The sequence below is a fragment of the Bacillus sp. UNC438CL73TsuS30 genome (assembly GCF_000482325.1).
Lineage (GTDB): Bacteria > Bacillota > Bacilli > Bacillales > Cytobacillaceae > Neobacillus.
This window is the reverse complement of sequence record NZ_AXVA01000032.1, coordinates 1-46,618: the sequence shown is the minus strand read 5'-3', so window position 1 is coordinate 46,618 and position 46,618 is coordinate 1. Positions and strand designations below refer to the sequence as shown.

Annotated in this window: 58 protein-coding genes, 1 rRNA gene and 2 other annotated features; all 59 genes read right to left on the bottom strand. The window is 40.7% G+C overall.

Annotated elements, in window-relative coordinates; translation table 11 throughout:
- Positions 1-169 precede the first annotated feature (169 nt).
- The 59 genes from rpsK to rrf all read right to left on the bottom strand — a co-directional run bounded on the left by rpsK (position 170) and on the right by rrf (position 46,613).
- Complete coding sequence (gene rpsK, locus M028_RS0111865) at positions 170-559, bottom strand: 30S ribosomal protein S11 (RefSeq protein WP_026574109.1); 390 nt, start codon at positions 557-559, stop codon at positions 170-172.
- Between the two features lie 21 nt (positions 560-580).
- Positions 581-946, bottom strand: coding sequence for a 30S ribosomal protein S13 (gene rpsM / locus M028_RS0111860; protein WP_026574108.1), 366 nt, complete (start codon positions 944-946; stop codon positions 581-583).
- A 24-nt stretch (positions 947-970) separates the two neighbouring features.
- On the bottom strand, positions 971-1,084 hold the full coding sequence (rpmJ, locus tag M028_RS0111855; RefSeq protein ID WP_000868344.1) for a 50S ribosomal protein L36: 114 nt from the start codon (positions 1,082-1,084) through the stop codon (positions 971-973).
- A gap of 36 nt (positions 1,085-1,120) precedes the next feature.
- On the bottom strand, positions 1,121-1,339 hold the full coding sequence (gene infA, locus M028_RS0111850; protein WP_007085268.1) for a translation initiation factor IF-1: 219 nt from the start codon (positions 1,337-1,339) through the stop codon (positions 1,121-1,123).
- A gap of 303 nt (positions 1,340-1,642) precedes the next feature.
- Positions 1,643-2,293: an adenylate kinase gene (locus tag M028_RS0111845; RefSeq protein ID WP_026574107.1), complete on the bottom strand. Its 651-nt coding sequence runs from the start codon at positions 2,291-2,293 to the stop codon at positions 1,643-1,645.
- A gap of 56 nt (positions 2,294-2,349) precedes the next feature.
- Complete coding sequence (gene secY, locus M028_RS0111840) at positions 2,350-3,645, bottom strand: preprotein translocase subunit SecY (RefSeq protein WP_026574106.1); 1,296 nt, start codon at positions 3,643-3,645, stop codon at positions 2,350-2,352.
- Positions 3,645-4,085, bottom strand: coding sequence for a 50S ribosomal protein L15 (rplO, locus tag M028_RS0111835; RefSeq protein ID WP_026574105.1), 441 nt, complete (start codon positions 4,083-4,085; stop codon positions 3,645-3,647). Before rplO ends, secY begins: the two co-directional genes overlap by 1 nt.
- A 32-nt stretch (positions 4,086-4,117) precedes the next feature.
- Positions 4,118-4,297 carry a 50S ribosomal protein L30 gene (rpmD, locus tag M028_RS0111830; protein WP_026574104.1) on the bottom strand — a complete coding sequence of 60 codons (180 nt, stop codon included), beginning with the start codon at positions 4,295-4,297 and terminating at the stop codon, positions 4,118-4,120.
- Between the two features lie 14 nt (positions 4,298-4,311).
- Positions 4,312-4,812 (bottom strand): 30S ribosomal protein S5, encoded by a 501-nt coding sequence (gene rpsE, locus M028_RS0111825; RefSeq protein WP_026574103.1) that lies wholly within the window; start codon positions 4,810-4,812, stop codon positions 4,312-4,314.
- 24 nt (positions 4,813-4,836) lie between these two features.
- The gene (gene rplR / locus M028_RS0111820; RefSeq protein WP_026574102.1) at positions 4,837-5,199 is read right to left on the bottom strand and encodes a 50S ribosomal protein L18; all 363 of its coding nucleotides are present in this window, start codon (positions 5,197-5,199) and stop codon (positions 4,837-4,839) included.
- Positions 5,200-5,232: 33 nt separating this feature from the next.
- On the bottom strand, positions 5,233-5,769 hold the full coding sequence (gene rplF, locus M028_RS0111815; protein ID WP_026574101.1) for a 50S ribosomal protein L6: 537 nt from the start codon (positions 5,767-5,769) through the stop codon (positions 5,233-5,235).
- A gap of 31 nt (positions 5,770-5,800) precedes the next feature.
- Positions 5,801-6,199, bottom strand: coding sequence for a 30S ribosomal protein S8 (gene rpsH / locus M028_RS0111810; RefSeq protein WP_026574100.1), 399 nt, complete (start codon positions 6,197-6,199; stop codon positions 5,801-5,803).
- Positions 6,200-6,229: 30 nt separating this feature from the next.
- Positions 6,230-6,415 (bottom strand): 30S ribosomal protein S14, encoded by a 186-nt coding sequence (gene rpsN, locus M028_RS0111805; RefSeq protein WP_009499044.1) that lies wholly within the window; start codon positions 6,413-6,415, stop codon positions 6,230-6,232.
- Positions 6,416-6,439: 24 nt separating this feature from the next.
- Positions 6,440-6,979, bottom strand: a complete 540-nt coding sequence (gene rplE, locus M028_RS0111800) for a 50S ribosomal protein L5 (RefSeq protein ID WP_026574099.1) — start codon at positions 6,977-6,979, stop codon at positions 6,440-6,442.
- Positions 6,980-7,006: 27 nt separating this feature from the next.
- Positions 7,007-7,315: a 50S ribosomal protein L24 gene (gene rplX, locus M028_RS0111795; RefSeq protein WP_026574098.1), complete on the bottom strand. Its 309-nt coding sequence runs from the start codon at positions 7,313-7,315 to the stop codon at positions 7,007-7,009.
- Positions 7,316-7,351: 36 nt separating this feature from the next.
- Positions 7,352-7,720 (bottom strand): 50S ribosomal protein L14, encoded by a 369-nt coding sequence (gene rplN, locus M028_RS0111790; protein WP_026574097.1) that lies wholly within the window; start codon positions 7,718-7,720, stop codon positions 7,352-7,354.
- 39 nt (positions 7,721-7,759) lie between these two features.
- The gene (gene rpsQ, locus M028_RS0111785; protein ID WP_026574096.1) at positions 7,760-8,023 is read right to left on the bottom strand and encodes a 30S ribosomal protein S17; all 264 of its coding nucleotides are present in this window, start codon (positions 8,021-8,023) and stop codon (positions 7,760-7,762) included.
- Between the two features lie 21 nt (positions 8,024-8,044).
- Positions 8,045-8,245, bottom strand: coding sequence for a 50S ribosomal protein L29 (rpmC, locus tag M028_RS0111780; RefSeq protein WP_026574095.1), 201 nt, complete (start codon positions 8,243-8,245; stop codon positions 8,045-8,047).
- A complete protein-coding gene (rplP, locus tag M028_RS0111775) occupies positions 8,235-8,669 on the bottom strand; it encodes a 50S ribosomal protein L16 (RefSeq protein ID WP_026574094.1) in 435 nt (144 codons plus the stop codon). The genes rpmC and rplP overlap by 11 nt, the downstream gene beginning before the upstream one ends.
- A 1-nt stretch (position 8,670) precedes the next feature.
- Complete coding sequence (rpsC, locus tag M028_RS0111770) at positions 8,671-9,327, bottom strand: 30S ribosomal protein S3 (RefSeq protein WP_026574093.1); 657 nt, start codon at positions 9,325-9,327, stop codon at positions 8,671-8,673.
- 3 nt (positions 9,328-9,330) lie between these two features.
- Positions 9,331-9,672: a 50S ribosomal protein L22 gene (gene rplV, locus M028_RS0111765; RefSeq protein WP_026574092.1), complete on the bottom strand. Its 342-nt coding sequence runs from the start codon at positions 9,670-9,672 to the stop codon at positions 9,331-9,333.
- A 17-nt stretch (positions 9,673-9,689) separates the two neighbouring features.
- Positions 9,690-9,968, bottom strand: coding sequence for a 30S ribosomal protein S19 (rpsS, locus tag M028_RS0111760; protein ID WP_026574091.1), 279 nt, complete (start codon positions 9,966-9,968; stop codon positions 9,690-9,692).
- A 60-nt stretch (positions 9,969-10,028) separates the two neighbouring features.
- On the bottom strand, positions 10,029-10,859 hold the full coding sequence (rplB, locus tag M028_RS0111755) for a 50S ribosomal protein L2 (RefSeq protein ID WP_026574090.1): 831 nt from the start codon (positions 10,857-10,859) through the stop codon (positions 10,029-10,031).
- Between the two features lie 29 nt (positions 10,860-10,888).
- Complete coding sequence (gene rplW, locus M028_RS0111750; protein WP_197031410.1) at positions 10,889-11,176, bottom strand: 50S ribosomal protein L23; 288 nt, start codon at positions 11,174-11,176, stop codon at positions 10,889-10,891.
- Positions 11,173-11,796 (bottom strand): 50S ribosomal protein L4, encoded by a 624-nt coding sequence (gene rplD / locus M028_RS0111745; RefSeq protein ID WP_026574088.1) that lies wholly within the window; start codon positions 11,794-11,796, stop codon positions 11,173-11,175. Before rplD ends, rplW begins: the two co-directional genes overlap by 4 nt.
- 29 nt (positions 11,797-11,825) lie before the next feature.
- A complete protein-coding gene (gene rplC, locus M028_RS0111740) occupies positions 11,826-12,452 on the bottom strand; it encodes a 50S ribosomal protein L3 (protein WP_026574087.1) in 627 nt (208 codons plus the stop codon).
- Between the two features lie 39 nt (positions 12,453-12,491).
- A complete protein-coding gene (gene rpsJ, locus M028_RS0111735; protein WP_007085291.1) occupies positions 12,492-12,800 on the bottom strand; it encodes a 30S ribosomal protein S10 in 309 nt (102 codons plus the stop codon).
- 436 nt (positions 12,801-13,236) lie between these two features.
- Entirely contained in the window at positions 13,237-14,424 is a 1,188-nt protein-coding gene (gene tuf / locus M028_RS0111730; RefSeq protein ID WP_026574086.1) for an elongation factor Tu, read from the bottom strand.
- A gap of 128 nt (positions 14,425-14,552) precedes the next feature.
- Entirely contained in the window at positions 14,553-16,634 is a 2,082-nt protein-coding gene (gene fusA, locus M028_RS0111725) for an elongation factor G (RefSeq protein ID WP_026574085.1), read from the bottom strand.
- Positions 16,635-16,682: 48 nt separating this feature from the next.
- A complete protein-coding gene (gene rpsG / locus M028_RS0111720; RefSeq protein WP_026574084.1) occupies positions 16,683-17,153 on the bottom strand; it encodes a 30S ribosomal protein S7 in 471 nt (156 codons plus the stop codon).
- A 39-nt stretch (positions 17,154-17,192) separates the two neighbouring features.
- A complete protein-coding gene (gene rpsL / locus M028_RS0111715; RefSeq protein WP_026574083.1) occupies positions 17,193-17,615 on the bottom strand; it encodes a 30S ribosomal protein S12 in 423 nt (140 codons plus the stop codon).
- Positions 17,616-17,719: 104 nt separating this feature from the next.
- On the bottom strand, positions 17,720-17,968 hold the full coding sequence (locus M028_RS0111710; protein ID WP_026574082.1) for a 50S ribosomal protein L7ae-like protein: 249 nt from the start codon (positions 17,966-17,968) through the stop codon (positions 17,720-17,722).
- Positions 17,969-18,113: 145 nt separating this feature from the next.
- Positions 18,114-21,713 carry a DNA-directed RNA polymerase subunit beta' gene (gene rpoC / locus M028_RS0111705; protein ID WP_026574081.1) on the bottom strand — a complete coding sequence of 1,200 codons (3,600 nt, stop codon included), beginning with the start codon at positions 21,711-21,713 and terminating at the stop codon, positions 18,114-18,116.
- Between the two features lie 127 nt (positions 21,714-21,840).
- The gene (gene rpoB, locus M028_RS0111700; RefSeq protein ID WP_026574080.1) at positions 21,841-25,401 is read right to left on the bottom strand and encodes a DNA-directed RNA polymerase subunit beta; all 3,561 of its coding nucleotides are present in this window, start codon (positions 25,399-25,401) and stop codon (positions 21,841-21,843) included.
- Between the two features lie 254 nt (positions 25,402-25,655).
- Positions 25,656-26,255: a class I SAM-dependent methyltransferase gene (locus M028_RS0111695; protein WP_026574079.1), complete on the bottom strand. Its 600-nt coding sequence runs from the start codon at positions 26,253-26,255 to the stop codon at positions 25,656-25,658.
- Positions 26,256-26,355: 100 nt separating this feature from the next.
- Positions 26,356-26,718: a 50S ribosomal protein L7/L12 gene (gene rplL, locus M028_RS0111690; protein ID WP_026574078.1), complete on the bottom strand. Its 363-nt coding sequence runs from the start codon at positions 26,716-26,718 to the stop codon at positions 26,356-26,358.
- Positions 26,719-26,773: 55 nt separating this feature from the next.
- A complete protein-coding gene (gene rplJ, locus M028_RS0111685) occupies positions 26,774-27,274 on the bottom strand; it encodes a 50S ribosomal protein L10 (RefSeq protein WP_026574077.1) in 501 nt (166 codons plus the stop codon).
- A gap of 32 nt (positions 27,275-27,306) precedes the next feature.
- Positions 27,307-27,452, bottom strand: a sequence feature (ribosomal protein L10 leader region).
- A 49-nt stretch (positions 27,453-27,501) separates the two neighbouring features.
- Complete coding sequence (gene rplA / locus M028_RS0111680; protein ID WP_026574076.1) at positions 27,502-28,200, bottom strand: 50S ribosomal protein L1; 699 nt, start codon at positions 28,198-28,200, stop codon at positions 27,502-27,504.
- 113 nt (positions 28,201-28,313) lie between these two features.
- A complete protein-coding gene (gene rplK / locus M028_RS0111675) occupies positions 28,314-28,739 on the bottom strand; it encodes a 50S ribosomal protein L11 (RefSeq protein ID WP_026565509.1) in 426 nt (141 codons plus the stop codon).
- Between the two features lie 193 nt (positions 28,740-28,932).
- A complete protein-coding gene (nusG, locus tag M028_RS0111670) occupies positions 28,933-29,466 on the bottom strand; it encodes a transcription termination/antitermination protein NusG (protein WP_026574075.1) in 534 nt (177 codons plus the stop codon).
- A gap of 301 nt (positions 29,467-29,767) precedes the next feature.
- On the bottom strand, positions 29,768-29,950 hold the full coding sequence (secE, locus tag M028_RS0111665; RefSeq protein WP_026574074.1) for a preprotein translocase subunit SecE: 183 nt from the start codon (positions 29,948-29,950) through the stop codon (positions 29,768-29,770).
- Between the two features lie 44 nt (positions 29,951-29,994).
- Positions 29,995-30,141 (bottom strand): 50S ribosomal protein L33, encoded by a 147-nt coding sequence (rpmG, locus tag M028_RS32075; protein WP_081810729.1) that lies wholly within the window; start codon positions 30,139-30,141, stop codon positions 29,995-29,997.
- Positions 30,142-30,260: 119 nt separating this feature from the next.
- Positions 30,261-30,911, bottom strand: a complete 651-nt coding sequence (gene sigH, locus M028_RS0111660) for an RNA polymerase sporulation sigma factor SigH (RefSeq protein ID WP_026574073.1) — start codon at positions 30,909-30,911, stop codon at positions 30,261-30,263.
- 68 nt (positions 30,912-30,979) lie between these two features.
- Positions 30,980-31,489, bottom strand: coding sequence for an NYN domain-containing protein (locus tag M028_RS0111655; RefSeq protein ID WP_026574072.1), 510 nt, complete (start codon positions 31,487-31,489; stop codon positions 30,980-30,982).
- Between the two features lie 2 nt (positions 31,490-31,491).
- Positions 31,492-32,235 carry a 23S rRNA (guanosine(2251)-2'-O)-methyltransferase RlmB gene (rlmB, locus tag M028_RS0111650; protein WP_026574071.1) on the bottom strand — a complete coding sequence of 248 codons (744 nt, stop codon included), beginning with the start codon at positions 32,233-32,235 and terminating at the stop codon, positions 31,492-31,494.
- A complete protein-coding gene (locus M028_RS0111645; protein ID WP_026574070.1) occupies positions 32,232-32,657 on the bottom strand; it encodes a Mini-ribonuclease 3 in 426 nt (141 codons plus the stop codon). Before M028_RS0111645 ends, rlmB begins: the two co-directional genes overlap by 4 nt.
- A gap of 3 nt (positions 32,658-32,660) precedes the next feature.
- Entirely contained in the window at positions 32,661-34,058 is a 1,398-nt protein-coding gene (cysS, locus tag M028_RS0111640) for a cysteine--tRNA ligase (protein WP_026574069.1), read from the bottom strand.
- Positions 34,039-34,710, bottom strand: coding sequence for a serine O-acetyltransferase (gene cysE, locus M028_RS0111635; protein WP_197031409.1), 672 nt, complete (start codon positions 34,708-34,710; stop codon positions 34,039-34,041). Before cysE ends, cysS begins: the two co-directional genes overlap by 20 nt.
- A 69-nt stretch (positions 34,711-34,779) precedes the next feature.
- Positions 34,780-35,007, bottom strand: a binding site (T-box leader).
- A gap of 49 nt (positions 35,008-35,056) precedes the next feature.
- Positions 35,057-36,514 carry a glutamate--tRNA ligase gene (gltX, locus tag M028_RS0111625; RefSeq protein ID WP_026574067.1) on the bottom strand — a complete coding sequence of 486 codons (1,458 nt, stop codon included), beginning with the start codon at positions 36,512-36,514 and terminating at the stop codon, positions 35,057-35,059.
- Between the two features lie 66 nt (positions 36,515-36,580).
- The gene (gene ispF, locus M028_RS0111620; RefSeq protein WP_026574066.1) at positions 36,581-37,063 is read right to left on the bottom strand and encodes a 2-C-methyl-D-erythritol 2,4-cyclodiphosphate synthase; all 483 of its coding nucleotides are present in this window, start codon (positions 37,061-37,063) and stop codon (positions 36,581-36,583) included.
- Between the two features lie 2 nt (positions 37,064-37,065).
- Positions 37,066-37,755 carry a 2-C-methyl-D-erythritol 4-phosphate cytidylyltransferase gene (gene ispD / locus M028_RS0111615; RefSeq protein ID WP_026574065.1) on the bottom strand — a complete coding sequence of 230 codons (690 nt, stop codon included), beginning with the start codon at positions 37,753-37,755 and terminating at the stop codon, positions 37,066-37,068.
- 33 nt (positions 37,756-37,788) lie between these two features.
- A complete protein-coding gene (locus M028_RS0111610; protein WP_026574064.1) occupies positions 37,789-38,877 on the bottom strand; it encodes a PIN/TRAM domain-containing protein in 1,089 nt (362 codons plus the stop codon).
- A 101-nt stretch (positions 38,878-38,978) separates the two neighbouring features.
- Positions 38,979-40,052 (bottom strand): DNA integrity scanning diadenylate cyclase DisA, encoded by a 1,074-nt coding sequence (gene disA, locus M028_RS0111605; protein ID WP_026574063.1) that lies wholly within the window; start codon positions 40,050-40,052, stop codon positions 38,979-38,981.
- Between the two features lie 3 nt (positions 40,053-40,055).
- Positions 40,056-41,438, bottom strand: a complete 1,383-nt coding sequence (gene radA / locus M028_RS0111600; protein WP_026574062.1) for a DNA repair protein RadA — start codon at positions 41,436-41,438, stop codon at positions 40,056-40,058.
- Positions 41,439-41,582: 144 nt separating this feature from the next.
- On the bottom strand, positions 41,583-44,024 hold the full coding sequence (gene clpC, locus M028_RS0111595; protein WP_026574061.1) for an ATP-dependent protease ATP-binding subunit ClpC: 2,442 nt from the start codon (positions 44,022-44,024) through the stop codon (positions 41,583-41,585).
- 13 nt (positions 44,025-44,037) lie between these two features.
- The gene (locus M028_RS0111590) at positions 44,038-45,111 is read right to left on the bottom strand and encodes a protein arginine kinase (RefSeq protein WP_026574060.1); all 1,074 of its coding nucleotides are present in this window, start codon (positions 45,109-45,111) and stop codon (positions 44,038-44,040) included.
- Between the two features lies 1 nt (position 45,112).
- Positions 45,113-45,661, bottom strand: a complete 549-nt coding sequence (locus tag M028_RS0111585) for a UvrB/UvrC motif-containing protein (protein WP_026574059.1) — start codon at positions 45,659-45,661, stop codon at positions 45,113-45,115.
- A 26-nt stretch (positions 45,662-45,687) separates the two neighbouring features.
- Entirely contained in the window at positions 45,688-46,149 is a 462-nt protein-coding gene (locus M028_RS0111580) for a CtsR family transcriptional regulator (protein ID WP_026574058.1), read from the bottom strand.
- 347 nt (positions 46,150-46,496) lie between these two features.
- Positions 46,497-46,613, bottom strand: a 5S ribosomal RNA gene (rrf, locus tag M028_RS0111575).
- Positions 46,614-46,618: the final 5 nt, after the last annotated feature.

Below are 46,618 nucleotides of genomic sequence, written 5' to 3'. Positions count from 1 at the left end.
CCTCCTTCAAAACGTCGAAAACCTCGATTAGGTAAATGATCTAACCGAAATTCCCCCATGTATACGTTCCCGTTTTGTGCACAACAACTGGAATAAATCTTCTGTATGAACGGAAAAATTAGTATCATATCCCATTATAGACAGGGATACGAAAGTCTATACAGAAAAATTAAACACGACGACGTTTTGGTGGACGGCATCCATTATGAGGAACAGGAGTAACATCTTTAATTGCTGTTACTTCAAGACCAGCAGCTTGAAGAGCACGAATGGCAGCTTCACGTCCTGCACCTGGTCCTTTAACCGTTACTTCTAGTGTTTTCATACCGTGTTCGATAGAAGTTTTTGCTGCTGTTTCAGCTGCCATTTGCGCTGCGAATGGAGTAGATTTACGAGAACCTTTAAATCCAAGCGCACCTGCACTTGACCATGAAATTGCATTACCATGAACATCAGTGATTGTTACAATTGTGTTGTTAAATGTTGAACGGATATGTGCAATACCTGATTCAATATTCTTTTTAACACGACGTTTACGTGTATTCGTCTTACGTGCCATTTAAATAACCTCCTTTGCCGATTACTTCTTCTTGTTCGCAACGGTCTTACGAGGACCTTTGCGTGTACGAGCGTTGTTTTTAGTATTTTGTCCACGAACCGGTAAACCACGACGATGACGTAATCCGCGGTAGCAGCCGATTTCCATTAAACGCTTAATGTTAAGAGAAATTTCACGGCGAAGATCACCTTCAACTTTTAGTTTGTCGATGATATCACGGATTTTGTTTAATTCGTCTTCAGTTAGATCACGCACACGTGTATCTTCAGAAACACCAGCTTCTGCTAAGATTTTTTGTGCTGTATTTTTACCAATACCATAAATGTAAGTTAACGAGATAACTACACGTTTTTCACGTGGAATATCTACACCAGCAATACGTGCCATATTTTAGCGCACCTCCTTCAAAAATTAACCTTGTTTTTGTTTATGTTTAGGGTTTTCACAGATAACCATAACTTTTCCGCGTCTACGGATAACTTTGCACTTTTCGCAGATCGGTTTAACAGATGGTCTTACTTTCATTATCCTAACCTCCTTAGTAGTACGGAGTGCAAGCAATTATTTAAAGCGGTAAGTAATTCTTCCGCGTGTCAAGTCATATGGAGAAAGCTCAACAGTCACTTTGTCACCCGGAAGGATTCGAATGAAGTGCATTCGAATTTTACCCGAAACATGAGCTAGCACAGTATGACCATTTTCTAATTCTACCTTAAACATTGCATTTGGCAAAGTTTCAATGACTTTACCTTCAATTTCAATTACATCATCTTTGGCCATTGGACACGTCTCCCTTCTCTTTTCAGATTGTCATTTATTTAAAAACTAGTGCAAGTGCAAATCAAAGCTCAACTTTACGATTATAGCATAATGACCTGTACCACGTCTTCTAGTAACAATTAGAAATTAAAATTTCTATGCCAGGCTTTAGACGCGATCTCTATTAATTATCCATCATCATGTAAGTTTTGCCAAACACGATGTCCGGCATACTCATATAATTGAAAACCGATTGCATCCACAAAAGTTAGAATCTTTTCGGAGATGTACGAGAGACATTTAGCCTGGTTTTGCATTTGGTCATTAGATTAATATCCCTAGTAATCGCTCAATTTCAGCAAATACTACATTAATATCTTGCTGCCCGTTGATCGTACGTAAATATCCCTTTGCATCATAGAAATCCAATAATGGCTTTGATTGTTTAATATTTACATCCAACCGATTTTGTACAGTTTCCGCATTATCATCTGCCCGTTGGTACAATTCTCCGCCGCAGCGATCGCATTTCCCTTCATGAGCTGGTGGGTTAAACACAAGATGATAAGTAGCGCCACAATCCTTACAGATACGGCGCCCTGTTAAGCGCTCCATTAGGATATTCTTGTCAACATCAATGTTAATACAATAGTCAATTGACCTGTTTAGTTCAACAAGAAGAGTTTCCAATGCTTCTGCTTGAGGTACTGTTCTAGGAAAGCCGTCTAGTAAAAATCCCTTTTGACAGTCTTCTTTACTTAATCGCTCACGAACAATTCCGATTGTTACTTCATCCGGAACAAGTTCACCTTTATCCATGAAGGATTTAGCTTTTAAACCTAGTTCTGTTCCTTCTTTCATCGCTGCACGGAACATATCTCCAGTAGAGATATGAGGGATGCCGTATTTTTCAACTATTCTTTCGGCCTGTGTGCCTTTACCGGCACCCGGAAGCCCCATTAATACTAAATTCACACGTATTCCCCCTCGTGCTATTGATAGGTTTTAAGGGGACTTGATCCCCCAAACCTTTATTTTATAAAACCTTTATAATGACGCTTAACCAATTGAGCCTCAAGCTGTTTCATCGTATCAAGGGCGACCCCGACAACGATTAGCAGGCTTGTTCCTCCAATTTGAGCTGATTGCGGAAGATTCCCTATCTTAATAAAGATAACCGGAAGAACCGAAATCGCTGCTAAGAAGAGCGCACCAACAAAAGTTAAACGATATAATACGCGCGTTAGGTATTCTTGTGTACTTTTTCCAGGACGAATACCAGGAATATAGCCGCTTTGCTTTTGTAAGTTTTCCGCAGCTTGTTCAGGATTCACTTGGATAAAAGCATAGAAGTAAGTAAACGCGATAATTAAAGCAGCATATATGATCATCCCAATTGGATGAGAATAATCAAATATTTTGTTAATCCAAATCGTTACATCGTTTTGCGGGAAGAAAGAAGCAACCGTCCTTGGTGTTACAATAAAGGAAATCGCAAAGATAACAGGAATAACCCCTGCTGCGTTAACCTTTAAAGGCATATGAGTCGATTGTCCTCCTACAGGATTTCGGCCTGCCACAACACGCTTAGCATATTGGATTGGAATTTTACGATTTGCTTGTTGGATAAAAATAACACCCACAACAATAGCAATAACAGCAATCGCAATGATCACAACAGTTACAATTCGTAAAAATAACGCCTCACCGGCATTTTCAAACTGTTGAACAAAAATTTGTTTCACAGTGGTTGGAATCCCAGCAACAATACCTGCAAAGATGATTATAGAAATCCCATTCCCAACACCTTTTTCAGTAATTTGCTCACCAAGCCACATTAAGAATGATGTACCAGCAGTTAAAACAACTGCAATTAATAAGTAGGTACCAATTCCTGGGTTTTCAATTAATTGACCATTTGCAAGGTTATTGAATCCGTAGGACATACCTAATGCTTGGATAAATCCAAGCACGACAGTAGCATAACGGGTAAACTGAGCAGTTTTCCGACGACCGGCTTCTCCCTGCTTGGACCATTCTGTAAATTTTGGAACAACATCCATTTGTAAAAGCTGGATAATAATTGAAGCAGTAATATACGGCATAATACCCATTGCAAAGATGGAGAATTGTTTTAATGCTCCACCGCCAAAAGTATTTAAAACGCCGAACACACTAAGTTTATCCTGCGCGCTAAGTACATCAGCATTTACATTAGGCACAGGAATAAAAGTACCTAGACGAAAGATTACTAACATTAAAAGGGTGAATAGAATCTTTCGTCTTATATCACCCACGCGCATAAAATTGGAGATTGTTCGGAACATTAGATCACCTCAACGCTTCCACCGGCAGCTTCAATTGCTTCTTTGGCGGCAGAGGAGAATTTATGAGCTTTTACAGTCAACTTTTTCTCTACGTTCCCTTTTGCAAGAATTTTAATTCCTGCTCTTTCGTTCTTAACAACGCCTGATTCGATAAGAAGTTCTGGAGTAACTTCTGTACCTTCTTCAAAGCGATTAAGAGCATCAAGGTTTACAACCGCAAATTCTTTACGGCTGAAGTTCGTAAAACCACGTTTTGGTAAACGACGGAATAATGGTGTTTGACCACCCTCGAATCCTAAGCGAACACCGCCGCCTGAACGAGCGTTTTGTCCTTTATGACCTTTACCAGCAGTTTTACCTTGACCAGAACCGATACCACGTCCTAAACGTTTACGTTCTTTACGTGAACCCTCTGCAGGTTTTAATTCATGAAGTTTCATATTGGCACCTCCTTATGAAAGAAAACAATTAATTATTGTTCTTTTACTGTTACAAGGTGAGCAACTTTATTAATCATACCGCGAATAGCAGCGTTATCTTGATGCTCAACTGTTTGATTTAATTTACGTAATCCAAGCGCAGTAACTGTCGCACGTTGGTCTTCAGGGCGACCAATTAGGCTACGGTTGAGGGTAATTAATAGTTTCGCCATTTGAATTCCCCCCCTTATCCTAACAGTTCTTCTACTGATTTACCACGTAACTTTGCTACGTCCTCAGCACGTTTTAATTGTTTTAAACCATCTACAGTTGCACGAACCATATTAATTGGTGTATTTGTTCCTAAAGATTTTGAAAGGATATCAGCAACACCAGCTAATTCAAGAACCGCACGAACTGGTCCACCAGCGATAACTCCTGTACCTTCAGAAGCAGGTTTTAAAAGGATTTCGCCAGCACCGAAACGACCAATTACTTGGTGAGGAACAGTAGTTCCAACCATAGGTACTTCGACTAAGTTTTTCTTCGCATCTTCGATAGCTTTACGAATCGCATCCGGTACCTCTTGAGCTTTACCAGTACCGAATCCGACATGACCGTTTTTATCTCCAACTACTACAAGAGCAGTGAAACGGAAACGACGTCCACCTTTAACAACTTTCGCAACACGGTTAACCGTAACTACGCGTTCTTCTAGTTCAAGTTTGTTTGGATCAATACGACGCATCTTTTTGTGTCCCTCCTTTGTCTATTAAAATTGTAAGCCGTTTTCGCGAGCAGCATCAGCTAATGCTTGAATACGTCCATGATAAAGGTATCCTCCACGGTCAAAGACAACGTTTGAAATACCCTTTTCAGCTGCACGTTTCGCAACTAATTCTCCGACCTTTTGTGCTGCATCAACATTGCTTGAAGACTCAAGATTTAATTCTTTATCTAAAGTTGAAGCACTTGCTAAAGTAACTCCATTCATGTCATCGATAATTTGAGCATAAATATGTTTATTAGAACGAAACACATTTAGACGTGGACGAGCTGAAGTTCCGCTAAGTTTCGCACGTACTCGAGCATGTCTTTTACGGCGAACAGCGTTTTTATCAAGCTTCGTAATCATTTACGTCACTCCTTTCGTTTACCCATAAGGCGATTACTTACCAGTTTTACCTTCTTTACGACGAACGAATTCACCTTCGTAGCGAATACCTTTGCCTTTATATGGCTCTGGCGGGCGAACTTGGCGAATGTTAGCAGCTAACGCACCAACGCGTTCTTTGTCAGTTCCCTTTACAATAACTTTTGTATTGGAAGGAACTTCAATTTCAAGTCCTTTTTCAGGTTCAATTTCTACAGGATGAGAATAACCAACGTTTAAAACAAGCTTGTTCCCTTGTTTTTGCGCACGGTATCCAACCCCGATTAATTCTAAACCTCTTTCGAAACCTTTAGAAACACCTTCAACCATGTTGGCAATAACAGCACGAGTTGTACCATGTAATGCGCGGTGTTCTTTTACGTCTGATGGACGAGAAATGTTGACCACATTCTCTTCAACGTTAATTGTAATATCAGGATTAAAAGTACGAGTTAATTCGCCTTTAGGACCTTTTACAGTAACGGTTTGATTATTTAAAGTAATTGTAACTCCAGCTGGAATTTCAATTGGTTTTTTTCCTACGCGAGACATTTAGTGCACCTCCATTCTTTCAGAAACTCTATTACCAAACGTAAGCTAATACTTCTCCGCCAACTTGTTTTGCACGAGCTTCTTTATCAGTAATAACACCTGTTGAAGTTGAAACTAGTGCAATACCAAGACCATTAAGTACACGAGGTACCTCAGTAGATTTAGCGTAAACGCGAAGACCAGGCTTACTAATACGTTTAAGACCAGTAATAACACGTTCGTTATTTGTACCGTACTTAAGGAAGATACGGATAATACCTTGTTTGTTGTCATCGATAAATTCAACGTCACGTACGAAACCTTCGCGCTTTAGAATTTCAGCGATTTCTTTTTTGATATTAGAAGCAGGTACTTCTAACTTTTCGTGACGTACCATATTCGCATTTCGAATGCGAGTAAGCATATCAGCAATTGGATCTGTCATGACCATTATTTTTACCTCCTTCCCAAACCTTTAGTTTTACCAGCTGGCTTTTTTAACACCAGGAATTTGTCCTTTGTATGCTAATTCACGGAAACAAATACGGCAAAGCTTAAATTTACGATATACAGAGTGTGGACGTCCGCAACGTTCGCAACGTGTGTACTCTTGTACTTTGTATTTAGGCGTGCGCTTTTGTTTCGCAATCATTGACTTTTTAGCCACGTTTTCGCCTCCCTTATTTAGCGATTACTTTTGGAATGGCATTCCAACTTGAGTTAACAACTCACGAGCTTCTTCATCGGTGTTAGCAGTGGTAACGATAACAATATCCATACCACGAACCTTTGTTACTTTATCGTAATCAATTTCTGGGAAGATTAATTGTTCCTTGATACCTAAAGTATAGTTACCGCGACCATCGAATGCCTTCTTAGAAACACCACGGAAGTCACGTACACGAGGTAAGGATACAGAAACTAATTTGTCCAAGAATTGGTACATGCGCTCTCCACGAAGAGTAACCTTTGCGCCGATTGGCATACCTTCACGAAGACGGAAACCAGCGATTGATTTTTTCGCACGAGTTACGACAGGTTTTTGGCCAGTAATTGTAGCAAGTTCTTCTACAGCATTATCTAGTGCTTTAGCATTTTGAACTGCGTCACCAACACCCATGTTAATAACGATCTTCTCAATTTTTGGTACTTGCATTACTGATTTATAATTAAATTTGCTCATTAGAGCAGGAGAAATTTCTTTTACAAATTTATCTTTTAGGCGGTTCACTTATTGTACCTCCCTTCTTAATTTAAACTATTTATCTAAAACTTCACCGGATTTTGCTACGCGTACTTTTTTGCCATCAACCGTTTTGTAACCTACACGAGTTGGGTTACCTGATTTAGGATCGATAGGCATAACGTTTGATACATGAATTGGAGCCTCTTGGCTGATGATTCCACCTTGTGGATTCAATTGAGAAGGCTTAGTGTGTTTTTTCACGATGTTTACACCTTCTACAAGCACACGGGCTTCTTTAGGGTAAGCAGCTAGAATCACACCAGTTTTTCCTTTATCCTTACCAGAGAGAACTCTTACTTTGTCACCTTTTTTCACATGCATCATTAAGCACCTCCTTAAAGGCATATTAATTTAAAATTATAATACTTCTGGAGCTAAAGAAACAATTTTCATGAAGTTGTTTTCGCGAAGTTCGCGGGCAACTGGTCCGAAGATACGAGTACCGCGTGGGCTCTTATCATCTTTGATAATTACACATGCGTTTTCGTCAAATTTAATGTAGGTACCATCAGTGCGACGTGCACCGCTTTTTGTACGTACAATAACAGCTTTAACCACATCACCTTTTTTAACAACGCCACCTGGTGTTGCTTGTTTTACTGTACAAACGATAACATCACCGATACCAGCAGTTTTGCGACCAGAACCACCGAGAACTTTAATAGTAAGTACTTCACGAGCACCAGAGTTGTCAGCAACTTTTAAACGTGATTCTTGTTGAATCATGCGTGTAACCTCCCTTCGGAATGAACATAATCCGAACAATTAAATAATAACTGCTTTTTCTACTACTTCTACTAGGCGGAAGCGCTTTGTAGCTGAAAGCGGGCGAGTTTCCATGATACGTACGATGTCGCCAACTTTTGCCTGATTTTGCTCATCATGAGCTTTATACTTTTTAGAGTACTTAACGCGTTTACCGTATAATGGATGCTTTTTGTATGTTTCGACTAAAACAGTAATAGTTTTATCCATTTTGTCAGAAACAACGCGTCCAGTGTAAACTTTGCGTTGGTTACGTTCACTCATTATGTGAACCTCCTCTCACTATTACTTGTTTACGCTGATTTCTCTTTCACGAATCACAGTCTTCATGCGAGCAATCGCTTTGCGTACTTCACGGATACGAGCCGTATTTTCAAGTTGTCCTGTCGCCAATTGAAAGCGAAGGTTGAAAAGCTCTTCTTTTAAAGATTTAACTTTTTGTTCAATTTCAGCAGTGGTTAGGTCACGAAGTTCATTAGCTTTCATTTGATTCACCACCAATTTCTTCACGTTTTACAAACTTACATTTTACTGGAAGTTTGTGCATTGCAAGACGAAGTGCTTCACGAGCGATTTCTTCAGAAACGCCAGCGATTTCAAACATAATTTTTCCTGGTTTAACTACGGCTACCCATCCTTCAGGTGCCCCTTTACCAGAACCCATCCGCACCTCAAGAGGCTTAGCAGTATAAGGCTTGTGTGGGAAAATTTTAATCCAAACTTTACCGCCACGTTTCATGTAACGAGTCATTGCAATACGAGCCGCTTCGATTTGACGGTTTGTGATCCAAGATGCTTCTAATGCTTGAAGACCGTATTCACCGAAAGTTACTTCAGTGCCGCCTTTTGCGTTTCCACGCATTTTTCCGCGGTGTTGACGGCGATATTTTACGCGTTTTGGCAATAACATATTATTTGCCTCCTTCCTCAGTTTTCTTCTTAGTAGGAAGGACTTCTCCACGATAGATCCATACTTTTACGCCAAGCTTACCATAGGTAGTATCTGCTTCAGCTGTTGCATAGTCGATGTCGGCGCGAAGTGTATGAAGTGGAACTGTTCCTTCGCTGTAGTGTTCTGAACGAGCAATATCTGCACCGCCTAAACGACCGGATACCATTGTTTTAATACCTTTCGCTCCAGCACGCATAGCACGTTGAATTGCTTGCTTTTGTGCACGACGGAAAGATACACGGTTTTCTAATTGACGAGCAATATTTTCAGCAACTAATTTAGCGTCAACATCAGCTTTCTTGATTTCAAGAATATTGATGTGAACACGTTTGCCAGTTAATGCATTTAATGCTTTACGAAGTGCTTCAACTTCAGTACCGCCTTTACCGATAACCATACCTGGCTTAGCAGTATGAACAGTAACGTTTACACGGTTTGCAGCACGTTCGATTTCTACTTTAGAAACAGAAGCATCTTTTAAACGTTTTGTGATGTACTCACGAACCTTAAGGTCTTCGTGTAAAAGATCAGCAAAGTCTTTACCTGCGTACCACTTAGATTCCCAATCACGGATGATTCCGATACGCAAACCGACTGGATTTACTTTTTGACCCACTGATTATCCCTCCTTCTTTTCTGATAGAACGATTGTAATATGACTTGTGCGTTTGTTAATTTGGCTTGCACGGCCCATTGCGCGAGGACGGAAACGTTTTAAAGTTGGTCCTTCGTCAACAAATGCTTGTGCAACTACCAAGTTATTTACGTCCATTTCATAGTTATGCTCGGCATTTGCCATAGCAGATTTTAGTACTTTCTCAACGACTGGAGAAGCAGCCTTAGGAGTGAGATTTAAAATCGCCACCGCTTCACCAACTTGCTTACCTCGAATTAAATCGACGACTAAACGTACTTTACGAGGAGCAATACGAACTGTTCTTGCAACAGCTTTAGCTTGCATTTGGATGCCCTCCTCTCTTAACGTCTGGTTTTCTTATCATCATTACCATGGCCTTTGTAAGCACGAGTTGGAGCGAATTCTCCAAGCTTGTGTCCAACCATGTCTTCAGTTACATATACAGGCACATGTTTACGACCATCATAAACTGCGATAGTGTGTCCGATAAATTGTGGGAAGATCGTAGAACGGCGTGACCAAGTTTTAACAACTTGTTTACCTTCAGTTTCATTTAACTTTTCGATCTTTACCATTAAATGATCATCAACGAATGGTCCTTTTTTTAAGCTGCGACCCATGAATGAACCTCCCTTCGTGACAGTTCTACGGTTCTTCCTTTGAACCGTAGTTCAATCACGTTATTTTTTACGACGACGAACAATAAATTTGTCCGATTTATTTTTCTTCTTACGAGTTTTGAATCCAAGAGTTGGTTTACCCCATGGAGACATTGGTGATTTACGTCCGATAGGAGCGCGACCTTCACCACCACCGTGTGGGTGATCATTAGGGTTCATTACAGATCCACGAACAGTTGGACGTTTGCCTAACCAGCGTGAACGACCAGCTTTACCAATGTTGATTAATTCGTGTTGTTCGTTTCCAACTTGACCGATTGACGCACGGCATTCAGAAAGAATCATACGAACTTCACCAGAATTCAAACGTACAAGTACGTATTTGCCTTCTTTACCAAGAACTTGTGCAGATGTACCAGCAGCACGTACCAGTTGTCCACCTTTTCCTGGTTTTAATTCAATGTTGTGTACTACAGTACCAACTGGAATGTTTGCTAATGGAAGTGCATTACCAACTTTAATATCAGCCTCAGGGCCAGACATTACTTCCATGCCAACCTGTAGGTTTTTAGGCGCTAAGATATAACGCTTTTCTCCATCTGCATAGTTGATTAATGCAATATTTGCAGAACGGTTTGGATCATACTCAATTGTGGCAACGCGTCCAGGAATGCCATCTTTTGTACGTTTAAAGTCAATTAAACGATATTGACGCTTATGGCCGCCACCTTGATGACGAACAGTTAACTTACCTTGATTATTACGGCCGCCTTTTCTCTTTAATGGAGCTAATAGAGATTTTTCTGGTGTGCTAGTTGTGATTTCTGCGAAATCAGAAGTAGTCATACCGCGACGACCATTGGAGGTAGGTTTGTACTTTTTAATCGCCATTTTGTTTCCCTCCTCTTCTAGATAGATTCTTATGCTTCAAAGAATTCAATTTCTTTGCTGTCAGCTGTTAATTTTACAATTGCTTTACGACGTTTATTTGTGTAACCACCGAATTTACCCATACGCTTGAATTTACCTTTGTAGTTCATGATGTTAACTTTTTCAACATCAACGCCAAAGATTGCTACAACAGCATCTTTAACCTGAGTTTTATTCGCTCTAACATCAACTTCAAATGTATACTTCTTTTCAGCCATTAGGTCAGTAGAACGTTCAGTGATAACGGGGCGCTTAATGATATCGCGTGCATCCATTATGCAAGCACCTCCTCTACTTTTTCAACCGCTGCTTTAGTCATGATCAACTTATCATGATTTACAACGTCTAATACGTTGATTCCATCAGCTGTTACAACAGTTACACCAGGGATGTTACGAGCAGATAATGCTACGTTTTCATCTAGGTCAGCAGTAACAATAAGTGCCTTTTTCTCAACAGAAAGACCACCTAATACTGATTTGAATTCTTTTGTTTTTGGTGCATCGAAATTTAAGCTTTCAAGTACCAAAATGTTTTCTTCTACCACTTTAGATGAAAGTGCTGATTTGATCGCTAAGCGACGCACTTTTTTCGGTAATTTATAGCTGTAGCTGCGTGGTGTTGGACCAAATACAGTACCACCTCCGCGCCATTGTGGAGAACGGATAGACCCTTGACGAGCACGACCAGTTCCTTTTTGACGCCATGGTTTACGACCACCGCCGCGCACTTCAGAACGCCCTTTTACTTTATGAGTTCCTTGACGTAATGAAGCGCGTTGCATAACAATCGCTTCAAATAAAACGTGTTGGTTTACCTCAATACCAAATACTGATTCATTAAGTTCGATTTCACCAACTTGTGACCCAGTTTGGTTTAATAATGCTACTTTAGGCATGCTTTTGTTCCTCCTTTCTTATGAAGTAATTATGCTTTTACCGCACTTTTAATTTTTAATAGTGATTTTTTAGCTCCTGGAACATTACCTTTAATCAATAATAAGTTGCGTTCAACATCAACTTTTACAATTTCAAGATTTTGTACAGTTACTTGTTCTCCACCCATACGTCCAGGTAATGCTTTACCTTTAAATACACGGTTTGGAGCAACAGGTCCCATTGAACCAGGACGACGATGATAACGGGAACCGTGAGCCATAGGGCCGCGAGATTGTCCGTGGCGCTTAATTGAGCCTTGGAAACCTTTACCTTTTGAAATTCCTGTTACATCTACAGTCTCACCTGCAGCGAAAATATCAACCTTGACTTCTTGACCAACTTCATACCCTGCAACATCAACTCCGCGAATTTCGCGAACGAAGCGCTTAGGAGCAGTATTAGCTTTTGCAGCATGGCCCTTTTCTGGTTTGTTAGCTAATTTCTCACGTTTGTCATCAAATCCGATTTGGATTGCTTCGTAGCCATCAGTTTCAACTGATTTCTTTTGAAGAACAACGTTTGCAGCAGCTTCAACAACAGTAACTGGGATTAAATTGCCGTTTTCAACAAATACTTGAGTCATACCAATCTTTCTTCCTAAGATTCCTTTGGTCATTTAGTCACACCTCCTATAATTTATGTTCATTTATTTTTATTAAAGTTTAATTTCGATATCAACACCAGATGGTAAATCTAAACGCATTAATGCATCAACTGTTTGTGGAGTTGGATTAACGATGTCGATTAGACGCTTATGTGTCCGCATTTCGAATTGCTCACGTGAATCTTTGTACTTATGAACCGCACGAAGAATTGTGTAAACAGATTTTTCAGTTGGTAGTGGGATCGGACCCGAAACTGCCGCACCTGAACGTTTTGCTGTTTCTACGATTTTTTCTGCAGATTGATCAAGGATTCTGTGATCATACGCTTTTAAACGGATACGAATTTTTTGTTTTGCCATTATTTTCCCTCCTTTATCGCCTATTTTCTTAAATAGACATACTCAGTGAAAATTTCCCACACACTCGCCATGGCAAAGCGGCCGGGTGTGTCAGCAACCTTCCACATCATCGCAGTCAAAGACCAACATTGTCTATTATACATAAAACATAAAGTAAACGCAACACTTATTACGAATTTCTTTAATGTTTCTTGTGCTTAGCACACTTTTAATATTATAACTGCACATTACACTAATTTCAATAGCAAAAATGAATCTCCAATAATATCCTTGTATACTTCACGATTCCATAGAAATTGTAAAATTCATAAAAGTAATTTTCTTATATATAATAGAAGAAACTCGAAATTCATTTTTGAATATCAGTTATAATCTCTGTCTTTTCAATAAAAAAAGCAGATGGATCGTCACCCATCTGCTTTTTACTATTTATTAATTAAGCTTGGATTGTAGTAATAGAACCAGATCCTACAGTACGTCCGCCTTCACGGATAGAGAATTTAGTTCCTTCTTCAATCGCAACAGGAGCGATAAGCTCAACAGTCATTTCGATGTGGTCGCCAGGCATAACCATTTCAGTACCTTCTGGTAAGTTAACAACACCAGTGATATCAGAAGTACGGAAATAGAATTGTGGACGATAGTTTGAGAAGAATGGAGTATGACGTCCACCTTCTTCTTTTGTTAAAACGTAAACTTGAGCTAAGAATTTAGTGTGTGGAGTAATTGACTTTGGTTTAGCCAATACTTGACCACGTTCGATTTCTTCACGTGCTACACCACGAAGAAGAGCACCGATGTTATCTCCAGCTTCTGCGAAGTCAAGAAGCTTACGGAACATTTCTACACCTGTTACAGTAGTAGATTTTGGTTCTTCAGTGAAACCTACGATTTCAACTACGTCACCAACTTTAACTACACCACGTTCAACACGGCCTGTAGCAACTGTACCACGACCAGTGATTGAGAATACATCCTCAACTGGCATCATGAATGGCTTATCAGTGTCACGAGTTGGAGTTGGGATAAATTCATCAACTGCGTTCATTAGTTCAAAGATTTTTTCTTCCCAAGCAGCTTCGCCTTCTAATGCTTTAAGAGCAGAGCCTTTGATAACTGGAGTGTCATCGCCAGGGAAATCGTATTCAGAAAGAAGATCACGAATTTCCATTTCTACTAATTCAAGAAGTTCTTCATCGTCAACCATGTCACACTTGTTCATGAAAACAACAAGGTAAGGTACACCAACCTGACGTGATAAAAGAATGTGCTCACGAGTTTGTGGCATTGGACCATCAGTTGCTGATACAACTAGGATACCGCCGTCCATTTGCGCAGCACCAGTGATCATGTTTTTAACATAGTCAGCGTGTCCTGGGCAGTCAACGTGTGCGTAGTGACGAGCATCTGTTTCGTACTCAACGTGTGCAGTAGAGATTGTGATACCACGTTCTTTTTCTTCAGGTGCACCATCGATTTGATCATATGCACGTGCTTCTGCTTTACCAGACTTAGCAAGAACAGAAGTGATTGCAGCAGTTAAAGTAGTTTTACCATGGTCAACGTGTCCGATTGTACCAATGTTAACGTGTGGCTTAGAACGGTCGAATTTAGCTTTTGCCATTTTGGAAAATCCTCCTTTGGATTATAAAAGTTTAAGTATAGTTAAGTGGAAACTGTAAATTGGTTGTCCTAAATTACAGTCTCCATTCTTACATAAGTAGTTATACTTTAAATAAAGGTGAAAATCAATTATTCACCTTTATTTTTTTTGATGATTTCTTCAGAAACAGATTTTGGAACTTCTTCATAGTGATCAAAGTGCATAGAGAATACTCCACGACCTTGTGTACTTGAGCGAAGTGCTGTTGCGTATCCAAACATTTCTGAAAGTGGAACCATTGCACGAACTACTTGAGCGTTACCGCGTGCTTCCATACCTTCAACACGGCCGCGACGAGCAGTGATTTGACCCATGATATCCCCTAAGTATTCTTCAGGGATAACAACTTCTACTCTCATCATAGGTTCTAGAATAACCGGCTGACACTTTGATGCAGCATTTTTAAGAGCCATTGAAGCGGCAATCTTAAACGCCATTTCAGAAGAGTCAACATCATGGTATGATCCATCGAACAATCTTGCTTTAATATCCACTAACGGATATCCAGCAAGAACACCACGTTGTAGAGCATCTTCTAGTCCAGCTTGAACTGGTGCGATGTATTCACGAGGAACAACACCACCGACAATACCGTTTTCGAATTCGAATCCTTTTCCTTCTTCGTTAGGTGAGAATTCAATCCAAACGTGACCATATTGTCCACGACCACCAGATTGACGTGCAAACTTACCTTCTACTTGCGCTGAAGCACGGAAAGTTTCACGGTATGCAACCTGAGGCGCACCAACATTTGCTTCGACCTTAAATTCACGGCGCATACGGTCAACGATGATATCGAGGTGAAGTTCACCCATACCTGCGATGATAACTTGTCCAGTTTCCTGGTCAGTATGTGCACGGAACGTTGGATCTTCTTCTTGAAGCTTTTGTAAAGCAGTTGTCATTTTATCTTGGTCTGCTTTAGATTTTGGCTCAACAGAAAGTTGGATTACTGGTTCTGGGAATTGCATAGACTCTAAGATAACAAGGTTTTTGTCATCGCAAAGTGTATCGCCAGTAGTAGTATCTTTCAAACCAACTGCTGCAGCAATATCACCGGCATAAACCTTAGAAATTTCCTGACGGCTGTTTGCGTGCATTTGTAGGATACGTCCAATACGTTCACGCTTTCCTTTAGTAGAGTTTTGGACATATGATCCAGACTCTAAAGTACCAGAGTACACGCGGAAGAACGTTAATTTACCAACATAAGGGTCAGTCATAACTTTAAATGCAAGAGCAGCGAATGGCTCTTCATCACTTGAATGACGCTCTAAAACCTCATCTTCATCGTCCACTGCATGACCTTTAATCGCAGGTACATCTAATGGAGATGGAAGATAGTCGATAACTGCATCAAGCATTAACTGAACGCCTTTGTTTTTGAAGGCAGATCCACAGATTACTGGGTAGAATTCAACATTAACGGTACCTCTACGAATCCCTGCTTTGAGTTCTTCTTTAGTGATTTCTTCACCACCAAGGTATTTTTCCATTAATTCTTCATCTAATTCAGCAACTGCTTCAACTAGTTTTTCACGATATTCTTCAGCTTGAGCACGGAATTCTTCAGGGATTTCACGAACTTCAATATCAGTTCCTAAATCGTTCCCGTAGAATACTGCATTCATTTCCACTAGGTCAATGATTGCTTCAAACTGATCTTCAGCGCCAATTGGCAGCTGAATAGCATGTGCATTCGCTTGTAAGCGGTCATGAAGTGTTCCTAATGAGTAAAGGAAATCAGCTCCGATTTTGTCCATCTTATTTACGAATACAACACGTGGTACTCCGTAGGTTGTTGCTTGACGCCAAACTGTTTCAGTTTGCGGTTCAACACCTGATTGTGCATCAAGTACGGCTACTGCACCATCAAGTACACGAAGAGAACGTTCAACTTCAACAGTGAAGTCTACGTGTCCCGGTGTGTCAATGATGTTTACGCGGTGACCGTGCCATTGCGCAGTTGTTGCAGCGGATGTAATGGTAATTCCGCGCTCCTGTTCTTGCTCCATCCAGTCCATCTGAGATGCACCTTCATGCGTTTCACCGATTTTATGAATCTTACCGGTGTAATAAAGTACACGCTCAGTGGTGGTTGTTTTACCAGCATCAATGTGAGCCATGATGCCGATATTGCGAGTGTTTTCTAAGGAGAACTCTCTTGCCATTGGGTCTTTCTCCTTCCTAGTATGAAAGTTTTTATATTGAAGGTTAAATTACCAACGATAGTGAGCAAACGCTTTGTTTGCTTCAGCCATTTTGTGTGTATCTTCACGCTTCTTAACAGATGCACCAGTGTTGTTAGCTGCATCCATGATTTCGTTAGCTAAACGCTCTTCCATCGTTTTTTCACCGCGAAGACGTGAATAGTTAACTAACCAACGAAGACCTAAAGTAGTACGGCGGTCAGGGCGCACCTCAACTGGTACTTGGTAGTTTGCACCACCTACACGGCGTGCTCTTACTTCAAGTACAGGCATGATGTTTTTCATCGCCGCATCGAAAATTTCCATTGGTTCCTTACCAGTGCGTTCACGAATTGTATCAAACGCAGAGTAAAGAATTTCTTGGGATTTACCTCTTTTACCGTCAACCATCATTTTATTGATTAGACGAGTAACTAATTTAGAATTGTAAAGTGGATCTGGTAACACGTCTCTTTTTGCTACAGGACCTTTACGTGGCATTTTATTTCCTCCTTTCGAAAAAGCTGTTATTTATTTCGATTATTTTTTAGCTGCTTTTGGTCTCTTAGTACCATATTTAGAACGACCTTGCATACGGTTGTTAACACCCGCAGTATCAAGCGCTCCACGTACGATATGATAACGTACCCCTGGTAAGTCTTTTACACGTCCTCCACGGATAAGAACAACACTGTGCTCTTGAAGGTTGTGACCGATTCCAGGAATGTATGCTGTCACCTCAATACCGTTTGTCAAACGTACACGAGCATATTTACGTAACGCTGAGTTCGGTTTCTTTGGAGTCATTGTACCAACACGAGTACACACTCCGCGTTTTTGTGGTGAAGATACATTTGTTTGTGATTTTTTGAAGCTATTGTAACCTTTGTTTAGCGCAGGAGATTTTGACTTCTCAGTAATAGCCTGACGAGGCTTGCGCACTAATTGGTTAATAGTAGGCATGTTATGTTTCCTCCCTTCATTATTTGTAAGCCCACACATCCAGGTGGTTCATTTTTTTGCAAAAACAAAGTTTTTGCAGACTACTCTATCTACAAAAACAAGTTTTAACGGATAATCGCAACAGCTGAGGCTCCCACATCAACCCTACATGCTTTTCCAAGCTTTTTGTTTGAATCTACATAGAGGATTGGTACGTTCATTTGCAAGGCTTGATTTATCACAGAATTTGTAATCCTCGGATCAGCATCCCGTGCTATAACGAGCTCTTGTACTTGATCGTTTTTAAGTGCTTTCGCTGTTTGTTTTGTTCCTATAACAATTTTGTTTGCCCGTAATACTTTTTCATAAGACATTTTCATATCCTCCAAAGTACTAGGTGAATAGGAGCACCTTTGATATATTAACATCTTAATAATGCGATGTCAACAAATCTTTAAAAAAAGTATTTTTCTTTAAAATGCGGTACCTGTTATTAGATAACAGGTACCGCTGGCCATATTAGTCAATCGTAACAGTTTCGTCTGATTCAGCTTCAGCAAATACAGGTTCTGCCTTGCGATATCGCTGCATTCCTGTTCCAGCTGGAACTAGCTTACCAATGATAACATTTTCCTTTAGACCAAGTAATTCATCGCGTTTGCCCTTAATTGCAGCATCCGTAAGTACCCTTGTTGTTTCTTGGAATGATGCAGCGGACAAGAATGAATCCGTTTCAAGGGATGCCTTGGTAATACCAAGTAATACAGGTCGTCCTGTTGCAGGTAATTTACCAGATAACAACGCCTTTTCATTGGCATCCGTAAACTGGTGAATATCGAGTAATGTACCAGGAAGTACTTCTGTCTCACCGGCATCTACTACGCGCACCTTGCGAAGCATTTGACGAACCATTACCTCAACGTGTTTATCGCCAATTTCTACCCCTTGCATACGGTAAACCTTTTGTACCTCACGCAATAAGTATTCCTGAACGGCGTTTACGTCTTTTACTTTGATTAATTCTTTCGGGTCGATTGAACCTTCGGTTAATTCTTCACCACGTTCTACACGATCATCGATTGCTACCTTCAAGCGGGCAGTATACGGTGCATTGTAAGTACGTGATTCCACTTCACCTTGAACAACAATTTCATGTTGACGGTCTCGTCCCTCATTAATGCCGACAACCACACCATCAATTTCCGAAATAACGGCTTGACCTTTAGGGTTACGTGCTTCAAAAATCTCTTGAATACGCGGAAGACCCTGTGTGATATCATCTCCAGCAACACCGCCTGTATGGAATGTACGCATGGTTAATTGTGTACCTGGTTCACCAATGGATTGGGCTGCGATAATACCTACTGCTTCGCCCACTTCCACTTCCTGTCCAGTAGCCAAGTTACGGCCATAACACTTCTTACATACGCCATGACGGGTATTACATGTAAATACAGAACGAATTTTTACTTCTTCAACTCCGGCACCGACAATGACCTCTGCAAGGTCTTCAGTAATTAGTCCATTTTCAGGAACAAGAACTTCCTTCGTTTCCGGATGTTTAATTGGGTTGCGAGCATAACGGCCAATTAGACGTTCTTCTAATGACTCGATCGTTTCATTTCCGTCTTTTAATGCACGAATGAGCAATCCACGGTCCGTTCCACAGTCATCATCACGAACGATAACATCCTGTGCAACGTCAACTAGACGACGTGTTAAATAACCAGAGTCCGCTGTTTTAAGCGCCGTATCGGCAAGACCTTTACGGGCACCATGAGTGGAGATAAAGTATTCCAACACGGTTAAACCTTCACGGAAACTTGATTTAATCGGTAACTCAATGATCCGTCCAGCCGGGTTGGCCATCAATCCTCGCATACCAGCAAGCTGTGTAAAGTTCGATGCGTTACCACGCGCTCCGGAATCAGACATCATGAAGATTGGATTGGTTTTATTCAAGGATTTCATCAGTTTACCTTGAATCGTATCTTTAGCCGCACTCCAAATCGCAATGACACGATCGTAACGCTCATCTTCCGTAATTAAACCACGTCTAAATTGCTTCATAACATTATCAACTTTTTCCTGTGCTTCGTGAAGGATTTGCTGTTTCTCACCTAATACGACGATATCAGCAACACCAACCGTAATGCCGGCCTTCGTTGAATGTTTAAATCCTAAATCCTTCATCCGGTCAAGCATTTTTGAGGTTTCGGTAATTTTGAAACGCTTGAATACTTCCGCAATGATATTTCCAAGGATTTTCTTTTTAAATGGATCGACGATCGGCATTTCTTTGATTCTTGCACGGACATCATCACCTTTTTCAACAAAATACTTCTCAGGGGTTTTAACCTCTAAGTTATCTCTTGTTGGTTCATTGATATAAGGGAATGATTTCGGCAAAATTTCGTTAAAAATTAATTTGCCCACTGTTGAAATCAACAGCATATTGTTTTGTTCTTCAGTAAAGGTTTCATTTCGAAGTGAACCTGCATGAACAGCCACACGAGTATGGTAATGAACAAAACCATTTTGGTAAGCAAGCAGCGCCTCATTGGTGTCTTTGAAAATCATTCCTTCTCCGACAGTACCTTCTCTTTCCAGTGTTAAGTAATAGTTACCAAGCACCATATCCTGAGAAGGTGTAACAACAGGCTTACCATCTTTTGGATTCAAAATGTTTTGAGCTGCAAGCATTAACAATCTTGCTTCTGCTTGAGCTTCTGAAGAAAGTGGAACGTGAACAGCCATTTGGTCCCCGTCAAAGTCAGCGTTATATGCTGTACATACAAGCGGGTGCAATCGAATTGCCCGACCTTCAACAAGGGTAGGTTCAAATGCCTGAATTCCAAGTCTATGCAACGTAGGGGCACGGTTTAATAAAACTGGGTGCTCTCTAATTACATCTTCTAAGACATCCCAAACTTCAGGAGAAACTCTTTCAATTTTCCGTTTTGCAGATTTAATATTATGTGCTAAACCTTTTTCAACAAGTTCTTTCATAACAAATGGCTTGAACAATTCAAGCGCCATTTCTTTAGGAAGACCACATTGATACATTTTCAAATTCGGACCAACAACAATAACGGAACGTCCAGAATAGTCAACACGCTTTCCAAGCAAGTTTTGACGGAAACGGCCTTGTTTCCCCTTTAACATGTGGGAAAGTGATTTTAATGGACGATTTCCCGGTCCAGTTACCGGACGGCCGCGGCGGCCGTTATCGATTAGTGCATCAACAGCCTCTTGCAGCATACGCTTTTCGTTTTGTACGATAATGCTTGGTGCTCCAAGATCCAATAAACGCTTTAAACGGTTATTACGGTTAATCACGCGGCGATATAGATCATTCAGATCAGAAGTTGCAAATCTTCCTCCATCCAATTGGACCATTGGTCGTAATTCAGGTGGAATAACAGGAAGAACATCAAGAATCATCCAAGATGGTTCATTACCAGAACCACGGAAGGCTTCTAACACTTCAAGGCGTTTGATTGCACGTGTACGGCGCTGGCCTTGTGCTGTTTTCAATTCTTCCTTTAAGCTATCTACTTCTTTATTTAAATCAATATCTGAGAGTAACTTCTTAATGGCTTCAGCACCCATGGCTGCTTGAAACTTATTGCCAAACTTTTCACGGTATGCACGGTATTCCTTTTCAGATAAAAGCTGCTTCTTATCAAGTGCAGTGTCACCAGAATCTGTTACAACATAAGAGGCAAAATAAATAACTTCCTCCAATGCACGTGGAGACATATCTAAAACAAGTCCCATTCTGCTTGGAATCCCTTTAAAATACCAAATATGTGAAACAGGTGCCGCAAGTTCAATATGCCCCATTCTTTCACGGCGAACTTTTGCACGCGTTACTTCAACACCGCATCGGTCACAGACAACACCTTTATAACGGACACGCTTATACTTTCCGCAATGACATTCCCAGTCCTTAGTTGGACCAAAAATCCTTTCACAGAACAAGCCGTCCTTTTCAGGTTTTAATGTACGATAGTTAATGGTTTCTGGCTTCTTCACTTCTCCGAATGACCATGAACGGATTTTATCCGGTGAAGCAAGGCCGATTTTCATATACTCAAAATTATTAACGTCCAGCAAGGGGCCTACCTCCCTTTTGATCTCCAGGTTTTACCCTAATTGCTCAGAAAAACTAAAAGCGTAATGAGGAACAAGTTTGACTTGTTCCTATTTTGCATTTAAATGCACAGTGCGCTTTAGCAGCTAATTACTCTTTTGAACCAACTTTTTCAGATTCAAGGTTCTGGGCTTCAGGAACTATATTTAATGTATCGACCTGCTGCAAGTCGTCCTCATCTTCCATATCACGCATTTCAATTTCTTCTTCATCACCGGAAAGGATTTTCACATCCATGCCAAGACTTTGAAGCTCTTTTATTAAAACCTTGAATGATTCTGGAACGCCCGGCTCCGGAACATTTTCACCTTTTACAATTGCTTCGTATGTTTTCACACGACCGACAACGTCGTCTGATTTAACAGTAAGGATTTCTTGAAGCGTATAAGCTGCACCATAGGCTTCAAGAGCCCAAACCTCCATCTCACCGAAACGCTGTCCGCCAAATTGCGCTTTACCGCCAAGTGGCTGCTGCGTAACAAGTGAGTAAGGTCCCGTTGACCGGGCATGCAATTTATCGTCAACCATGTGGGCAAGTTTAATCATATACATGACACCAACTGAAACCCGGTTGTCAAATGGTTCACCTGTACGGCCATCGTAAAGAACGGTTTTCGCATCCCGTGCCATTCCTGCTTCTTCAATCGTAGACCATACATCTTCTTCACGCGCCCCGTCAAATACCGGAGTTGCAACATGAATTCCTAAATATCTTGCAGCCATTCCTAAATGGAGCTCAAGCACCTGTCCGATATTCATACGAGAAGGTACCCCTAATGGGTTTAACATGATATCAACAGGTGTGCCATCTGGTAAATAAGGCATATCTTCTTCAGGTAAAATCCTTGAGATAACCCCTTTATTTCCGTGGCGTCCCGCCATTTTATCACCTTGGTGAATCTTACGCTTCTGTACGATATAAACACGAACCAGCTGATTTACTCCCGGTGGAAGTTCGTCTCCGTCTTCACGGTTAAAGACTTTAACATCATGGACGATTCCGCCGCCCCCATGTGGTACTCGTAATGAAGTATCACGGACTTCACGGGCCTTTTCACCAAAAATAGCATGTAAGAGTCGCTCTTCAGCCGTTAGTTCGGTAACCCCTTTTGGCGTAACCTTACCAACAAGAAGATCACCATCTTTTACCTCTGCACCAGTACGGATAATACCGCGCTCATCCAGATTACGAAGGGCATCTTCCCCAACATTCGGAATATCACGGGTAATTTCCTCTGGTCCAAGCTTTGTATCACGAGATTCAGATTCATATTCTTCAATATGAATAGACGTATAAACATCATCTTTTACAAGACGTTCACTCATGATAATCGCATCTTCATAGTTATAACCATCCCACGTCATAAACGCAACGAGAACGTTACGTCCAAGAGCTAATTCCCCTAATTCCATTGACGGACCATCAGCAAGAATTTCACCTTTTTTCACACGGTTGCCTACTGCAACAATTGGACGCTGGTTGTAGCAAGTACCTTGGTTAGAACGGATAAACTTTAATAATCTGTATTTTTTTAGATCACCCTTTACCTCTTGGCCATCTACTTCTTTAATTTCGCGAACCCAAACTTCGCGGGCTTCTACATGCTCGACAATTCCATCCTGCTTACAAATAACCGCTGCACCTGAGTCTTTCCCTGATACATATTCCATACCAGTTCCAACACGAGGAGCTTCCGGCTGCATAAGCGGTACTGCTTGACGCTGCATGTTCGCACCCATTAAGGCGCGGTTTGAGTCATCGTTTTCAAGGAATGGAATACACGCAGTTGCTGCAGAGACAACTTGTTTTGGTGAAACATCCATATAATCAATACGGTCACGATTTACAACCGTGTTCTCACCACGGAAACGAGCTACGATATCCGTATCAAGGAATGAACCATCGTCTCCTAAACGTGAATTCGCTTGTGCAACTACATAGTTATCTTCTTCATCTGCAGTAAGATAATCAATTCGGCTTGTTACCTTTCCTGTGTCAGGATCAACACGGCGGTAAGGTGTTTCAATAAAGCCGAAACGGTTCACTTTTGCGTAAGAGGATAATGAGTTAATCAAACCAATGTTCGGTCCCTCTGGTGTTTCAATCGGACACATACGGCCATAGTGGGAGTAGTGAACGTCACGGACTTCCATTCCAGCACGTTCACGCGTTAATCCACCAGGTCCTAAGGCTGATAAACGGCGCTTATGTGTTAACTCTGCCAGTGGGTTCGTTTGATCCATGAATTGCGATAATTGCGAACTTCCGAAGAACTCTTTAATTGACGCAATAACAGGACGAATATTAATCAGCTGCTGCGGTGTAATTGTTGCTGTATCTTGAATAGACATTCTTTCACGAACAACGCGCTCCATCCGGGATAATCCAATTCGGAATTGGTTTTGCAATAATTCACCAACAGAGCGAAGACGTCTGTTTCCTAGATGGTCAATATCATCTGTATCTCCCACACCATGCAGCAAATTAAAGAAATAGCTGATGGACGCAATAATATCTGCAGGAGTGATATTCTTAATCGGTTCAGCAACATAGGCATTACCTAATACGTTGATGACTTTTTCATTTTCATCATTAGGGGCATAAATTTTAATTCCCTGAAGAATGATATCATCCTCCACTACGCCGCCCGATGGATTAAAACTGTTAAAGTTAATATTTTTTTCAAGCGCAGGAATAATCCGATCAAGATTTCTGCGGTCAAGTAACGTCCCTTTTTCTGCAATAATTTCACCAGTTTCAGGATCCACAAGGGATTCTGCTAATCGTTGATTGAATAAGCGGTTTTTAATATGAAGCTTTTTATTGATCTTATAGCGACCAACATTAGCTAGATCGTATCGCTTAGGGTCAAAGAAACGGGAAACTAATAAACTTTTTGCATTTTCAACTGTCGGTGGTTCACCTGGACGCAGACGTTCATAAATTTCCAAAAGGGCTTTATCTACACCCTCAGTATTGTCCTTCTCCAGCGTATTGCGAATATACTCGTTGTCCCCAATCAATTCGATGATTTCTTGATCAGAGCCGAAGCCAAGTGCACGCAAAAGAACCGTAACGGGCAGTTTCCGAGTACGATCTATTCTTACATATACGACATCTTTGGCATCTGTTTCATACTCAAGCCAAGCGCCGCGGTTCGGAATTACCGTTGCTGTAAATCCTCTTTTTCCGTTTTTATCAACTTTCCCACTGAAGTATACGCTCGGTGAACGTACTAACTGAGAAACAATAACACGTTCAGCACCATTGATGACAAACGTACCTGTTTCTGTCATGAGCGGGAAATCACCCATAAAAACATCTTGGTCTTTTACTTCGCCTGTTTCTTTGTTCACAAGACGCACTTTTACACGTAATGGTGCTGAATATGTAACGTCCCGTTCTTTTGATTCTTCAACAGAATACTTTGGATCGCCAAGGCTGTAATCAATAAATTCTAGAGATAGGTTACCAGTAAAGTCTTCAATCGGTGAAATATCCTGGAACATTTCACGCAACCCCTCATCAAGAAACCATTGATATGAAGAGGTTTGGATTTCAATAAGATTTGGTAATTCTAAAACTTCACTGATTCGCGCGTAACTCCTCCGCTTCCGGTGTCGTCCATACTGAACTAGTTGACCTGTCAACTGATTCACCCCTCAAATCAAGCGTTATAATAAAAATGTATTAACGTCTTTTAAGAAGAAATAAACTCCCTCTCATCAGACAAAAAGAAAAAGGGTTTTACATAAAAACCACATTTTCACATTTTGACTATTATTTTGTCATCATTTCCGTCTTCATCCATTTTTATACAGTGAAAACAATTGTTTTCAGGAATAATTCGGAAAATATTATGATGGCATTTTATAATGCTAACATAGTGACATATTGGAGTCAACTATTTTTTAGCCTTAATGACAAAATAACCTTTTGACTTGTCAACCGTCTCTACCTCAGAAAATAGTTCTTTTAATTTTTCTATTGCTGACGGTGCTCCTTGCTTCTTTTGTATCACTACCCAAAGTTCCCCACCAGAAACAAGGCATTCGTAGCTTTGTTCAAAAATGTCGTGAACAACCTGTTTTCCCGCCCGAATTGGCGGATTCGTTAAAACTGCAGCAAAATCATTTGCCTTAACTCCCGTTAACCGATCACTTTCATAAATTTCAACATTTTCTATTCGATTAAGTACGGCATTTTCTTTTGCTAATTCAATTGCCCGCTCATTCACATCAACCATATGAACTTTTCGTTCAGGGTAAGATAGTGCCAAAGAGAGACCAATCGGTCCATAGCCACAGCCGACATCTAAAATAGAACCCTCGACAACAGGCATTTCAAACACTTCAATTAAGACACGTGAGCCAAAGTCCACTTCTCGCTTTGAAAAAACACCATTATCCGTTTTAAAACGAAATCGGTGATTTCTTAATGTAAAATCCCAGTACTTCGGATCACTTTCAACTTTTTGGGTACGAGAATAGTAGTGTTCTGACAAAAGACAATTCCTCCCTGGAGAATGATATTGAAGAAAAACGAGGATTTTTAAAAATAAGCCAAAAAAAGCCCGCTATACAGCGAGCTTTTTTATAGGAAAATTACTTAACTTCAACGTTCGCTCCAACTTCATCAAGTTTAGCTTTGATTGCTTCAGCATCTTCTTTAGATACGCCTTCTTTAACTGGCTTTGGAGTGTTATCAACAAGATCTTTTGCTTCTTTAAGACCAAGACCAGTGATTTCACGAACAACTTTAATAACTTTGATTTTTTGATCGCCAGCGCTAGCTAGGATTACATCAAATTCAGTTTTTTCTTCAACAGCAGCAGCACCAGCTCCGCCAACCATAGCTACAGGAGCAGCAGCAGTTACGCCGAATTCTTCTTCGATTGCTTTTACTAGATCGTTAAGTTCTAAAACAGTCATAGATTTAACTGCTTCAATGATTTGTTCTTTAGTCATTTTAAATTTCCTCCTTAGTTTTCATTCAATTTATGAATTACGCTTTTAGATTAACTTACGCGCCTTGTTCTTCTTTTTGATCTGCAACTGCTTTTGCAGCAAGAGCAAGATTGCGGATTGGAGCTTGTAGTACGGAAAGTAGCATAGAAAGTAAGCCTTCGCGTGAAGGTAGTTCTGCAAGAGCTTTAACCTCTTCAACTGTAGCGATGCTTCCTTCGATTACACCTGCTTTAATTTCAAGAGCCTCATGTTTTTTCGCAAAATCATTAAGGATTTTAGCAGGAGCTACAACATCCTCGGTACTGAACGCAATTGCGTTTGGACCTGTTAGAGCTTCATTTAAACCTGAAAGTTCAACAGCATCAGCCGCACGGCGAGTCATTGAGTTTTTGTAAACTTTGAAATCGACACCAGCTTCACGAAGCTGCTTACGAAGTTCAGTTACTTCAGCAACAGTAAGACCACGGTAGTCAACAACAATCGTAGATTTGCTGGCTTTTAATTTATCAGCGATTTCATCAACGATTAATTTCTTTGATTCGATTGCACTGCTCATCTTTACACCTCCTGTAGTTATCTACATTTATACCAGGCAGATAAAAACCTCCATATCAAACGAAGACATGGAGGCAGCATAAAGCTGAAGCGTTTCAGCCAATTTATCGCATTACCTCGGCAGGATTATTAAGCACATGTTGTGCCCCTGCTGTCTACAGTACAAATGTTTTTAATTTAAACAACAAAATATATTATATTAAATCTATTATTATTTGTCAACAAAAATTATTTTACTGCAACAGAAGAAGGATCAACCTTCACGCCAGGGCCCATTGTTGAAGTAACGGTTACGTTCTTCATGTAAGTACCTTTTGCAGCAGCAGGCTTAACTTTCAACATTGTGTCGAAAATTGTTTTGAAGTTTTCAACAAGTTTTCCATCTTCAAAAGAAGCTTTACCGATTGGCACGTGGATGTTACCAGCTTTGTCAACACGGTATTCAACTTTACCTGCTTTAATTTCATTGATTGCTCTTGTTACATCAAATGTAACTGTACCAGTTTTAGGGTTTGGCATTAAACCTTTAGGTCCTAACACACGACCAAGTTTACCAACTTCACCCATCATATCTGGAGTTGCGACGATTACATCAAATTCGAACCAACCTTGTTGGATTTTGTTGATGTATTCTGCATCGCCAACATAATCAGCGCCAGCTGCTTCTGCTTCTTTTACTTTTTCACCCTTCGCGAAAACTAAAACGCGTTGAGTTTTACCAGTACCGTTTGGAAGTACAACTGCACCACGGATTTGTTGGTCTGCTTTCTTAGGATCAACACCTAAGCGGAATGCAACTTCAAGAGTTGCGTCAAATTTTGCAGTGTTTGTCTTCTTTGCAAGTTCGATTGCTTCTGCAATTGGGTAAGCTTTTGTGCGATCTACAAGCTTCACAGCTTCTAGATACTTTTTACCTTTTTTAGCCATTTTGTTTTTCCTCCTAAATTGTGGTTTTAACGTTGAATAACTCCCACGAAAAAGGTTGCGAATATTTTAGAACTTCGCAACCCCCTCATTACATCATCAACAGTTTACATGGATTAATCTTCGATAACGATTCCCATGCTGCGTGCAGTACCTTCAACCATGCGCATTGCTGCTTCAACGCTAGCTGCGTTAAGGTCAGGCATTTTCTGTTCCGCAATCTCGCGTACTGTGTTACGCTTAACTGTTGCTACTTTATTACGGTTTGGTTCACCAGAACCAGACTGAATTCCAGCTGCTACTTTCAAAAGAACGGCAGCAGGAGGAGTTTTCGTAATAAATGTAAATGAACGGTCTTCAAAAACCGTAATTTCAACAGGGATAATTAATCCAGCTTGATCAGCTGTACGAGCGTTAAATTCCTTACAGAATCCCATGATATTAACACCGGCTTGACCTAGTGCAGGACCAACTGGTGGTGCAGGATTCGCTTTACCAGCAGGGATTTGCAATTTAACAACTTTAATTACTTTTTTAGCCACGAGACACACCTCCTTAAAGTCCGTGATGTGGTAATAGGGTATTCACCCTCCCACTCAAGGCATCTGTCTTTATATAAAGATAAAGAACTTGACAAAGTCTTGTCTCAAAATTTGAGACATACTGACCTATGAAATATTAACATTTTTTAAAATTGATTTCAAGTTTTTTTACAATATCCATCAATTTTTCTTTTTAAAGCTTATCAATTTGCGTAAAATCTAACTCTACAGGCGTATCACGGCCAAACATATTAACAAGTACTTTAAGCTTAGCTTTATCCTTGTCCATCTCTTCTACAGTCCCGGTAAAGTTAGCAAATGGGCCTTCTTTTACGCGTACGGTTTCACCAATTTCGAAGTCCACATCCAAACGTTTTTCTTCTACTCCCATGCGTTTCAGTAATACCGTCACCTCTTCCGGAAGAAGTGGGGTCGGCTTTGAGCCTGAACCGGCAGAGCCAACGAATCCAGTTACTCCAGGAGTATTCCGTACGACGTACCATGAATCATCGGTCATAACAATTTCAACTAGTACATATCCAGGAAAAACTTTTCGTTTTACGACTTTCTTTTTACCATTTTTAATTTCGGTTTCTTCTTCCTCAGGTACAACTACTCGGAAAATTTTATCCGCCATCCCCATTGATTCAACGCGTTTTTCCAGATTGGCTTTTACTTTATTTTCATAGCCTGAGTAAGTATGAACAACATACCAATTCTTTTCCATTTAAGAGGACTAGTGTCCGTCCCTCCCTGTATTTTTCAAATTAAAGCTGTGTTAAATTTGCTTGCTGATTTCCGCTCCAGGCACTTCGCTTTCCGCGGGCGTTCCGGGGAGCCTTCTCGGCGCTTTTGCGCCTGCGGGGTCTCCCCTGTACCGTACTCCCGCAGGAGTCTCCCGCCTTCCGCTCCAATTATCACAATCACAAATTCATCTAATGAACACAGCCAAAATAAAAAACCCGTTAAACGGGCTTTGCATAAAAGTTTCCTGTATTAATCACCATTATACCATGAAATAACATCTATTATTCAAGAATTAAACGAATCAATTTAGAAATTCCTAAATCTATTACTTCAAAGAAAAGAGCAACAAACACAACGGTAGATAAAACAGTAACTGTATATCTTGTTAATTCACCGCGTTTTGGCCAGCTGACCTTTCTCATCTCGCGGACAACATCACTGAAGAACTTCTTTATGCGCTGCATTCTGTAACCTCCAAAATCGGGATTGCCTACTAACTATATTAAAATTACTTTGTCTCACGGTGTAATGTATGCGAATTACAAGTTTTGCAGAATTTCTTCAATTCTAATCTCTCTGATTTTTCCTGCTTGCCAATCGTCGAATAATTCCTTGAGCCACAATCAACGCAGGCAAGGATAACCTTTTTACTCATATTTGACACCTTCAATTGTCCTACTATTATATCCTTAAAAATGTAACACGGTACATACTATATGTCAATAATAGTTAGGAACACATTCACATAAATTCCATATTTATACTAGTTATAAACTACAAGGAAAACTCCCGAATTTCAAGGTATCTTTCAAGCTTTCGCTTTACGCGCTGCAACGCATTATCGATTGATTTAACATGGCGGTTTAGTTCCTCAGAAATCTCCTGATAGGATTGTCCATCAAGGTAGAGCGCGAGAACCTTCCTTTCTAAATCACTCAATAATTCAGTCATTTTTACCTCAATATGATCAAATTCTTCTTGATTAATGATTAACTCCTCTGGGTCAAGCACTTTTGCCCCAGATAAAATATCCATTAATGTTCGGTCTGATTCTTCATCATAAATAGGCTTGTCCAATGAAACATATGAATTTAACGGAATATGCTTTTGCCTTGTTGCTGTTTTTATTGCCGTAATAATTTGGCGGGTAATACAAAGCTCTGCAAACGCTTTAAATGAAGTGAGCTTGTCCTCCCGGAAATCACGTATCGCCTTATAGAGCCCGATCATACCCTCCTGGACAATGTCTTCCTTATCTGCCCCAATTAAAAAGTAGGATCTTGCTTTTGCCCGTACAAAATTTCGATACTTGTGGATTAAATAATCCAACGCTTCACTTTCACCCTGGTGCACTAGATCCACAATTTCTTCATCTTCCATTGAAAAAAATTGTTCGTTGATTTTTATCCCGAAGTCTGTACTCACTAGATCCCCTCCACCGAACAAGCATAGATAATTTAAGTATACATGATGGTTTTTTTGACCGTCAATTCTTACTTTTCTCCCCTGCGCCATTTTTCAAAAATTTCTGCCACTTCGTCACTAATTTGAATCTTTGCGGCAGGTTGTTTCTCTTGAATTTTCTTTACCCTCTTTTCTATGCCTTTTTCAATTGAAGACATTTCAATCAGTAATTCCCTAGCAGATTTCCTTAGTGCCCCTTGTCCAAAAATCGCCCATTGTTCTGTAAAATCAGATGTTGCTACGTGAATTTGCGTTTTTCGATTATTTAGGCTAATCGCCAATTTCTCAATCCGTTCATCCGCTGTTTCATTTTTCTTTGTAAAAATCACTTCGACTTTATGATTTCTATATTTTTTCTCGGTGCCTTGAACATACTGTGCATCAAAAACCACGATCACACGGTAACCGGAAAAGGCTTGGTATTCTGCCATCTTTTCCACCAAACGATCCCGTGCCGCAGGTAAATCGCGTTCCTTTAAATCTCTTAAATCGGGCCAGGCACCGATAATGTTATAGCCATCGACAAGCAGGATATCCATTTCTATCCCTCAAGAGGGTGCCTTTTTCGGAATACCTCATACATGAGCAATGCCGCTGCTACGGATGCATTCAAGGATGTAACCTTTCCGGCCATTGGCAAATGAATTAAGAAATCACATTTATCACGCACAAGCCTGCCCATTCCTTTTCCCTCACTGCCAATCACGAGGCCAAGTGGAAGCGTCCCATCAAATTGGCGGTAATCCTCTTTCCCTTTGGCGTCTGTTCCGGCGATCCAGACACCCCGTTCCTTTAACTCATCAATGGTACGAGCCATATTTGTCACACGGACAACAGGTATATATTCAATTGCTCCAGTCGAGGCTTTTGCCACTGTCGCGGTTAATCCAACGGCTCTTCGCTTTGGGATAATAATGCCATGTGCCCCTACCGCATCAGCTGTTCTCATAATGGAACCAAGGTTATGCGGGTCTTCAATTTCATCTAATAATAAAAAGAAAGGAGGTTCATTTTTCTTTTCTGCTGCAGCAAATAAATCATCCATTTCTGCATATTGGTAAGCTGCCACGTACGCAAGGACTCCTTGATGATTTTGATCTGTAATTTGATCAATTTTTTTCTTTGGAACAAATTGAACAATCACATTTCCCTCTTTAGCAAGCTGGGTAATTTGCTGCATTTGCCCCCGCTGTGAACCTTCGGCAATGAGAATTTTATTGATATCGCGATTTGACTTTAGTGCTTCAATGACTGGATTTTTTCCGATGATATATTCTTGGGTCATCCTGTTGTTCCTCCTTTCTTTTCGTCTACATAGGTTAATGCTTTTTGAATAAGTTCCTCTAACCGGTTCAGTTCCCCAGTTAAATATAGATGTCCCATCAGTGCTTCAAACGCTGTGCTGTATCGGTATGTTTGGACATCCGTATTTTTGGGGACGGTTCCCGATTTTGCATTTCGGCCCCGCATGATGACAGCTGTTTCTTCTTCCGTAAGAAGATGGTCATCCATCATTTGAAACAAAATTTGGCACTGCGCTTTTGCGGAAACATATTTCGTCGCAGCATGATGTAACTGGTTTGGCCTTACTTTTCCACTTTGCAGCAGGTGACGCCGTACGTAAATTTCAAATACAGCATCACCCATGTATGCAAGTGCCAGACTATTTAATTGTTTTGCATCCACATGGTTCTCATAATCAAGCATGAATTATCCTCTTTTCCAGCGTGTACCCTGAGGTGTATCTTCTAAAATAATATTCAACGCTTTTAGCTGATCCCGAATTTGATCTGCTAACTGAAAATTACGATCCTTGCGGGCTTGAATTCTTTTTTCAAGTAAGGCATCAATTTCTTCGTCCAACATTTCATCTTTTTCAAGTGTTAAACCTAAAACGTGGAACAATTGCTCAAATTCGTTGATAAATTCATCGATTACAATCTTGGCTGTATTTTTTTCGAGCAAATAATAGTTCGCCAATTTTGAAAGCTCGAATAGAACTGAAATGGCATTGGCCGTGTTAAAATCATCATCCATTTCCTTTATAAATTGGCCGCGCATTTCTGCTATTTTTTCAAGCCACTCTTGATTATTATTGGTTAAGTCTGTACTTGCCTCTTTGCGATGCTTTAAATTTTGGTAGGAGGTGGTCAACCTTTCGAATGCCGCCTTCGTACTTTCTAATAATTCCTCGCTATAATTGATTGGATTGCGGTAATGAACTGACAACATAAAGAATCGTAATACTTGCGGGTTATGCTTTTTAATAATGTCATGGACTAAAACAAAATTGCCAAGTGATTTTGACATTTTTTCATTATCAATATTAATATAGCCATTATGCATCCAGTAATTTGCAAATGTTTTTCCAGAAAGTGCTTCTGATTGGGCAATTTCATTTTCATGATGCGGGAAGGTTAAATCCTGTCCGCCGGCATGAATGTCAATGGTTTCACCCAGATATTTTTTCGCCATTGCCGAGCACTCAATATGCCAGCCTGGTCTGCCTATTCCCCACGGACTCTCCCAGAATATTTCTCCTTCCTTTGCAGCTTTCCATAGAGCAAAGTCAAGATCATCTTGTTTCTTTTCTCCAACCTCAATCCTTGCTCCTACCCGAAGTTCATCAATTGATTGGTGTGATAGTTTACCGTATTCATCAAACTTTCTTGTACGGAAGTAGACATCTCCCTCTGACTCATAGGCATAACCTTTTTCAATCAATTGGCTGATAAAGTCGATAATAATATCCATATTTTCCATTACACGCGGATGGACATCGGCTTTTTGGCAGCCTAATGCAGATACATCCTCAAAATAGGCATGGATGAAGCGATTGGCAATTGTCGGAACATCTTCACCCAATTGATTGGCTGCACGAATCAGCTTATCATCAACATCGGTAAAGTTTGATACATATTTCACCTCAAAGCCTCGGTATTCCAAATAACGACGGACGGTATCAAATACAATGGCCGGACGCGCATTGCCTATATGAATATAATTATAAACCGTTGGACCGCAGACATACATTTTTACCTTTCCTTCTTCTAACGGAACGAATGTTTCCTTTTTTCGTGTAAGTGTATTATATAACTGAATGGTCATTAAGCTTGCTCCCTTCATCTTCCAGTTCATCTAGATGGTGCTGTAACCGATTGATCTCGTTTTGCATTTCCGATAACCGATCCGCAATTGGATCTGGCAGATCGCAGTGGTTGAAGTCCTTATTAATTCGTTTTCCGTTCTGAATGACGACTCTGCCTGGTACGCCAACAACGGTAGAGTTTGGCGGCACCTCTTTTAAAACAACGGAGCCGGCACCAATTTTTGAATTTTCCCCAACTGTAATCGATCCAAGTACCTTAGCCCCTGTAGCAATTAAGGCGTTGTCCTTAATAGTTGGATGACGTTTTCCCTTTTCTTTTCCTGTTCCGCCAAGTGTTACCCCTTGGAAAACTGTTACGTTATCCCCTATTTCACAGGTTTCCCCAATGACGACACCCATGCCGTGGTCAATAAAAAATCTTCTGCCTATTTTTGCCCCCGGGTGAATTTCAATTCCGGTAAAAAAACGGCTGACCTGAGAAATCACCCTCGCGATAAAATAAAATTTCCGCTTATAGAAGGCATGAGCAATTCGATGTGCCCAAATGGCATGTAAACCGGAATACGTTAATACCACCTCAAAATAACTTCGTGCCGCAGGATCCTGTTCAAATATAACCTCAACGTCCTCTTTAAATGTTTTAAACATGATGGTTTCCCCCCTTTTTGAAAACACAGCCCAAAATTCCCCATTAATAAAAAAAAGCGTCCCTGTCTATACGACAGAGACGCTTAAGCGCGGTTCCACTCTGATTAGACCAAAACTTTATATTGGTCTCACTCTACCTGTTAACGGATAGGTTCCGCCCATATCTACTCTGGAATCCTCCTTTTCGAAATGGGGCTCAGAGGTGCATTTCAAAAAATGAGCGGCCTGAACCACTTTCAGCCGGTGATGGTTCTCTCTTTAAAACATCATTTTTTTACTTATCCTCTTCTTCACTTTCATGCATATGGAATTTATTTAATTTTACTATATTATTTTTTTATTTCAATTGTTAACAAATAATTTTATTAATTCTTGCTTGAACTTTTTCTTTTCCTAAAAGTTCAATCGCCTGCGGCAAATCCGGCCCATGTGTTTGACCCGTTACGGCCGCACGAATTGGCATAAAAAGATTTTTCCCTTTTTGCCCTGTTGACTTTTGAACAGCTTTCATTGCAGCTTTAATTCCATTTGCTTCAAAGCTTGGAAGCTGGTCAAGTTCATGGGAAAATGCCTTCAACACTTCCGGAACCTGTTCGCCGGAAAGAATCTCTTTTGCCTCTTCTTCATATTCTGCCTCATCCTTGAAAAATAACTCGGTAAGTTCGACGATTTCTGCGCCAAAGCTCATTTTTTCTTGGAAAAGAGCAACAAGACTTTTAGCCCAGTGCTGTTCGGTCTCTGTCATTTTTTCAGGCAAACGCCCTGCTTTAATTAAATGTGGAACCGCAAGTTGATAAACGCGGTCAAGCTCCACCTTTTTCATGTACTGATTGTTCATCCAAGCGAGTTTTTGCTTGTCAAATAATGCAGGTGATTTGGAAAGACGTTCCGCATCAAACAATTCAATAAATTCCGCTTTCGAATAAATTTCTTCTTCCCCTGCAGGTGACCAGCCGAGCAATGTAATAAAATTAAATAATGCCTCCGGCAGATAGCCTAAATCCTCATATTGCTCAATAAATTGAATGATCGATTCATCACGCTTACTTAATTTTCTTCGACTCTCATTGACGATTAAGGTCATATGTCCAAAAATTGGCGGCTCCCAGCCTAATGCTTCATAAACTACGAGCTGTTTCGGGGTATTTGAAATATGGTCATCCCCACGTAAAACATGGGAGATTTCCATTAAATGATCATCTACCGCAACAGCAAAATTATAGGTTGGAGTTCCGTCCTTTTTCACAATTACATAGTCGCTGATCCCTTCGGATTCGAAAGATACAACCCCTTTTACCATATCATCAAATGTATAGGTCTTTCCTTGGGGAACCGCAATCCGGATGCTTGGCTGACGGCCTTCGCCCTCAAGCAGGCTGCGCTGTTCAGCTGTTAAATGGCGGCACTTTCCTGAGTATTGAGGATTTTCCCCTCTAGCGATCTGTCCTTCACGTTCAGCCTCTAACTCTTCTTCGGTGCAGTAGCATTTATAAGCTTTACCGCTTTCTAATAATTGCTTGTAATAGACTTCATAAATATCATTTCGTTCCGATTGACGGTATGGGCCATATTCACCGCCGATATCAACACTCTCGTCCCAATCCATTCCGAGCCATTTTAAATATTTTAATTGGCTTTCTTCTCCACCTGCAATGTTCCGCTTTTTATCAGTATCCTCAATCCGGATAATAAATTTCCCGCCCTTATTGCGTGCAAACAAATAATTAAATAACGCAGTACGAGCATTCCCAATATGTAAATGTCCAGTTGGACTTGGAGCATACCTTACACGAACTTCATTTGACATGATATATAGTGCCTCCACTTTTGGAATTGTTTTCACCTGATATTTTACCACTGTAAAGTGTAAAGATTAAGCATTTATTTTCTTTAATAACACAACAGCCTGAGCTGCAATTCCCTCTTGTCTTCCGGTAAAGCCGAGTTTTTCTGTAGTGGTAGCTTTTACATTGACCTGGTCCGGTGCTGCTTCAAGTAATTCAGCAATCCGCCCTTTCATCTGCTCAATATAAGGAGCCATTTTTGGCTTTTGCGCAATAATAGTGCAATCGGCATTTACGAGCTCATAGCCTTTTTCTTTCACGAGCTCCCATACGTGCTCCATCAACTTTGCAGAATCGGCATCCTTAAAATTTGGATCGGTATCCGGAAAGTGCCTGCCGATGTCCCCTTCTCCAATTGCGCCAAGACAGGCATCCGAAACAGTATGTAATAATACATCGGCATCAGAATGGCCCAACAGCCCTTTTTCGTAAGGGATTTTTATACCACCGATAATAAGCGGGCGTCCTTCCGTTAATTGGTGAACATCAAAGCCTTGTCCAATTCGATACATCTTTAAAAACTCCCTTTTCTTTTTTTCAATATTGCTTCGGCAAAAAATAAATCCTCCGGTGTTGTTAGCTTAATATTATCATAATCCCCTTCCACCACTGTAACGGGGTGGGGGATTCTCTCCACTAAGCTTGCATCATCTGTCCCTAAAAAGTGGTCACTTTCTGCATTTTCATAGGCTTCAAGCAAAATGGACATGCGAAAAGCTTGTGGGGTTTGTACTGCCCACAAGCTAGTTCGTTCGACTGTTCCCAGCACTGTTTGATTGCGTACTGTTTTCATCGTGTCTTTTGCCGGTACGCCAATAATCGCCGCACCAGTTTCTTCCGCTGCTATTATCAGACGGTGAATTTGTTCTTTTCTAATAAAGGGTCGGGCGGCATCATGAACAAGAATCATTTCGCCATCCTTCACTGTTTTCAATGCATGATGGATACTGTGCTGACGTTCTTTTCCACCCGGTACCAGGCCTTTAACTTTCCCAATCTGATATTGTTTAAGCAAGAAATTAAATTCAGCTTCATCCTGGGGATGTATCGCTAATATTATGCCCTCACATTTTTCGTCCTCTTCGAACACCCTTAATGTATGGATCAATACAGGAATAGCGTTTAACTCAAGCAACAGCTTATTTTTCCCTGCACCCATTCTTTTTCCCTGACCTGCAGCCGGGAGAATGACTTGGTAGCCCATTTTAAAACCCCAATTCTATCACTACTGTATCACTTATAACGCTTTTTCTAATAGTTTCGGTTTCGCAAAGATCATTCTTCCTGCAGATGTTTGAAGAACACTGGTTACGAGAACCTCAATTCTTTTACCGATATACTCTCTTCCTTCTTCGACCACAATCATAGTCCCGTCATCAAGGTAAGCAACTCCCTGATGGTATTCTTTTCCGTCCTTAATAACCTGCACCGTTAATTCTTCACCCGGAAGAACAACCGGTTTAACTGCATTCGCTAAATCATTAATATTTAACACCGTTACGTTCTGTAATTCACAAACCTTGTTTAAATTAAAATCATTGGTCACAAGGATGCCATTAGTCAACTTGGCAAGCTTGACCAATTTGCTGTCTACCTCTTGAATTTCTTCAAAGTCTCCCTCGTAAATCTCAACCTTTATCGCAAGCTCTTTTTGAATACGGTTAAGAATATCCAAACCTCTCCGTCCGCGATTTCGTTTTAAAACATCGGATGAATCTGCAATATGCTGGAGCTCTTCCAGCACAAATTGGGGAATGACAATGGTTCCTTCCAAAAATCCTGTCTGGCAAATATCAGCAACCCGACCATCAATAATGACGCTAGTATCGAGAATTTTTAATTGCTGGACCGCTGCCTTTTCGGGTTCTTCTTCTCCTGACTTTTTCTTTCCAATTCGGTTTGTAAAGAGATTTAATAACTCATCTCGTTTCTTAAACCCAACTTGAAAGCCGAGATAACCAAATAATAAGGTCAGTAGAATGGGTGCGACTGCATTCAAAATTGGTACCTTTACCGCATTTAAGGCAAAGCCAATTAAAAAGGCCACCAATAATCCAAAAATTAACCCAATACTGCCGAAAAGTACATCCGTTACCGGGATTTTAATTAAAGAATCCTCTGTCCATTTAATAAATTCATGTACATAATCAACTGCCCAAAAGGTAATAAGATAAAAAATAATTGCACCTATAATAGCAGTGACATATGAGTTACTGACAATCGGAATGTCATTCATATTGATTAATTTAAGTAATTCAGGGATTAATAAGATTCCAAGCGTACCTCCGGTAATGAGGAAGCAAGCTTGAACAATTCGTTTTAACATTCCTTCACCTCCTCTATTTCATTATAAACATTTTCATCAATTTGAAACCTTCGATTCATGATTATTTTTCCAAATTGTAACCATTTTGAAATATATTCCTTTTAAAGTTGTCTCTCTGTATACAGACGTTCTTTTAACAATCTCAGACCCTCTTTAATCTTCTTGGCACGTACTTCTCCAATTCCCTCCACATCATCGAGCTCTTCTACCGTTGCAAAAATAATTTTAGGGAGCGTACCAAAACGTGTTACGAGATTTTCAACAATTACCGCCGGCAGCCGCGGAATTTTATTTAGAATCCGATATCCCCTTGGGTTTTTATTTTCATCGAGATGTACATATCCTTGATAGCCCATCATTTTTAATAATACCATATCTTCTATGGTTTCATGATTCGCCATGACTTGCAACCGGCCGAGGACCTCCTGCGCTTTCGTCTCCCGGTCAAATGCATAATCCTTAAGAATTAACATCATTTCCTCTTCCAGCTCCGTTAAAATTTCATTGATTTGCAGTCGGATTAGCCTTCCCTCTGTTCCGAGTTCATTTAAATAAGTTAGTAATTCATTTTTTATTTTTAACACCATCTCAAACCGATGAAGAACTAGCAAAAAGTCTGTATAGGTAACAGATTCCTCAAACTCTAAAATGCTTAAGTTTGTAATACTTTCTTCTAAGACAGCCTTATATTTTTCAAGCGTTTGTACAGCTTGATTGGCCTTCGTTAAAATCACACCGATATCCCTAAGTGCATAGCGGAAATTCCCTTGATAAAGAGTAATGACATTTCTTCTTTGGGAAATTGCAATCACAAGCGCTTTTGTTTGTTTGGCTACCCGTTCAGCAGTCCGGTGGCGCATCCCCGTTTCTGAGGAGGGCACTGTAGAGTCCGGAGCAAGATGAGCGTTCGCAAAGAGTATTTTTGTGCCCAATTCATTAAGAATAATCGCGCCATCCATCTTTGCAAGTTCATATAAAAAGCTTGGTGAAAATGGACAGTTCACTTGAAAGCCGCCATCCACAAGACCTTTCACCTTATCATTATAACCAACTACAATCAGTCCCCCGGTGTTAGCCCGAAGCACATTATCGATTCCTTCACGAAGGGGTGTTCCTGGTGCAATAAATGGTAATACTTCACTTACAGATTGTTCACCAAGCCTTTTAATTTCCATCTGCTACCCTCCCAACGCTGCTTTAAGCGCTTCACTTACAGATGAAACCCCAATTAATTGAATCTCTTTTGGCCCTGTCCATCCGCTTAGATTATTAGCAGGTAAGATCACTCGTTCAAATCCAAGCTTTGCTGCCTCTTGAACACGCTGCTCAATTCTTGATACCCTTCTGACCTCACCGGTTAACCCTACTTCCCCAATAATACAGTCCGTTGGTCTTGTCGGTTGATCACGAAAACTCGAAGCAATGCTTACAGCAATTGCTAAGTCGATCGCCGGTTCATCCAGCTTTACTCCGCCCGCTACCTTTAGATAGGCATCTTGATTGGCGAGCAGCATACCGACACGCTTTTCCAATACAGCCATTAAAAGCGGAACCCGGTTATGGTCGATTCCAGTGGCCATTCTTCTCGGATTCCCGAAGCTTGTAGGAGAAATGAGTGCTTGGATTTCCACTAATACTGGTCGTGTCCCCTCCATCGAAGCGACAACCGTTGAACCGGCCGCCCCCCTTGAACGCTCTTCTAGAAAAATTTCCGAAGGGTTCGCCACTTCCTCAAGGCCAGCTTCTTTCATTTCAAAAATTCCCATTTCATTCGTGGAACCAAATCGGTTTTTCACGGCACGTAAAATCCGGTACGTATGATGCCGTTCCCCTTCGAAATATAAAACGGTGTCAACCATATGCTCTAATAATCTTGGACCGGCAATTGAACCTTCTTTCGTTACATGTCCAACAATAAAAATCGCAATTCCCTTCGTCTTTCCAATTCTCATTAACTCAGCCGTACATTCACGAACCTGTGAAACGCTGCCCGGGGCTGAAGTAACCTCGGGATGGTAGATGGTTTGAATCGAATCAATAATGACAAAGGCCGGATTCGCAGCTTCGATCGTACGGTTAATTTCCTCTAGGCTGGTTTCCGAATACACAAATAAGTTTTCAGAAGATACCCCTAAGCGCTCGGCACGAAGCTTGGTCTGCCTTAGTGATTCTTCACCAGATATGTATAAAACCTTATTCCCATTATGGGCGAGCTGTGATGATACCTGCAAAAGAAGTGTAGATTTACCAATACCTGGATCACCGCCAATCAGAACCAATGATCCCCTGACAATTCCACCACCAAGTACTCGGTTAAGCTCACTCAAATTGGTTAAAATCCTTGGTTCACTACCTGTTTCAATGGACGTAATCGGCATAGCTTTCGAAAGAATTGCCGCCCCCCCCTGGGCATGTGCAAAGGCTCCTCTTCGATTTCCACCCGTTACCTCGACCTCTTCGACCATCTTATTCCACTGACCGCATCCCGGGCATTTCCCCATCCATTTGGGAGATTCATATCCACATTCCTGACACATGAACTTAGTTTTCCGCTTTACCATTACTTCTACCTCTTTTGCCTTTAAGTAATCTACACATTTATTGTACAACAAATAGATGATTGGATAAATATGTAAAAATAAAGAGGCACACGATCAACGATATTCACGTGTACCTCTTCTTGTGTTTTTCCATTGTATCCTTCGTTATTTTGCCAGACTTGTTTTTTCCGCTGTTCTTACGGTAAATTCACCATTATCCACATCAATAATCACATTCTGGCCTGTTAGCACTGTACCTTTTAGCAGCTCTTCAGATAGGCGGTCTTCAATATGCTTCTGAATGGCGCGGCGCAGTGGTCTTGCCCCATATTCCGGATCATATCCTTCCAGGCAGATCTTATCCTTCGCTGCCTCCGTTAACTCAAGCTCAATATTTTGTTCCTTTAAGCGCTTTGTTAACTGATCAGACAATAATGTAACAATTTCCTGCAGATGCTTTCTCTCCAATGAATGGAAGACAATGATTTCGTCAATCCGGTTCAAGAACTCTGGACGGAAGGCCTTCTTCAATTCCTCCATCACTTTTCCCTTCATGTCTTTGTAATCCTGCTCACCATCCTGGATATTAAAGCCGACATATTTATTTCGCTTTAATGCCTCAGCACCCACGTTAGATGTCATAATCAAGACGGTATTACGGAAATCAACCGTTCTTCCTTTTGAGTCAGTTAAGCGCCCATCTTCTAGAACCTGCAAGAGGATATTGAAAACATCAGGATGTGCCTTTTCGATTTCATCCAGCAAAATAACCGAATAAGGTTTTCTTCTTACTTTTTCCGTTAATTGTCCGCCTTCCTCATAACCGACATATCCCGGAGGGGAACCGACTAGACGGGAAGTGGAGTGTTTCTCCATGTATTCAGACATATCAATCCGAATCATTGCCTCTTCATCACCAAACATTGCTTCTGCAAGTGCTCGTGCCAACTCTGTTTTCCCGACACCGGTAGGTCCAAGGAAAACAAAGGAACCGATTGGGCGTTTTGGATCCTTTAATCCCGCCCGTGCACGACGGACTGCTTTCGAAACCGCCTTAACAGCTTCTTCCTGGCCAATTAAGCGAGAATGTAAAATTTCCTCTAAATTAAGAAGCTTTTCTGTTTCTGTTTGAGCCAGTCTTGAGACTGGAACTCCCGTCCAACTGGAAACAACATTCGCGATATCTTCAACTGTAACTTCATTATTTTCTTTTCCTTGTTTTTCTTTCCAGGTCTTTTTCGTTTCTTCGAGCTGTTCACGCAGGCGCTGCTCCGTATCCCTTAAAGATGCTGCTTTTTCAAATTCCTGGCTTTGTACTGAAGCATCTTTTTCCTTTCGGACATCCTCAAGCTTTACTTCTAGTTCTTTTAAGTTTGGAGGAGTCGTATAGGAACGTAAGCGTACTTTTGAACCTGCTTCATCAATCAAGTCAATCGCCTTATCCGGCAGGAAGCGATCAGAAATATAACGGTCCGATAATTTTACAGCTGCTTCAATTGCTTCATCTGTAATTGATACGCGGTGATGTGCCTCGTAGCGATCGCGCAATCCTTGTAATATTTGAATCGATTCTTCAGCTGTTGGTTCATCGACACGAATCGGTTGGAAACGTCGCTCTAACGCTGCATCCTTTTCAATGTATTTACGGTACTCATCAAGAGTCGTTGCACCGATACACTGAAGCTCGCCGCGTGCCAGAGAAGGTTTTAAAATATTGGAGGCGTCAATAGCACCTTCCGCACCACCGGCACCAATTAATGTGTGTAATTCATCAATAAATAGAATGATATTACCTGCTTGGCGGATTTCATCCATTACCTTTTTCAAACGGTCCTCAAACTCACCGCGATACTTTGTACCGGCAACAACCGTTCCCATATCTAACGTCATGACCCGCTTATCCCGAAGAATCTCAGGAACTTCATTATTAACAATTTGCTGGGCAAGCCCTTCCGCTATTGCAGTTTTACCAACACCAGGTTCCCCAATTAAAACTGGGTTGTTTTTTGTCCGGCGGCTTAATACCTCAATAACACGCTGGATTTCTTTACTTCGGCCAATCACTGGGTCAAGGCTTCCTTCCCTTGCAATTGCCGTTAAATCTCTAGCAAGACTGTCTAGTGTTGGGGTATTGGCGCTGGCAGAAGCTCCACCCTGATGACCGCCTGACTCATTGCTGCCCAGTAATTGCAACACTTGCTGACGTGCTTTATTAAGGCTAACACCTAGATTGTTAAGAACCCGTGCCGCCACTCCTTCACCTTCACGAATGAGACCAAGGAGAATATGTTCCGTTCCAACGTATGAATGGCCAAGCTTTCTCGCCTCATCCATTGATAATTCAATTACTTTTTTCGCTCTTGGTGTATAGTGAATGGTTTGTGGAACTTCCTGTCCTTTGCCAATTAAGTTTTCAACTTCTTTTTGAATTTTATCAGAGCCTAAACCAAGTCCATAAAGTGCTTTTGCTGCAATCCCTTCCCCTTCACGAACCAGTCCCAATAAAATATGCTCTGTTCCAATATTATTATGGCCAAGACGGATTGCTTCCTCTTGGGCTAACGCTAATACCTTTTGAGCTCTTTCTGTAAAACGTCCGAACATCATATTCTCTTCCTCCTCACCTTTTATCGGTTTCCATTTTTATTCGTTCCCGAATTAAAGCAGCACGCCTTATATCCCTTTCATGCGGCCTTAGTGGCCCGCCTGCATATTGCTGCAAGAATCCCGGCTGGGTTGAAATCATTAATTCCGTTAACATATTTTTGGGCATATTCGTGATATATCCCATATCAATTCCAAGCTGTACGTCGGATAAACATTTCGCAGCTTCCTTTGATTCGATAATTCGGCTATTAGATAATACACCGAACGATCTGAATACCCTGTCTTCTAATTGTATGTTTGAAGTTTTGCGTAATGCTTCACGAGCCGACCTTTCTTGTGAAATTAGCTGACTAACAACCCCCTTTAAATCACGGCAGATATCTTCTTCTGATTTCCCAAGAGTAATTTGATTGGATATTTGAAAAATATTTCCTAAAGCTTCGCTGCCCTCACCATAAATCCCTCTAACTACAAGACCTAATTGGTTAATCGCCGGGATAATCCGATTCATTTGCTGCGTTAGGATTAGTCCAGGCAAATGCATCATGACGGAAGCACGGAGACCGGTTCCCACATTTGTGGGACAGCTTGTTAAATAACCATGTTTTTCATCAAATGCATATTGAATCCGGCTTTCAAGCAAGTCATCAATTTCATTCGCTGCTTCAAGTGCTTCTTTTAGCTGCAAACCGGGGAACAGGCACTGAATACGGATATGATCCTCTTCATTAACCATAATACTAACTTCTTCATTTTCGGTTAACAGAACAGCTCCATAGGGTGAATCTTCTGCAAGAAGAGGACTGATTAAATGTTTTTCAACTAAAACTAACTTTTGAAGAGGCTGTAGGTCATTGATCTTTAATAATTCCATTTGCCCAAACTTTGTAATATCTGCATTATTTAAAACTTCCTCGATATTGGCAATAATCTCTTTTGCCTCTTCATGGGAAAATAATGTCGGAAATTTATATTCCTCAAAGTTTCGAGCTAAACGGATTCGTGAACTAAGTACTATATCTGAATCAGGTCCTACCTGCCTCATCCATGAACTAAGGGCTTGGTTAATAAATCGTTCAAGCGGCATTTTATTCCCCTCCCCCCTGACTGCCCGTTAACTGTTTTTCAAGTGTACGAATCTCATCACGTACTTCTGCTGCTTTTTCAAACTCTTCATGGGTAATCAAATCTCTTAATTCATTTTTTAATTCGTCGATTTGCTTTCGAAGATGAATGCCACCACCGATTCTTTTGGGAATCTTTCCACTATGGGACCAATTTCCGCTGTGGAGACGTTTTAAAACAGGCTTTAGCTGCTCCTTAAAAGTTTCATAACAATGCGCACATCCGAAGCGTCCAATTTTTAAGAATTGTGGAAACGTCATTGAGCAATGGCTGCATTGAAGAATTTCCTCCTGATGAAATGGGCTCTTTTCCTGTTTTTGATAGGAAGGATCAATATTCAACAGTCCAGCTAATAAATTATTAAAGGCAAAACTTGAGCCTCCATTTAACATAAACATATTCCCTTTTTCCTGTGCACATTTCTCACAAAGATGAACCTCTGTTTTTTCACCATTAATAATTTTTGTGAAGTGGAGTGCTGCAGGCCTTTGATTACATTCCTGGCATATCATCCTCATCACCCCTCCAGCTAGTATCATTATTTATATTTTAAGGTAGTTAACATTGCCTTTAACATTCTTGCCCGCAATTCGTCACGGTACGGAAGTTCAATATATAAAACGGAACGATCAATTACACTTAACATGATTTTTGCTTCTCGATTTGTAATAATTTCTTCATGTACAAGTCGGAGAATAACATCTTCAGCACTTGCCTGGCTGATTCGTTCCTCTACAAGTGAGATCAAATGATGGATTAGGTCGGCAAATTCGTGGGATTGTACTTTCGTAATTCTTATATACCCACCACCGCCGCGTTTACTCTCAACAATATATCCTCTTTCTATTGTAAACCGGGTATTAATTACGTAATTTATTTGTGATGGTACACATTGAAATTTATCTGCAATTTCACTTCGTTTAATTTCAACGAGGTCTTGTTCGCTTTTTTCTAACACTGCTTTTAAATAATTTTCAATAATGTCGGAGATGTTTCTCATCTTCCCAACTGGCTGCAGCTTATTTAATTTTTTTCAATATTTTGCCGCAGACAGGATTCACCTCCTTTTGCTTAATTTTATTTAAATTATTGATTAGCTGGTGTTTCTGACTTTGACTATATTTGACATTAATTATACTGAAAAGCGTTTGAAGTTTCAACAATCAGATACTAATGATTTTCTCCAAATCTCGTCATTGTGAAACATGGAGGTGGTAAAATGTTTGGGGATATTTGTCTGTAATTAGGTATAGGAAGGTTTTGGGGGTTCGAGAAGGGGGTGATTACTGTAATTAAGTCCATAGAACGCAAAAAAAAGACAACCCTCATCAGGTTGTCCTTCATCATGCCTGGCAACGTCCTACTCTCACAGGGGGACAGCCCCCAACTACCATCGGCGCTGAGAAGCTTAACTTCCGTGTTCGGTATGGGAACGGGTGTGACCTTCTCGCCATTATTGCCAGACTATT

What these genes read in the sequence shown, in the direction of transcription:
- rpsK (WP_026574109.1), bottom strand. Translation starts at nt 559, where the DNA reads ATGGCACGTAAGACGAATACACGTAAACGTCGTGTTAAAAAGAATATT.
- rpsM (WP_026574108.1), bottom strand. Translation starts at nt 946, where the DNA reads ATGGCACGTATTGCTGGTGTAGATATTCCACGTGAAAAACGTGTAGTT.
- rpmJ (WP_000868344.1), bottom strand. Translation starts at nt 1,084, where the DNA reads ATGAAAGTAAGACCATCTGTTAAACCGATCTGCGAAAAGTGCAAAGTT.
- infA (WP_007085268.1), bottom strand. Translation starts at nt 1,339, where the DNA reads ATGGCCAAAGATGATGTAATTGAAATTGAAGGTAAAGTCATTGAAACT.
- secY (WP_026574106.1), bottom strand. Translation starts at nt 3,645, where the DNA reads ATGTTCCGAACAATCTCCAATTTTATGCGCGTGGGTGATATAAGACGA.
- rplO (WP_026574105.1), bottom strand. Translation starts at nt 4,085, where the DNA reads ATGAAACTTCATGAATTAAAACCTGCAGAGGGTTCACGTAAAGAACGT.
- rpmD (WP_026574104.1), bottom strand. Translation starts at nt 4,297, where the DNA reads ATGGCGAAACTATTAATTACCCTCAACCGTAGCCTAATTGGTCGCCCT.
- rpsE (WP_026574103.1), bottom strand. Translation starts at nt 4,812, where the DNA reads ATGCGTCGTATTGATCCAAACAAACTTGAACTAGAAGAACGCGTAGTT.
- rplR (WP_026574102.1), bottom strand. Translation starts at nt 5,199, where the DNA reads ATGATTACGAAGCTTGATAAAAACGCTGTTCGCCGTAAAAGACATGCT.
- rplF (WP_026574101.1), bottom strand. Translation starts at nt 5,769, where the DNA reads ATGTCTCGCGTAGGAAAAAAACCAATTGAAATTCCAGCTGGAGTTACA.
- rpsH (WP_026574100.1), bottom strand. Translation starts at nt 6,199, where the DNA reads ATGGTCATGACAGATCCAATTGCTGATATGCTTACTCGCATTCGAAAT.
- rplX (WP_026574098.1), bottom strand. Translation starts at nt 7,315, where the DNA reads ATGCATGTGAAAAAAGGTGACAAAGTAAGAGTTCTCTCTGGTAAGGAT.
- rplN (WP_026574097.1), bottom strand. Translation starts at nt 7,720, where the DNA reads ATGATTCAACAAGAATCACGTTTAAAAGTTGCTGACAACTCTGGTGCT.
- rpsQ (WP_026574096.1), bottom strand. Translation starts at nt 8,023, where the DNA reads ATGAGTGAACGTAACCAACGCAAAGTTTACACTGGACGCGTTGTTTCT.
- rpmC (WP_026574095.1), bottom strand. Translation starts at nt 8,245, where the DNA reads ATGAAAGCTAATGAACTTCGTGACCTAACCACTGCTGAAATTGAACAA.
- rplP (WP_026574094.1), bottom strand. Translation starts at nt 8,669, where the DNA reads ATGTTATTGCCAAAACGCGTAAAATATCGCCGTCAACACCGCGGAAAA.
- rplV (WP_026574092.1), bottom strand. Translation starts at nt 9,672, where the DNA reads ATGCAAGCTAAAGCTGTTGCAAGAACAGTTCGTATTGCTCCTCGTAAA.
- rpsS (WP_026574091.1), bottom strand. Translation starts at nt 9,968, where the DNA reads ATGGGTCGCAGCTTAAAAAAAGGACCATTCGTTGATGATCATTTAATG.
- rplB (WP_026574090.1), bottom strand. Translation starts at nt 10,859, where the DNA reads ATGGCGATTAAAAAGTACAAACCTACCTCCAATGGTCGTCGCGGTATG.
- rplD (WP_026574088.1), bottom strand. Translation starts at nt 11,796, where the DNA reads ATGCCTAAAGTAGCATTATTAAACCAAACTGGGTCACAAGTTGGTGAA.
- rplC (WP_026574087.1), bottom strand. Translation starts at nt 12,452, where the DNA reads ATGACCAAAGGAATCTTAGGAAGAAAGATTGGTATGACTCAAGTATTT.
- rpsJ (WP_007085291.1), bottom strand. Translation starts at nt 12,800, where the DNA reads ATGGCAAAACAAAAAATTCGTATCCGTTTAAAAGCGTATGATCACAGA.
- tuf (WP_026574086.1), bottom strand. Translation starts at nt 14,424, where the DNA reads ATGGCAAAAGCTAAATTCGACCGTTCTAAGCCACACGTTAACATTGGT.
- fusA (WP_026574085.1), bottom strand. Translation starts at nt 16,634, where the DNA reads ATGGCAAGAGAGTTCTCCTTAGAAAACACTCGCAATATCGGCATCATG.
- rpsG (WP_026574084.1), bottom strand. Translation starts at nt 17,153, where the DNA reads ATGCCACGTAAAGGTCCTGTAGCAAAAAGAGACGTGTTACCAGATCCA.
- rpsL (WP_026574083.1), bottom strand. Translation starts at nt 17,615, where the DNA reads ATGCCTACTATTAACCAATTAGTGCGCAAGCCTCGTCAGGCTATTACT.
- M028_RS0111710 (WP_026574082.1), bottom strand. Translation starts at nt 17,968, where the DNA reads ATGTCTTATGAAAAAGTATTACGGGCAAACAAAATTGTTATAGGAACA.
- rplL (WP_026574078.1), bottom strand. Translation starts at nt 26,718, where the DNA reads ATGACTAAAGAACAAATCATTGAAGCAGTTAAATCTATGACTGTTTTA.
- rplJ (WP_026574077.1), bottom strand. Translation starts at nt 27,274, where the DNA reads ATGAGCAGTGCAATCGAATCAAAGAAATTAATCGTTGATGAAATCGCT.
- rplA (WP_026574076.1), bottom strand. Translation starts at nt 28,200, where the DNA reads ATGGCTAAAAAAGGTAAAAAGTATCTAGAAGCTGTGAAGCTTGTAGAT.
- nusG (WP_026574075.1), bottom strand. Translation starts at nt 29,466, where the DNA reads ATGGAAAAGAATTGGTATGTTGTTCATACTTACTCAGGCTATGAAAAT.
- secE (WP_026574074.1), bottom strand. Translation starts at nt 29,950, where the DNA reads ATGCAGCGCATAAAGAAGTTCTTCAGTGATGTTGTCCGCGAGATGAGA.
- rpmG (WP_081810729.1), bottom strand. Translation starts at nt 30,141, where the DNA reads ATGAGTAAAAAGGTTATCCTTGCCTGCGTTGATTGTGGCTCAAGGAAT.
- M028_RS0111655 (WP_026574072.1), bottom strand. Translation starts at nt 31,489, where the DNA reads ATGGATATCCTGCTTGTCGATGGCTATAACATTATCGGTGCCTGGCCC.
- rlmB (WP_026574071.1), bottom strand. Translation starts at nt 32,235, where the DNA reads ATGACCCAAGAATATATCATCGGAAAAAATCCAGTCATTGAAGCACTA.
- M028_RS0111645 (WP_026574070.1), bottom strand. Translation starts at nt 32,657, where the DNA reads ATGCTTGATTATGAGAACCATGTGGATGCAAAACAATTAAATAGTCTG.
- cysS (WP_026574069.1), bottom strand. Translation starts at nt 34,058, where the DNA reads ATGACCATTCAGTTATATAATACACTTACACGAAAAAAGGAAACATTC.
- gltX (WP_026574067.1), bottom strand. Translation starts at nt 36,514, where the DNA reads ATGTCAAATGAAGTTCGTGTAAGGTATGCTCCAAGTCCAACTGGACAT.
- ispF (WP_026574066.1), bottom strand. Translation starts at nt 37,063, where the DNA reads ATGTATCGAATTGGACAAGGCTTTGATGTTCACCAATTAACGGAAGGA.
- ispD (WP_026574065.1), bottom strand. Translation starts at nt 37,755, where the DNA reads ATGGGCTACCAAGTCATTCTCCCGGCTGCAGGTCAGGGAAAAAGAATG.
- M028_RS0111610 (WP_026574064.1), bottom strand. Translation starts at nt 38,877, where the DNA reads ATGTTAAAACGAATTGTTCAAGCTTGCTTCCTCATTACCGGAGGTACG.
- disA (WP_026574063.1), bottom strand. Translation starts at nt 40,052, where the DNA reads ATGGAAATTAAAAGGCTTGGTGAACAATCTGTAAGTGAAGTATTACCA.
- radA (WP_026574062.1), bottom strand. Translation starts at nt 41,438, where the DNA reads ATGGTAAAGCGGAAAACTAAGTTCATGTGTCAGGAATGTGGATATGAA.
- clpC (WP_026574061.1), bottom strand. Translation starts at nt 44,024, where the DNA reads ATGATGTTCGGACGTTTTACAGAAAGAGCTCAAAAGGTATTAGCGTTA.
- M028_RS0111590 (WP_026574060.1), bottom strand. Translation starts at nt 45,111, where the DNA reads ATGCCGCTTGAACGATTTATTAACCAAGCCCTTAGTTCATGGATGAGG.
- M028_RS0111585 (WP_026574059.1), bottom strand. Translation starts at nt 45,661, where the DNA reads ATGATATGCCAGGAATGTAATCAAAGGCCTGCAGCACTCCACTTCACA.
- M028_RS0111580 (WP_026574058.1), bottom strand. Translation starts at nt 46,149, where the DNA reads ATGAGAAACATCTCCGACATTATTGAAAATTATTTAAAAGCAGTGTTA.